Annotated in this window: 45 protein-coding genes (2 of these 45 running past the window's edge); 25 read left to right on the top strand and 20 right to left on the bottom strand. The window is 49.9% G+C overall.

Annotation, left to right across the window (positions count from 1 at the left end; all coding sequences use genetic code 11):
• A protein-coding gene (gene yaaA / locus CDA54_RS02955; protein WP_099033509.1) for a peroxide stress protein YaaA crosses the window boundary here: on the top strand, nucleotides 1-611 show its 3' portion. Its footprint begins 163 nt before the window's first position; the window shows 611 of its 774 coding nt (coding positions 164-774); its start codon lies off the left edge, out of view; the stop codon is at nucleotides 609-611.
• Nucleotides 612-625: 14 nt separating this feature from the next.
• On the top strand, nucleotides 626-2,419 hold the full coding sequence (locus tag CDA54_RS02950) for a tetratricopeptide repeat-containing sulfotransferase family protein (protein ID WP_099033508.1): 1,794 nt from the start codon (nucleotides 626-628) through the stop codon (nucleotides 2,417-2,419).
• 34 nt (nucleotides 2,420-2,453) lie between these two features.
• Here CDA54_RS02950 and CDA54_RS02945 read toward each other — a convergent pair whose 3' ends face one another.
• The 6 genes from CDA54_RS02945 to CDA54_RS02915 all read right to left on the bottom strand — a co-directional run bounded on the left by CDA54_RS02945 (nucleotide 2,454) and on the right by CDA54_RS02915 (nucleotide 6,590).
• Nucleotides 2,454-3,008 (bottom strand): Hsp20/alpha crystallin family protein, encoded by a 555-nt coding sequence (locus tag CDA54_RS02945; RefSeq protein WP_180237097.1) that lies wholly within the window; start codon nucleotides 3,006-3,008, stop codon nucleotides 2,454-2,456.
• A gap of 92 nt (nucleotides 3,009-3,100) precedes the next feature.
• Entirely contained in the window at nucleotides 3,101-3,577 is a 477-nt protein-coding gene (locus CDA54_RS02940; protein ID WP_099033506.1) for an Hsp20 family protein, read from the bottom strand.
• Nucleotides 3,578-3,893: 316 nt separating this feature from the next.
• Entirely contained in the window at nucleotides 3,894-4,319 is a 426-nt protein-coding gene (locus tag CDA54_RS02930) for a DUF4426 domain-containing protein (RefSeq protein ID WP_099033504.1), read from the bottom strand.
• 62 nt (nucleotides 4,320-4,381) lie between these two features.
• A complete protein-coding gene (locus CDA54_RS02925; RefSeq protein ID WP_099033503.1) occupies nucleotides 4,382-4,927 on the bottom strand; it encodes a YggT family protein in 546 nt (181 codons plus the stop codon).
• A gap of 86 nt (nucleotides 4,928-5,013) precedes the next feature.
• A complete protein-coding gene (gene proC, locus CDA54_RS02920) occupies nucleotides 5,014-5,832 on the bottom strand; it encodes a pyrroline-5-carboxylate reductase (RefSeq protein ID WP_099033502.1) in 819 nt (272 codons plus the stop codon).
• A 47-nt stretch (nucleotides 5,833-5,879) separates the two neighbouring features.
• Nucleotides 5,880-6,590, bottom strand: a complete 711-nt coding sequence (locus CDA54_RS02915; protein WP_099033501.1) for a YggS family pyridoxal phosphate-dependent enzyme — start codon at nucleotides 6,588-6,590, stop codon at nucleotides 5,880-5,882.
• A gap of 114 nt (nucleotides 6,591-6,704) precedes the next feature.
• On the opposite strand from CDA54_RS02915, the gene CDA54_RS02910 reads away from it, so the two are divergent.
• The 4 genes from CDA54_RS02910 to CDA54_RS02895 all read left to right on the top strand — a co-directional run bounded on the left by CDA54_RS02910 (nucleotide 6,705) and on the right by CDA54_RS02895 (nucleotide 9,835).
• Nucleotides 6,705-7,742, top strand: a complete 1,038-nt coding sequence (locus CDA54_RS02910) for a type IV pilus twitching motility protein PilT (RefSeq protein ID WP_099033500.1) — start codon at nucleotides 6,705-6,707, stop codon at nucleotides 7,740-7,742.
• 10 nt (nucleotides 7,743-7,752) lie between these two features.
• On the top strand, nucleotides 7,753-8,865 hold the full coding sequence (locus CDA54_RS02905; protein WP_099033499.1) for a PilT/PilU family type 4a pilus ATPase: 1,113 nt from the start codon (nucleotides 7,753-7,755) through the stop codon (nucleotides 8,863-8,865).
• A 36-nt stretch (nucleotides 8,866-8,901) separates the two neighbouring features.
• Nucleotides 8,902-9,273: a putative signal transducing protein gene (locus CDA54_RS02900; RefSeq protein WP_229748021.1), complete on the top strand. Its 372-nt coding sequence runs from the start codon at nucleotides 8,902-8,904 to the stop codon at nucleotides 9,271-9,273.
• Between the two features lie 82 nt (nucleotides 9,274-9,355).
• On the top strand, nucleotides 9,356-9,835 hold the full coding sequence (locus CDA54_RS02895; RefSeq protein ID WP_099033498.1) for an aminoacyl-tRNA deacylase: 480 nt from the start codon (nucleotides 9,356-9,358) through the stop codon (nucleotides 9,833-9,835).
• A 183-nt stretch (nucleotides 9,836-10,018) separates the two neighbouring features.
• Here CDA54_RS02895 and ruvX read toward each other — a convergent pair whose 3' ends face one another.
• The 5 genes from ruvX to CDA54_RS02870 form a co-directional block, all read right to left on the bottom strand.
• Nucleotides 10,019-10,438, bottom strand: coding sequence for a Holliday junction resolvase RuvX (ruvX, locus tag CDA54_RS02890; protein ID WP_099033497.1), 420 nt, complete (start codon nucleotides 10,436-10,438; stop codon nucleotides 10,019-10,021).
• Nucleotides 10,439-10,615: 177 nt separating this feature from the next.
• A complete protein-coding gene (locus CDA54_RS02885) occupies nucleotides 10,616-11,173 on the bottom strand; it encodes a YqgE/AlgH family protein (protein WP_099033496.1) in 558 nt (185 codons plus the stop codon).
• 29 nt (nucleotides 11,174-11,202) lie between these two features.
• Entirely contained in the window at nucleotides 11,203-12,159 is a 957-nt protein-coding gene (gshB, locus tag CDA54_RS02880) for a glutathione synthase (RefSeq protein WP_099033495.1), read from the bottom strand.
• A 55-nt stretch (nucleotides 12,160-12,214) separates the two neighbouring features.
• Entirely contained in the window at nucleotides 12,215-13,177 is a 963-nt protein-coding gene (locus tag CDA54_RS02875) for a tetratricopeptide repeat protein (protein ID WP_099033494.1), read from the bottom strand.
• Nucleotides 13,174-13,914 (bottom strand): hypothetical protein, encoded by a 741-nt coding sequence (locus tag CDA54_RS02870; RefSeq protein ID WP_099033493.1) that lies wholly within the window; start codon nucleotides 13,912-13,914, stop codon nucleotides 13,174-13,176. Before CDA54_RS02870 ends, CDA54_RS02875 begins: the two co-directional genes overlap by 4 nt.
• A gap of 100 nt (nucleotides 13,915-14,014) precedes the next feature.
• Between CDA54_RS02870 and CDA54_RS02865 the strand changes: the two genes are divergently transcribed.
• Complete coding sequence (locus CDA54_RS02865) at nucleotides 14,015-15,166, top strand: sensor histidine kinase (protein ID WP_099033492.1); 1,152 nt, start codon at nucleotides 14,015-14,017, stop codon at nucleotides 15,164-15,166.
• Nucleotides 15,163-15,813, top strand: a complete 651-nt coding sequence (locus CDA54_RS02860; RefSeq protein ID WP_099033491.1) for a response regulator — start codon at nucleotides 15,163-15,165, stop codon at nucleotides 15,811-15,813. The genes CDA54_RS02865 and CDA54_RS02860 overlap by 4 nt, the downstream gene beginning before the upstream one ends.
• Before the next feature lie 8 nt (nucleotides 15,814-15,821).
• On the opposite strand, the gene CDA54_RS02855 is transcribed toward CDA54_RS02860, so the two are convergent.
• The 3 genes from CDA54_RS02855 to CDA54_RS02845 all read right to left on the bottom strand — a co-directional run bounded on the left by CDA54_RS02855 (nucleotide 15,822) and on the right by CDA54_RS02845 (nucleotide 22,172).
• Nucleotides 15,822-16,550, bottom strand: coding sequence for a 16S rRNA (uracil(1498)-N(3))-methyltransferase (locus CDA54_RS02855; RefSeq protein WP_099033490.1), 729 nt, complete (start codon nucleotides 16,548-16,550; stop codon nucleotides 15,822-15,824).
• Between the two features lie 148 nt (nucleotides 16,551-16,698).
• On the bottom strand, nucleotides 16,699-20,478 hold the full coding sequence (locus tag CDA54_RS02850; protein WP_099033489.1) for a translocation/assembly module TamB domain-containing protein: 3,780 nt from the start codon (nucleotides 20,476-20,478) through the stop codon (nucleotides 16,699-16,701).
• Nucleotides 20,478-22,172, bottom strand: coding sequence for an autotransporter assembly complex protein TamA (locus tag CDA54_RS02845; RefSeq protein WP_180237096.1), 1,695 nt, complete (start codon nucleotides 22,170-22,172; stop codon nucleotides 20,478-20,480). The genes CDA54_RS02850 and CDA54_RS02845 overlap by 1 nt, the downstream gene beginning before the upstream one ends.
• A 237-nt stretch (nucleotides 22,173-22,409) precedes the next feature.
• On the opposite strand from CDA54_RS02845, the gene CDA54_RS02840 reads away from it, so the two are divergent.
• The gene (locus tag CDA54_RS02840) at nucleotides 22,410-23,255 is read left to right on the top strand and encodes a mechanosensitive ion channel family protein (RefSeq protein ID WP_099033487.1); all 846 of its coding nucleotides are present in this window, start codon (nucleotides 22,410-22,412) and stop codon (nucleotides 23,253-23,255) included.
• A 684-nt stretch (nucleotides 23,256-23,939) separates the two neighbouring features.
• Here the strand turns inward: CDA54_RS02840 and CDA54_RS02835 are convergent.
• Together CDA54_RS02835 and metK are read right to left on the bottom strand one after the other, a co-directional pair.
• Entirely contained in the window at nucleotides 23,940-24,737 is a 798-nt protein-coding gene (locus tag CDA54_RS02835) for a M48 family metallopeptidase (protein WP_099033486.1), read from the bottom strand.
• Between the two features lie 184 nt (nucleotides 24,738-24,921).
• A complete protein-coding gene (gene metK / locus CDA54_RS02830; RefSeq protein ID WP_099033485.1) occupies nucleotides 24,922-26,073 on the bottom strand; it encodes a methionine adenosyltransferase in 1,152 nt (383 codons plus the stop codon).
• Between the two features lie 286 nt (nucleotides 26,074-26,359).
• Between metK and tkt the strand changes: the two genes are divergently transcribed.
• The 5 genes from tkt (at nucleotide 26,360) to CDA54_RS02805 (ending at nucleotide 32,821) form a co-directional block, all read left to right on the top strand.
• Nucleotides 26,360-28,372, top strand: coding sequence for a transketolase (tkt, locus tag CDA54_RS02825; RefSeq protein ID WP_099033484.1), 2,013 nt, complete (start codon nucleotides 26,360-26,362; stop codon nucleotides 28,370-28,372).
• Nucleotides 28,373-28,469: 97 nt separating this feature from the next.
• On the top strand, nucleotides 28,470-29,480 hold the full coding sequence (epd, locus tag CDA54_RS02820) for an erythrose-4-phosphate dehydrogenase (protein ID WP_099033483.1): 1,011 nt from the start codon (nucleotides 28,470-28,472) through the stop codon (nucleotides 29,478-29,480).
• 41 nt (nucleotides 29,481-29,521) lie between these two features.
• Nucleotides 29,522-30,697, top strand: coding sequence for a phosphoglycerate kinase (locus CDA54_RS02815; protein ID WP_099033482.1), 1,176 nt, complete (start codon nucleotides 29,522-29,524; stop codon nucleotides 30,695-30,697).
• A gap of 262 nt (nucleotides 30,698-30,959) precedes the next feature.
• A complete protein-coding gene (locus tag CDA54_RS02810) occupies nucleotides 30,960-31,859 on the top strand; it encodes a fructose bisphosphate aldolase (protein ID WP_099033481.1) in 900 nt (299 codons plus the stop codon).
• Nucleotides 31,860-32,086: 227 nt separating this feature from the next.
• A complete protein-coding gene (locus tag CDA54_RS02805; protein ID WP_099033614.1) occupies nucleotides 32,087-32,821 on the top strand; it encodes a DUF481 domain-containing protein in 735 nt (244 codons plus the stop codon).
• Between the two features lie 670 nt (nucleotides 32,822-33,491).
• Here the strand turns inward: CDA54_RS02805 and CDA54_RS02800 are convergent.
• Nucleotides 33,492-35,660 carry a M3 family metallopeptidase gene (locus CDA54_RS02800; RefSeq protein ID WP_099033480.1) on the bottom strand — a complete coding sequence of 723 codons (2,169 nt, stop codon included), beginning with the start codon at nucleotides 35,658-35,660 and terminating at the stop codon, nucleotides 33,492-33,494.
• 237 nt (nucleotides 35,661-35,897) lie between these two features.
• Here CDA54_RS02800 and CDA54_RS02795 point away from each other — a divergent pair, with 237 nt between their 5' ends.
• The 3 genes from CDA54_RS02795 (at nucleotide 35,898) to pdxR (ending at nucleotide 42,306) form a co-directional block, all read left to right on the top strand.
• Complete coding sequence (locus CDA54_RS02795) at nucleotides 35,898-38,834, top strand: choice-of-anchor D domain-containing protein (protein ID WP_180237095.1); 2,937 nt, start codon at nucleotides 35,898-35,900, stop codon at nucleotides 38,832-38,834.
• Nucleotides 38,835-39,301: 467 nt separating this feature from the next.
• Complete coding sequence (locus tag CDA54_RS02790) at nucleotides 39,302-40,450, top strand: MFS transporter (RefSeq protein WP_099033478.1); 1,149 nt, start codon at nucleotides 39,302-39,304, stop codon at nucleotides 40,448-40,450.
• A gap of 26 nt (nucleotides 40,451-40,476) precedes the next feature.
• A complete protein-coding gene (pdxR, locus tag CDA54_RS02785; RefSeq protein ID WP_218962368.1) occupies nucleotides 40,477-42,306 on the top strand; it encodes a MocR-like pyridoxine biosynthesis transcription factor PdxR in 1,830 nt (609 codons plus the stop codon).
• A 134-nt stretch (nucleotides 42,307-42,440) separates the two neighbouring features.
• Here the strand turns inward: pdxR and CDA54_RS02780 are convergent, their stop codons facing one another.
• The 3 genes from CDA54_RS02780 to CDA54_RS02770 all read right to left on the bottom strand — a co-directional run bounded on the left by CDA54_RS02780 (nucleotide 42,441) and on the right by CDA54_RS02770 (nucleotide 46,976).
• A complete protein-coding gene (locus CDA54_RS02780; protein ID WP_099033477.1) occupies nucleotides 42,441-45,452 on the bottom strand; it encodes a TonB-dependent receptor in 3,012 nt (1,003 codons plus the stop codon).
• 75 nt (nucleotides 45,453-45,527) lie between these two features.
• A complete protein-coding gene (locus tag CDA54_RS02775) occupies nucleotides 45,528-46,412 on the bottom strand; it encodes a FecR family protein (RefSeq protein ID WP_099033476.1) in 885 nt (294 codons plus the stop codon).
• Nucleotides 46,413-46,427: 15 nt separating this feature from the next.
• Nucleotides 46,428-46,976 carry an RNA polymerase sigma factor gene (locus CDA54_RS02770; protein WP_099033475.1) on the bottom strand — a complete coding sequence of 183 codons (549 nt, stop codon included), beginning with the start codon at nucleotides 46,974-46,976 and terminating at the stop codon, nucleotides 46,428-46,430.
• A gap of 221 nt (nucleotides 46,977-47,197) precedes the next feature.
• Here CDA54_RS02770 and CDA54_RS02765 point away from each other — a divergent pair, with 221 nt between their 5' ends.
• From CDA54_RS02765 to CDA54_RS02730, 8 genes are all read left to right on the top strand, one after another.
• A complete protein-coding gene (locus tag CDA54_RS02765; RefSeq protein ID WP_099033474.1) occupies nucleotides 47,198-49,957 on the top strand; it encodes a TonB-dependent receptor in 2,760 nt (919 codons plus the stop codon).
• A gap of 144 nt (nucleotides 49,958-50,101) precedes the next feature.
• Entirely contained in the window at nucleotides 50,102-51,913 is a 1,812-nt protein-coding gene (locus tag CDA54_RS02760) for a metallophosphoesterase family protein (protein ID WP_180237094.1), read from the top strand.
• Nucleotides 51,914-51,949: 36 nt separating this feature from the next.
• Nucleotides 51,950-52,306: a hypothetical protein gene (locus tag CDA54_RS02755; RefSeq protein WP_099033472.1), complete on the top strand. Its 357-nt coding sequence runs from the start codon at nucleotides 51,950-51,952 to the stop codon at nucleotides 52,304-52,306.
• Nucleotides 52,307-52,577: 271 nt separating this feature from the next.
• Complete coding sequence (locus CDA54_RS02750) at nucleotides 52,578-52,820, top strand: CopG family ribbon-helix-helix protein (protein WP_099033471.1); 243 nt, start codon at nucleotides 52,578-52,580, stop codon at nucleotides 52,818-52,820.
• Nucleotides 52,810-53,100, top strand: coding sequence for a type II toxin-antitoxin system RelE/ParE family toxin (locus CDA54_RS02745; protein WP_099033470.1), 291 nt, complete (start codon nucleotides 52,810-52,812; stop codon nucleotides 53,098-53,100). The genes CDA54_RS02750 and CDA54_RS02745 overlap by 11 nt, the downstream gene beginning before the upstream one ends.
• A 138-nt stretch (nucleotides 53,101-53,238) precedes the next feature.
• Complete coding sequence (locus CDA54_RS02740; protein ID WP_099033469.1) at nucleotides 53,239-54,102, top strand: carbon-nitrogen hydrolase family protein; 864 nt, start codon at nucleotides 53,239-53,241, stop codon at nucleotides 54,100-54,102.
• A 102-nt stretch (nucleotides 54,103-54,204) separates the two neighbouring features.
• Nucleotides 54,205-56,631: a TonB-dependent receptor gene (locus tag CDA54_RS02735; protein ID WP_099033468.1), complete on the top strand. Its 2,427-nt coding sequence runs from the start codon at nucleotides 54,205-54,207 to the stop codon at nucleotides 56,629-56,631.
• Nucleotides 56,632-56,651: 20 nt separating this feature from the next.
• A protein-coding gene (locus CDA54_RS02730) for a tetratricopeptide repeat-containing sulfotransferase family protein (protein ID WP_099033467.1) crosses the window boundary here: on the top strand, nucleotides 56,652-57,671 show its 5' portion. The gene runs 372 nt beyond the window's last position; the window shows 1,020 of its 1,392 coding nt (coding positions 1-1,020); the start codon lies at nucleotides 56,652-56,654; its stop codon lies beyond the right edge, outside the window.

The raw sequence follows: 57,671 nt of genomic DNA, 5'->3' as shown, positions 1-57,671 counted from the left end.
AACTGGCCCATCTGAACGTGGAGCGCTATCACAACTGGAGCCGCCCGTTTACTGTCAGGAATGCCAAACAATCGTTGCTGGCCTTTAATGGCGATGTGTATACGGGGCTTGAAGCGCAAAGTTTGTCTGAGGCGGAGCTGGACTATGCACAGAAACATTTGCGGATTCTTTCCGGGCTATACGGATTGTTGAAACCCCTGGATTTGATGCAGCCTTATCGGCTGGAAATGGGCACCAGGCTGGATAACGCCAGGGGTAAAGACCTGTATCAGTTCTGGGGCGACAAAATCACAGAGAAACTGAATCAGTCAATGCAGGCACAGGGTGATAACGTTTTGGTGAATCTGGCCTCTAACGAGTACTTTAAATCTGTGCGCCCGAATAAACTGGAGGGTGCGATTGTGACCCCGGTATTTAAAGATCAGAAGAACGGAAAGTATAAGGTTATCAGTTTTTACGCTAAGAAAGCCCGCGGTATGATGGCTCGCTATATTATTCAGAATCAGATTCGTGAAGTGAAGGACTTACAAGGCTTTGACACGGCGGGCTATCGCTATGCACAAGACCAGTCCAGTCAGCAAAATCCGGTATTTATTCGTGACGAGCAATAACAACAGGAAATAAAATGGAACAACAGGCGCTGGAGCAGCTTAAGCAATACTTTTCACAGGGGCGTTTGAATGAGCTGGAAGCGGGAGCCAGTGAGCAGCTGAAATCTGATCCTGAACATCCGTTGTTGCACAAAATGCTGGGCATCTGTTTATTTCAGCGCGGTGAATTTCGCCAGGCCCAGACATGTTTTGAAAAAGCTCTGGAGCTGGAGCCTGGTGATGCTAACTGTCTGAATAATCTCGGTAGTACTTATCTGTTCCAGAATAAGCACAGTCAGGCTGCGGCTTTTTTCAGGCAGGCGCTGGAGCAGGGCGATAATCCGGAATGGCATCGTAATCTTGGTACCTGCTACTTTGAACTTGGGCTGTTTATTCGCGCCGCTGAGCACTATAAAAAGGCCATTGAGGGCGGAATTAATGACGACACGATGTTGGTTCGTCAGATTGAAACCTTAAAAAGTGCCAGTCGCTTTAAACAGGCTCTGTCCATTGCCGAACAAATCTCTGATGGCGCGCAAAGTTTGGTGGAAAAAGCTGCTATCCATGTGGCGGCCAACCGGCCACAGCAGGCAAAATCCTGTCTTTCCAGAGCGCAGGGGCAGTTTCATTTCAGTGAGCCGCAATTACAACGGCTGCATGATATTTACCGCTTTTTAGGTGATCGTGAGAACGAATTAAAGATTGTCAGCCGTTTTGCGAATGGCAATCCACAGGAGCAATTGCTGGCAGCCGTCATGCAGCCAGAACTATCGGATCAGCAACTGGCCGCGCTGGAACAGGATCCCCGTCTTAACCATTGCCAGAACCAGGTGAAGGCTACCTTTTTCTTTATTCTTGCCAGTCACTATAAAAAGCGTGATAAAACCCGCTGGCTGGCATTGCTTAAACAGGCAAATCAGATTCAGGCGGGTGGTCAGAAAGTGGACATCAGTACCCAGCTTGAATGCTTTGAGAAAATACCCCAGCACTATGCGGATTACAAAGAGCTCGAGGCGCAACAATCCAGTCGTAAACCGGTTTTCATTCTGGGAATGCCCCGCTCCGGTACCACATTAGTTGAATCCATCCTGGGCAACCACGCCGCGATTTTTGCAGGCGGAGAATCGACACTGGCAGAAAGTCTGCTTGGCGAACTTAACCCGGAGGTACCAAAGCAAACACATCCTCATCAGTTAAGGTTGAACTACCTGAATGGACAACTGACGGAAGAACAGCTGCAGCAGTTCAGTGATGACTATGTTGCGGGTCTGAACGAGTACTCAGATGATGCCAGCTATGTGACCGATAAAATGCCTCATAATTTTATGCATCTGGGCTGGTTAGCCAGAGCATTGCCCGAAGCCACCTTCATTCATTGTCAGCGAGATCCTATCGCTACCTGCCTGTCTATTTTTGAACAGAATCTGAGCCCTTTTCATCGTTATGGTAATGATCTGACAACGCTGGCTGAATATTATCAGGGCTATGAGGCGCTGATGGCGTTCTGGGAGCAGGAATTTGCCGGGCGGATTATTAACGTTAACTATGAGCAGCTGATAGATGCCCCTGAGCAGGCCTTAGCGCCGGTGCTAGAGCAACTTGGTCTGAAATGGCACAAGGATATGCTGGATCTTGAAAATACTGAGCGCAGTGTGACAACGTCCAGTTTGCAGCAGGTCAGAAAAGGCATCTATAAGGACGCCCTGACACCTTATAAGGGGCTGGAGTCAGAGCTGCAACCGCTGATGGCGTTAAAATCCAAGCATAAAAGGAATGCAGAGAATATTCCACAAAACAAAAAGGGCTGGCTGAGAAGGTTATTTGGCTGAGCGAAAAGGGCAGGCCCTCGGCCTGCCCTGTGTGTTATTGACTGATAGCGATTTTCCTGGTTTCTGGTCGTTTGCCTCCCCGTCTTGGAATGGTCAAGTTTAGAATGCCGTCTTTGAGAGATACCTGAATTTCATCTGCATTGGCATCATCAGGCAATGACAGCGTGCGGGCAAAGCTGCCGTAGTTGCGCTCAATCCGGTAATAGTGGCGATCTTTGTCTTCCTTCTCTTCCTTCTTGTGGCCACTGATACGCAGAATATCGCCGCTCACCTCAATGTCCAGATCCGATTCCGCCATCCCCGGTGTTTCCAGGCTGATCAAATACGCGCTGCCATCGCCTGAGACATCAAGACTCGGTCTGAATGATGACAGATTATTGCCTGCAAGGCCTGGTACCCCAACGCCACGGAAAGCTGACTCAAACAGTCTGTCGATTTCCTGATGCAATTGTGCCATAGGGTATACCGGGTGTTCAGTCACACCGGTCACCTCATTATTGCCACTGCGCCTGACCGGTATTTGCGTATCTCTCCCCTGGAGTTCCTCATGTTTAAACCAGTTCCAGGGGTTCAGTTTATCCAGTTTCATAAACATTCCTCCCGTATAACCATGTTAATGGAAACAACCTTAAGTTCGATAAGTCTGGGGTGACGGCCTGCCGCCACCCCAACTAAGCCGTATCAGGCAGCCTTCTGGTTGTCGCCTTTCTTATGCTCCAACTGCTGGCTGTTGTCGGCGTTTATGGCAATGGTGCGTGGTTTCATCTCTTCCGGGAGTTCTTTCACCAGCTGGATGGTGAGCAGACCGTTATTGAGATCGGCACCTGTTACCTCTACATGATCCGCAAGGTTAAACTTGCGTTCGAAGGAACGGGTAGCAATACCCTGATAGAGATATTCCCTGCTACTGTCTTTGTCCTCTGCTTTGTTGCCGCGTACGGTCAGTACGCCTTTTTCTACCTGAATATCCAGTTCCTCACGATTAAAACCGGCAACGGCCAGGGAAATGGCATACTTGTTCTCAGATACCATTTCGATGTCGTAGGGCGGATAATTACTGGTAGCCGCGTCAGAGCGAAGCGCCTTATCCAGCAACGAAGGCAGACGATCAAAGCCAATAGTACTGCGATAAAGTGGAGTAAAATCAATTGAGTTCATAACATATCCTCCTCGAAGCAATATGCAAATAAACAACCGGTATGACCGGCAACCTGAGGGTTACTCTGATTCAGACATAACCCTCTCAACTCAATAAATAGTGTTTGCAACAGGCCTTTCAAGAGAGGATAAACGGACTTTTTAGAATGTTTTTTGCTAAAAAAACAGCTGGAAATAAACACCATTTATTTAGCCATGAAAGGGCAATATAACCACAGAGGCACGGAGGACACAGAGAGGGTTGGATTGACATCCTTAAATACTCTGTGCTCTCCGTGCCTCTGTGGTTAACATGGCTTTTGGGGGACTTGCAGGATTATTCGCTATAAAGCTTCTGGCTGAACTTCAGGGTCTGGCGCTCTGTGCCCTGATTCAGGTCAATCTCAAAGCGATACTGTTCCTGGTCGCGAAAACTCAGCGTGGCGATATAGTAGATTGAATCGCCTTCGATCACTTCTCTGAACTCGAGTTTTTTGCGGGTTCCAATCAGGTTTGTGGCGTTGCCAGTGACCAGTAAGTTCTCTGTTTCGCTGGTTTCCTTATCCAGTACCGACACGTTAATCAGAGCATTATACTTACTGCGCTGAATACCATAGCTGCGAGCCACCTCTGGGGTGAGAAAGGTGCTGGTAAGTACCATATAGTGCACATCCCAGTTACCCAGCGTTTTCTTTTGCTCTGCGTGGCTGACAACCGGCAGTAATAAGCCGCAGAACAAAAGCGCAGTTAACCATCTTTTCATCATACACTCCGTAGGTTACTTTCCCTTTAGTATAGCCATGCTGACTATCACTGAAATTCTGATCAGAAATAATATCCCAATAGATCCTGCAGTAATATTTGTATAAATTGCAGAGCGATAATTGCTACCAGCACTGACAAATCCAGCCCGCCAATAGGGGGAATAATCCGTCTTATCGGGGCCAGAAAAGGTTCTGTGAGCTGATGCAGCACAAGTTCCATCGGGTTTTGCCCCTGACTAATCCAGCTAAGGATCGCGCGCAGAATCAACACCCAGAACACCAGTGACAGACCTTCTTTAACGACGATCAGCACCGACGTAGTGATTACACTGACCGGATTAAAACCACCTCCACCTAACATCAGGGTTAATACAATGACTTTAGCTATGGCCACCAGAATTGCCAGCACCAGGGTGGCAGTGTCGAGTCTTCCCAATGAAGGAAGAATACGTCGTAACGGCCCGACAACAGGATGTGTGGCTTTTACCACAAACTGGCTGAATGGATTGTAAAAATCAGCCCTGGCCAGTTGCAGCCAGAGTCTGAGTAACACCACCATCAGGTAAAGGTTGAACAATACGCTGACCAGAAAATGTATCGAATTCATAAATGCAGGACTCCTTGGTCCGAACCGGCGGTGCCCTGGGCACCGCTATCTGTTAATGCTATCTGACAATCGTTGCGGAGACAGGCTCAGAACGTTTTTGCCATTTCACCGGCACGTTTTACGGCCGCCTGCATGGCACCGCTGACGAGCTCACGAATACCGTTTTCTTCAAAGTGATTCAGTGCGGCGGCGGTAGTGCCAGCCTTGGAGGTCACCTGGGCACGTAATTCACTGATCTCCAGCTGCGGATTATTACACACCATTTGCGCAGCGCCGAGCATGGCTTGTTGCACCAGCAATCGTGATGTCTGATTGTCAAAGCCCATTCTCTTCGCTTCATCCTGCATGGATTCCAGAAACAGGAAAAAATACGCCGGGCTGCTGCCGGCAGCAGCCGTCACGCCATTGATCATCGCTTCATTATCTACCCATGCCACTTCGCCTACTTGTTTGAGGAGCTCACCGGCAAATTCACGATCGGTCTGACTGACCTGAGCATCGGCGTACAGGCCAGTCATTCCAAGCCCCAGTGCACTCGGCGTGTTAGGCATGGTACGCACCAGTGGATAGTCTCCACCGAGCATTTGTTGCAGACGGGCTGATTCAATACCGGCAGCGATGGAGACAAAGAGCTTTCCTGTCAGGTCGGTTTGTTGCAGGTTTTGACAGACCTCTTCCATTAACTGAGGCTTCACCGCAAGCACGATAACCTCTGAGGCCTTTACTGCCTCTGAGTTATCCTGGGTAATATGAATGCCCTGATTTTTTTGCAGAGCATCGAGTTTGGGACGTGAAGGGTTACTGGCGGTGATCAGCTCTGCCGGATACCCGCTGCTGACCATCCCGCTGATAATACTGCGGCTCATATTGCCGGCACCGATAAAGGCCACTTTTCTGTGTTGCATAAAAGACTAATACCCTTGTTTTTATGAGTTTTCTGCGCCGGGGTCGATCAAATCGTCATCTGATTGCTATTACCCCGGGCACCGAAGATTGCCGTGCCCAATCTTACCATAGTTGAACCGGCTTTGATGGCATTGTGCATATCCCCCGACATACCCATAGACAACGTATCAGCCTGAGGGAAACGAGCCTGCAGGCCATCAAAGAGTCGTCGCATACGCATGAATATTGCCAGTTGCTGGGCGTCGTCCAGGCCAGCGGACGGAATCGCCATTACCCCCCGAAGACTAAGATTAGGCAACCTGTCGATTTGTTCGGCCAGAGCAAACAGTTCTGTTTCGTTTTCCAGTCCTGATTTGCGTTCATCATGACTGATGTTGATTTGTATCAGTACATTTAACGCAGGCATGTTATCAGGGCGCTGTTCGTTCAGGCGTCTGGCAATTTTGAGCCTGTCCAGTGACTGCATCCAGTCAAAATGTTCGGCTACGGCACGGGTTTTGTTAGACTGCAAGGGGCCGATGAAATGCCATTCAATGTCAGGGAGATCGCGCAGGGCCTGAATTTTTTCCACCCCTTCCTGTACATAGTTTTCACCGAATTGACACTGGCCAGCGGCGTAGGCCTGGCGAATATCTTCGATAGGCTTGGTTTTACTGACAGCCAGTAATTTCACCTGTTCGGGCACAAGTCTGGCCGATTGGCAAAGCTGGCGAATGGAATCTGATGCGCTTTCTAGTCGTTCTGCTATGGTTTTCATTATCTGTCCGGATTGCGATCGCCGATTGTCCTATGGTTATGTGGAAACATACCGTATTTAAGGTAAATATGTGATAGATCTGGACTTATTCTTTCTTATCAGACGGAGTCGGCTGTGGATATTACCGAACTTTTAGCCTTTAGTGTCAAGAACAAAGCCTCTGATCTGCATCTTTCTGCAGGTTTACCACCGATCATCCGGGTAGACGGTGAAATACGTCGCCTGAATGTACCGGAAATGGATCATAAGCAGGTACATGCGCTGGTTTATGAGATCATGAATGATAAACAGCGCAAAGAATACGAAGAAAATTTGGAAACGGATTTTTCCTTTGAGGTTAAAGGTTTGTCCCGCTTCCGTGTGAACGCCTTTATGCAAAACAGGGGGGCTGCAGCAGTGCTGCGGACCATACCCAGCGAAGTTCTGACGCTGGATGATCTGGGTGCACCTCAGATCTTTAAAGAGATTATTAATCAGCCCACAGGTATCGTGCTGGTTACCGGTGCTACCGGGTCTGGTAAGAGTACTACGCTGGCAGCGATGATTGACCATATTAATACTAACAAGCGTGAACATATTCTCACTATTGAAGATCCTATTGAGTTTGTGCATGAAAACAAACTCAGCATCCTTAATCAGCGTGAAGTGCATCGTGATACCCACAGCTTTAATAACGCCTTGCGCTCTGCTTTGCGGGAAGACCCGGATGTGATTCTCGTTGGGGAGTTACGGGATCTGGAAACGATACGCCTGGCCATCTCGGCAGCGGAAACCGGTCACCTGGTATTTGGTACTCTGCACACCAACTCAGCACCAAAAACCATTGACCGTATTATTGATGTCTTTCCCGCGGAGGAGAAAGGAATGGTGCGATCCATGCTCTCTGAATCGTTGCGGGCGGTTATTTCTCAGACTCTGCTGAAGAAAAATGGTGGTGGGCGTATTGCGGCCCATGAGATCATGCTCGGCATTCCGGCAATTCGTAATCTGATTCGCGAAGATAAAGTGCCGCAGATGTACTCGGTGATCCAGACTGGCCAGTCGCATGGGATGCAGACTATGGACCAGTGTTTGCAGCGTCTGGTGGCCATGGGTCAGATCAGCGCTCAGGATGCAGCGGCGAAGTCCATCGATAAAAAACCTACCCTTTAGGAGGTCTTTCATGAATATGCGCCCCTACTTAGAGCAGATGGTGGATGAAGATGCTTCAGATATCTTTATTACCGTCGGCTTTCCCGTCAGCGCTAAAATTAATGGGGTGATGACCCATCTTGATGAGACACCGCTGAGTGAAGAGGACTCTCTGGCATTGGTACATAGTCTGATGTCGGATAAGCAAAAACAGGAATTTGAACAAACCAAGGAATGTAATTTTGCGGTTGCCGAAGATGGCATCGGGCGTTTTCGCTGCAGCGCTTTCTGGCAGCGCGATTTGGCAGGCATGGTGGTGCGGCGAATTGTTACTCAGATCCCACAGGTAGAGTCTTTGGGGCTGCCACCGGTGCTGAAAGATATTATTATGTCCAAGCGCGGGCTGGTGCTCTTTGTTGGTGGTACCGGCACGGGTAAGTCCACATCTCTGGCCGCCTTAATAGGCCATCGTAACCGCAACTCCAAAGGTCATATACTGACTATCGAAGATCCCATTGAGTTTGTCCATGAGCATGAGAATTGCGTGGTGACACAGCGAGAAGTGGGTATCGATACCCAGACCTTCGACGATGCCCTGAAGAGTTCTTTGCGCCAGGCCCCGGATGTCATTCTCATTGGTGAGATCCGCTCCATGGAAACCATGGAATATGCCATGTCTTTTGCCGATACAGGGCACCTTTGTGTGGCGACGTTGCACGCCAACAATGCCAACCAGGCCATTGAGCGGATCATGCATTTAGCACCGAAGGATCAGCATGACAAACTGCGCTTCGACCTGAGTCTGAATATCCGCGCTATTGTTGCTCAGCAATTAGTACCAACAGCCGATGGTAAGGGCCGGGTCGCAGCGATTGAGATTCTGCTGAACTCGCCCCTGATACGGGATCTGATCCAGCGTAACGAAATCGGTGGATTAAAAGAAGCGATGCAAAAGGGTAAAGAGTCCGGCATGCAGACCTTCGATATGGCGCTGTATGAATTGTTTAAGGCAGGCAGTATTACTATGGATCAGGCACTGCATCATGCCGACTCGCCAAATGACTTGCGTCTGATGATCAAGCTGGACAAAGGCGATGGCCCGGAGCTGGGTTCCTTGTCGAATGTGTCTATTGATATGGATTAACTGAAGAACTAATCCGTTATCAGTTATCAGGTTTCAGTGAGACAGAAAATAGGTTTTGGTCTGAACAAGGGGGCATTGGTGCTCAAGGTATATAGCAGCGAAGATCGTTTTATGGTCCAGCAAATTAAAGATCTCCTGGAGAGTAAAGGCATCCATTGTTTTATCAAAAATGAATTTGCTATTGGCGGTGCAGGTGACCTGTCGCCTTTTGATTGCTGGCCTGAAGTCTGGGTCACCGATAATGACTGGAAAAGCAAAGCACAAAGCCTGATAAAAGACATCGAAACGCAGTGGCAGCAAGGCACAGAGTGGTGTTGTGATAATTGTGGAGAGACCAATGGCGGTGGTTTTGAACTGTGTTGGCAGTGCGGCGCGCAGGCGCCCGTTACATTGCCCAGTGATAAGTAGCTGAGGTTAAAAATTTCTCATAAAAGACGGAAGTTTGACTATACTCAAAAGCCAGTATTGCTACCATGGGAAGAACCCGATAATGAGTCTCTCGCAACGTGTATTGTCTTACCTTGATGAACAAAAGGTCCGTTACCAGACCCTTTTTCATGATCATTCATTCAGTTCTCTGGGCAGTGCTATTGCAGCCCATGTGCCATCAAACAAGGTAGCGAAGGCGGTCCTCCTTGAGGACGATAATGGCAGCCGGATGATGGCAATATTGCCCGCTGACAGTAAAGTGGATCTGGCTGGTATCAACGATATGCTGAATCGCCGTTTCCGCTTGATGAAGGAGCAGCAGCTATATCGCTATTTTGAAGACTGTGAAAATGGTGCAATTCCGCCTTTGGCTCAGGCGTATAATCTGGAAGCCATTGTTGATCACAGCCTGATGGATTTACCTGATATTTACTTTGAAGGTGGAGACCATCGCTGCCTGGTGCATCTTTCGCAAACGGATTTCTCCCGCATGATGCGCCACGCTCTGCATGCCAATATCAGCAAGCCGGTGTTTCATTAAGCCACATTGAGCCAGCAAAAAGCATCCTTTCAAGGATGCTTTTCATTGTTTCGGGCTACCTGTAAATCCTTGCACAATCTTATCCAGTTCACCATTATCCTGCTGAGCCTGAATAAAGGCATTCAGAACCGGTAAATGTGATTGCCATAAAGATAAGGGAGAGTATTACCCAGCTGCTCAGATTTAGCTATTCATCCAGCTTTCCAGAATCAGGCAGGCGGCGACGCTATCTACCTTGTGTTTATCCAGCTTTTTGAAGCCACCTAATTCAAACAGCCTGGCTCGGGCATCGGCACTGGTCAAGCGCTCATCACAGGTATAAACGGGGATCCTGAATCTGGCATGCAGGCGATTGGCAAATTTCTGTGCCGCGAAGGTAACATGTTGTTTGCTGCCATCCATGTTCAGCGGTAACCCTACCACCATCGCGGCTGGCTGCCACTCCTGAAACAGTGCATCAACTTTATCCCAGTCTGGAATACCGTCCCGGGCCGTTAGCGCGGCAAGTGGTGCCGCGGTGCCTGTAATCTGCTGCCCGGTGGCTACGCCAATACTTTTGGTGCCAAAATCAAAGCCCAGCACGGTGTTGTTTGCATTGCTCATAGGTTCAGGTTGGACTTCAGCCCGGCAAAGGTGTCAGTGAGAGGATGGGTTGTTGGAATCGCCGGAAAAACGTTGCAGACATTTCCGGCATACCGTCCATCCATGGACATACATTCTGACCTCCTGTACAGAATAATCTGCTGGCTATTATTCCTCAACTTTCACTCCTTACTCAGCTCACGCATGACCTGAGCCCGGCGCCAGTTGCCAGATATCTACTCCCAGTTTTTTTACCGCGGCTTCCCATTTTTTATGTACGGGCACGTCAAATAATAATTCGGTATCGGCTTCGATTAACAACCAGGAATTTTCCTGGATCTCTTCTTCCAGTTGCCCTGCACTCCACCCTGCATAACCTAAGGCTACCAGAGATTTTTCCGGGCCTTTATTGTTACCCAGTGAACCAAGAATATCTTTAGAGGTGGTGACCATAATCTCTGAAGTGAGCGCCATGCTCGAACTCCATCCTGGCTGTGTACTATGCAGAATAAAGCCTCTGTCCTGGCTGACCGGTCCTCCCGCAACAACGATTTGCTCTGCTTTATCATTGTTGACTTCGATATCTTTATCCACTTGCCGGAGCATTTCTTTTAAACTCAAACCGGCAGGCTGATTGGTGACAATGCCCATCGCTCCATGTTCATTGTGTTCGCAGATATAGGTCAGCGAACGGGAGAAGTAGGGGTCCTCCAGACTGGGCATGGCAATCAGAAAGTGATTTTCAAAGCTTTTCATTGCACTGACTCGTTAATAAAAGATACTTCCTATATAGGGGCTGACTGTCTTCTTTCAATGGCATCGAAGAGCATTGCACAGATATTGATATCAAATTCAGCTTCGATTTCACGTACACAGGTGGGGCTGGTAACATTAATTTCTGTCAGTTTGTCACCGATGATATCCAGGCCTACAAACAGCAGGCCTTTTTCCACCAGCTTCGGGGCGATGGCTTCGGCAATAGCACGATCTGAATCAGACAGAGGTTGGGGGCGGCCGGTACCGCCTGCTGCCAGATTACCGCGGGTTTCTCCCTGACTGGGTAGTCTCGCCAGAGCATAGGGTACCACCTCGCCATCCACTACCAATACCCTTTTATCACCCTCGCTGATGGCTGGCAGATACTCCTGAATCATCGCCAGCTGTTGGCCATGATTGGTCAGCGTTTCAATCACCACCCCCAGATTATTACCATCTTCTTTAATCCGGAAGATAGACGCACCGCCCATACCATCCAGTGGTTTACAGATAATATCTTTGTGTTGCTTATGAAACGCCCTGATTAATTTTTGCTGGCGGGTAACCAGCGTAGCCGGGCAAAACTCAGGGAACCAGGCGGCGAACAACTTCTCGTTGCAATCGCGCAGACTCTGGGGGTTATTGACCACCATTGCTCCTTGTTGCCCGGCAAGCTCAAAAAGTTGAGTGGCATACAGATACTCACTGTCAAAAGGTGGATCCTTGCGCATCAGAAGAACATCCAGCTCACCCATAGGGCGATATATTTCTTCACCCAGATCAAACCAGTTTTGCGGATCTTCCTGGACGCTTAGCGGCTGCATTCTGGCCATGGCCTTGCCATTGTCGAGATAAAGATCTGACATTTCCATGTAGAAGATTTGGTAGCCACGGTGCTGAGCTTCCAGCAACATAGCAAAACTGGTGTCTTTGTTAATCTTGATATGGGTGATGGGATCCATCACGATGCCGAGTTTAAGGCTCACAGACTATCCTGACTGAAAAGTTGATTTCCTTTAATAGTCATTTGCATGGGACTTTTCAACTCCGTTGAAGCTGTTTTTTAACCCGTTCCAGCAGCTGGTTATCCTCAACAGTCAGCAGACTCTGGTAAATTTCCATAGCCTGTTGTTTCTCACCTTTAAGCTCAAGAAGGTTGGCCAGCCTGAATCTGGCCCAGTATTTTTCCGGTAACTGTCTGCTGTCAGGCGCTTTTTGAATATAGTGTTGCAGGGCCTGAATGCCTTTTCCGATAAAACTCTGAGCCAACACGGCGGTGCGACCGATTTGGTATAGCGCGCTGAAACTTATGGTGTTTGATTGTTCATCGGCGTCAGGCAGAACCGAGGCTTTTTCAAATAACTTTTGTGCCTCAAGGAACTGCTTTTTTTCCTGTAAATTTATTGCTTCCAGATAATGGAAGTCTGATTTATTTCTGTAGTGCTGCCGTGCCCGGAACATGAGCTCTTCATATTTCTGCTTATGCCCGGTCTCTTTAAAATAAATCAGCCTGGCTTTAATTCCGGCGAGTGTATTTTCTTTTTCAATCGCCTCTACCTGTGCCAATGCTGCTTCTTCATCGCCGCCAGCTATACCGGGAGCCTGAAGGTAAAACAGGAGTAGTCCCTGACGAAATTGCACATTATCAGGAGCCAGCTCGACAGCTTTTTTAAATCCTCTGAGTGAATCTTTGGCGTAGCCATAAGCTGAGAAAATACTGCTGTTGGAGGCCTGGCTGGCCATTATCGAACCTTTTACAAAATGAGCCAGGGGGTTTTCAGGTGCTTGCTCCAGGGCTTGTTCGATCCAGTCCTCAGCCTTGTCCAAATCCTGATTTTGCCAGATTCTTGCGAGATAAATCCTGGCGTCGGGCTCTGTCTGTAGTGCCAGAAACATCTTTTCAGCCTTTTGACTGTCGCCCTGCTGATAGACCGCGATAGCCGTTTGCAAATCCGCCCGGGCGCAGGTCGTTATCAGTAAAAGGAGGATAAACCAATACTTCATTTGGACTCCTTGATTTGAGCGAATTTGTTGGTGTATTTGCGTGACTGGCGGGCGATGATGATGGTGCCAATGACGCCCGGTGCAATCCAGGCCAGTAATTGAATATAGCCGCTATCAGCCAGTACCACTCTGGCACCAAAGGCCAGAAAGGCGGTGTAGGCGCCTATACCGGAGCCGATCATGGCGCCAAGGTGTTCTACCCACCATTGCATAGGCCTGATCGTGGCTCTGAAGACGTAGTGCAACATGCCCGTGGAGATAAACAGACCTAAAGGGCCAAAAACCAGAAATAGTGTTTTACCTGAGCTAATCCCCACAAGGGTAAGGACAATGGCTGAGATAAACAGAACGAAGAGCAAACTCAGATGAGAGAATCTGCGCAGTGGTCTGCGGTCCTGTTTGCAACGTAATACCAGAATGCCGTGGCGCACGGAGGTCAGCACCAACCAGCTTAAAAAAAGCAGAAAACCTGAAAATATACGGATCTGGTTACTGATCTGAGTAGCTTGATCAGCAGAGACGCCTTCTCCGTGGATTGTCAACGGATTCGTCAGCACAAGGATGGACATAACCAGCCCGCTGCCAGCCACCAGATACATAACATTGGCGTAGTAGTGGCCAAACTTAATGTGATCCAGACTCCCTTTTTTCATCAGAGCCGGTGCCCAGAACAATAACAGGGCTGCAGTACCGACAGCGATATGAAACATCAGCAGAATATTGTGTAGCATTAACATCAGACTCTCCTCTATTGAGGGCCCAGTGTAGTGTGGGGCGTATTCCGGCCACAGTGCCAGAAGTCACGATTTAACAGATGACTTATGGCCTATTGGCCCGATGCGCAAATTCACTTATGCTCAGGCAATGAAACTCTCTAACAAGTTTGATACCGAAATCCTGAGTGCGCTTTTGACCTGGGCGCTGGTGGCTGGCTCCTCGGTGTATTTTCTGCAGCGCCAGATTGGCTGGGATCACTGGCGGGTGCCCGTTGCAGTACTTTGCTATGTGCTGTTTATCGTCTTGTTTATGGCGGTGATCAGAGACAAGCCATACTCCCGTGACAAGACCATACGCTGGACATTACTGCTGTTGTTATTTGTACTGGTGGTGGGGATATACCTGCTGGTACCTTATAGCTACGGTGCCATTTTAATGGTTTTGCTGTCAGCGGTTGTTCCCCATCTGCTCTCGTTTCGGGCTGCAGTGTGGCTGTCACCACTGTGGTCGCTGCCTCTGTATCTGGTGCTGGAATTCTACTGGCAGGAAGAATATGCAGGCATTACCTCGCTGTTGTTCTGGAGCTTCAATCTGTTTGCTCTGATTATGATGAATACGGCGGTGAAGGAGCAGCGGGCCAGAGCTGAGGCCGAACAGAAAAACCGTGAACTCCTCGCGACTCAGGCGCTGTTAGGGCAGGCCAGTAAACAGGCTGAACGTACCCGTATCTCCAGAAATATTCATGATCTGCTCGGCCATCATTTAACCGCCCTTTCTATTAATCTTCAGGTTGCTCAGCGAAAAACCGAAGGTGAAGTGCGCCAGCTTATGGAGCAAAGCCACGGTATCGCTGCGTTACTGCTCAGCGATGTGCGCGAAGCAGTATCGGATATGCGTCAAAGTTCGGCGATTAACCTGGACCAGGCCCTGACACTGCTGACCAGCGAGGTGCCACGGTTAAAGGTGACGCTGGAGTGCAATACCCAGGTGGCGGATATTGAGCAAGCCAACACGATTTTAATGTGCGTACGTGAAAGTCTTACAAACAGTTTGAAACACAGTGATGCAGATAAAATGTTTATTCGGCTCGATAAGGAGTCGGGTCAGCTGAATCTCAACATTCGGGATAATGGCGGAACCACCCATTTTACTGCCGGAAATGGGCTAAACGGGCTGAGAGAAAGGGTTCAGGCTCTCGGCGGGAAGGTTGGATATCATGTTACAGACAAGAGCTTCTCTACCCATATCAGTTTACCGGAGGAGAGGCCGTGATTAAGTTACTGTTGGTAGATGATCAGCAACTCTTGCGCCAGGGCATTGCCAGTTTACTGGGTTTGTCGGAGCAGGTAGAACTGGTTGCCCAGGCCGCAGATGGTGAGCAGGCCCTGAACTGGTTAACCGAAAATCCCGGCGCTGTGGATGTTATCCTGATGGATATTCGCATGCCCAGAATGGACGGTATTCAAACCCTGACTGAGATGGCAGCGCAAGACATTGCTGTACCCGTAATTATTCTTACTACTTTTGATGATCATGACTTGTTGTTAAAGGCCCTTAAGGCCGGTGCCAAAGGCTATCTGCTTAAGGATGTTTCATTAGAGAATCTGGTAGCCGGTATTGAAGCTGTACATCGTGGTGAGACACTGATTCAGCCTGCTATCACGTCGACGCTGATGGACTCACTGAAAGGGCTGAAATCGGATTTTGAACATTACCAGCAGCCTGAAGTTATGTCGGATAAAGAGCTTGAAATTCTGCGTCTGATGGCGGCCGGCTGTAGCAACAAAGAAATTGCTCAGTCGCTGTTTAAATCTGAGGGAACCGTAAAAAATCAGGTATCTAACCTGTTGGCCAAGCTGGGAGTGCGGGATCGTACCCGGGCGGTACTCAGAGCCATTGAACTTGGATTAATTGGATAATTGCTGTGCTACAGATCACCAAAGCGGCTTTGCAGGCTTGTAATAGCTGCAATAGCGGCGGTTTCTGTGCGCAATACTCTTGGCCCAAGTAATGCTGGAGTAAAGCCTTGTTCCTCAGTCTGATAGACTTCCTGCTTGCTGAGGCCGCCTTCTGGCCCAATGAGTAAGCGAAAGCCGTGCTGATTCGGACTGAGATCCCTGAAAAGTTTATCTGCACCGGGATCGAGGGTCAGCCGCAGGGCATTGGTGGATTGGCGCACCCAATCACTGAACGTCGTGACCGGATGCAGTGTCGGTAAGGTGTTACGCCCACATTGCTCACAGGCACCAATAATGACTTTCTGCCATTGATGGTGCTTTTTCTGCCAGCGTTGCTGATCAATTTTGACCACACAGCGCTCAGTCAGCAGTGGCGTGATCTGTGTAACGCCGAGTTCCACTGATTTTTGCAGTACCAGCTCCATGCGATCTCCCTTGGATATCCCCTGACCAAGATGGATGGGCAACGGGGATTCACAGCTGACGCCCAGTTTGGCATCAATACTGGCCACGACTTTGCGCTTTTCTACCCGTTGCAAAGTAGCGGGGTATTCATTGCCATCACCATTAAACAGTACCACAGGATTGTCCGGTCTGAGACGCAGTACATTGGCAATATGGTTAATGGCATCGGCAGTCAGCTCCACTTCAGTATCAACAGCAAGGGGGGCGGAGTGAAAGATTCTGGGTATACGCATGACGACTTAATCGGGCTGGATGAACCAATGAGCAAGTTTAAGGTAAACAAAATCAGAAGGCTATCAGTGATCCTGATGAAGTCGTTAGGTTCACATGGCAAGCCGGGTCTGCTGTGTAGATGACGACCTGCCAATCTCCAATAAGGTGTTACTCCACCTCAAAGCTGTAATACAGGTCCATCGAGCGTTCGAGACTACTGACCGCCTCCAGCCAGAGCTGATTCATTAGATAGAAGCGTACGGTAACCTGATTGACCGGTTCAATGATGCCGACACCGTATTTAAGATAAATGCGTTCTCCAATATAACCACTGACTGTTGCCAGACTGTCACCACTGACGGCATCTGTTTCGGTGTCCAGGGTAATATCGCTGAGCAAGGGGATCTCATTCAGTGCCTCCGTCAGGCCACTGGAGCTGGTTAAATCAATACCCTGATTGGCAGCCATTACCAGTGCCATTGAACTGCTGTCTCCGCTATCAGCCCCGGGCGGACGACCACGCAGAATATAGGAAAGAATAGCGCTTTGCTCCATAGCGGGATCTGAGAACAACTCTAAAACGATATTGCTTGCCGGACCGCTCGCCTGAATACCCGCTTCCACATTGGTGCCGCGCAGTGGGCGGATAGCGCGTAGTTGTACCACCGGGTTGTCGATTGGGCCGACAAACTGCAGACGACCACTTTTTACTTGCAGGTTTTGCCCGTACGCTTTATAGGTACCCTGGGCCACATTAAGATTGCCGAAAAGCTGAAGGTCTTCTGAAACACTCTGGCGAGCCTGAAGGGCACCACCAATCTGACCCTTGAAACCAAACCCGCTGACGGCAACAGGCCTGACCATCTCTACATCCAAATCGATATCGCAGCACAGCGACGTCTGTTTTTGTTTAGCCTGCTCCCCGGCCAACTGCATATCCTCTGACACTGCGGTTGCTGAAGAGGGCAGGGTGGTCAGAGTTAAGGTGCCACTGTCGATAGCAACGCGGCCTGAAAGAGCAAGGGTATTGTCAAAGCTGAGGTTTATATCCGGGCTGACCTGAGCCTGCAGCTCGGGCATCGCCAGTATCTGCAATCCATTGCCTTTAAGACTGGCCTCCAGCTGCAAGGCATCTTGCCAGTCCGGTTTGGCCGGGTCCCAGTGGCTTTTGCCGCTAAAACTGGCACTGCCATCGCCCATGCTAAAGTCACCGTTAAAATCCAGTGCCGTACCGTTAAACCGGGTCAGCATATTCAGCGCGCGGATTTGTGTCTGACTGGAAGTCAGTTTCAAGTCCATGTTGTTGACATTCAGGTGGCCATCCAGTCTGGGCTGCTGCAGATTGCCGCTGAGGCTGATATTGGCGGCCAGTGTGCCGGTCAGTTCACTGAGCCCGGGCACCAGAGTGATAAAGCTCTGCAATGGTACAGGAGTCAGTTGCATATTGCCGGAGAGGGTCCTGTTACTGATATCATCCACTTTTAACCGGATATCCAGCAACGGCTGACGGTCAGCTTTGACTAAAGCGCCGCTGAGGCTTACCTGCTGCTGTTCCGACTGCAGCGTAAAGTTGCCCTGTTGCCAGTCGAGTAAGGTTACCTGCTCCAGCTCTGTCAGGTATTTCAGGCTACCCTGGGTACTTTTGAGGGAAATATCCAGTTGCGGCAGACCCTGTTCGGGAAAATTGACAGTACCGTCCAGGCTGGCTTTGCCCGACAGACGTTGATTGCCTTTTGTCTGATTGGCCCACTGGCCATAATCGATATCTGCGCTGATACCGATGTGTTTTGTGTCGGGCAACGTCAACGCTTGTTTCAGGCAAAGCTGGCTGTATTTTCCCTGATAACAATGGGCGTCAACGGTCAGTACCTGCTGCCCGAACGTCAGGCTGGTTTCTTGTTGCAGCTGCCAGTGTTCCTGCAAAGCTTTGAGTTCCAGTTGTTTTAACTGTCCCATCCACTGCTGTTGCTGCAAGTCAGCTTGCCCTGTCAGCGCGATATGTGCCTGTATATCTCCATCAATGTTTAGCTGCAATTGATGTTGTGCTTCAGTGCCTGACAGTGAAAGACTGGCATGTAACAGTTGCTGTGAATCAATATTAATCGTCGGGGCTACTATCTGCGCGTTTAACTCAGCATTTTCTCCATGCTGATAGTCGCCACTAAAGCGTGTGTCTGTTGCCTGGTATTGGGCATATTGCAGGCGTTTAAAGCTCCCTTCTATTTCAACCCTGGGACTGCTGCGCTTACCACTGAGGGTAAAGGTCGACTCTGCCTGACCTTCAAGCTGATTCAGCAACAGGCTCAGGTCGTTACTTTGCCATTGCCCCTGTAATGCCAGCTGATTATCAATCTGTCCGGATATTTCCACCCGGCTACCTAAGGCCAGTGCGCTGAGCTGAAGATTGCGAACAATGGGTAGATCCGGAGCCTGTTCGATTCGCCCCTTAGCGGATAAGGATAAGGGCGTATCGGCAAGCGTACCGGAGAGCTCCAGTGTCTGAACATCCCCTTGCCAGTGGTTATCCCGCATTGTACCTTCAACAGCAAACTGGCCTTTGATTTCACCACTGTAGGGCAGTAGCGGTGTATTCAGGGCGAGGTGTTTTATTTCACCGTTAAGCCGGGCTGTCAGCTGCTCGCTGTAACCGATATTCCCCCTGAGTGTCAGCGCGGAATCCGTGCCTTCATCGGTAAATTTCAGGTCTGTTATCTGAATATTACCCTTTGTGTGGCTGGCGTTGAGCAACAGGCGGGCATTTTGGGTTTCCCCAAAGCCCAGGCCTGAAAAGCCAAGCCTGGCGGATAAATTCTGTTGCTGCATATCTCCCTCAACACGCCCCTGTGCATCAGAGAGGGTCAGGTTCGCCTGCTCGGGGTGGGGTATAAGAGCCTGAAGCTTGCCAGGTCGCAATGTCCAGTCAATGACAAAGGGTAATCGCTGATCAGTGACATTGGCTTTGGCTGTCAGGGACAATAACTTATCCTCAATCAGTGAGGCATGAAGCTGATTTAAATCACCGCTTAGGTTGACCTTCCAGTTACCCGGTTCCAGTTGGGAAGGCATCAGATCCTCAGCCGGTGTAACATTGCCGGTCAGATTCAGCGGATAGGGATGTTTCAGCGTTGCCTTGCTCTGCAGCGATATTGAGGCCATGTCTGTCACCTGAACAATCAGTTCGCTGATACTCAGCTTGTCGTCAAGCCAGCTCAGTTGGAGTCTCAGTTGTGGGATCGCATTTTTATTGCTCCCTTGTTCTATCAGCGTGTTGTTGAGCTGCAAATCCTCGACTCTGGTATTTACCGGCGCAACCATGTGCGGCAAGGAGGCAAGAGGCCAGGTATCGCTCTCTGGCGCTTCAGTACTGGTCGGGAGTATTACGTGCAGGTCAGACAAACGCAGCCCTGATAAGGTAAAACGTTGCTTTTCAAGCCGGGCAGCAGTTTCTAGCATTTTCCAGCTAAGGGTGGTATCAGCGCTATGCAGGCTGAAGTCTTCCAGATGCAGTCGCGCGAGGCGAACTGGCGGCAGCCAGTCCGGTAATTCGATCTGCTGTGTTCCGGTAAATGCTGTTGATGAATCGTTATCAGGAACCGGCGTTTCTGATGCCAGTGTTATTTTAATCTGCCTGGCGCCAAGGGCCTGAAACTCAATTCTGGGAAGCAGCAGTGCCCGTGCAGAGATATTCATGTTAAGTTGCGCGGCAGATAACTCAAGGCTGTTGTCTTTATATCTGAGCCCGCTAATAGTGAGCCCACTTAACAGGCTGCCTGAGACATTTTTATAGTGCAGTGTCGGCAGTTGTTGCTTTGCCTGTTGAAGTAACCACTGACTACCACTGTTTGTTGCGCCAGCCCAATAAACTGCTAACACAACCAACAGGAATATTGCTGCCAGTATCATCAGGGTCCAGCGTAGCAGGCGTTTAGCGTTACTCTTCAATGCCATCAGAGTTCTGCCCCCATGCTGATATGCAATCGTGGTTTATCCTCGTCGAATCCATAGGCCACCTCCACGCGAATCGCACCGACAGGTGAAAGCCAGTGCAGTCCGGTTCCTACAGACTGCTTCAGCGTAAAATTGCCACGATTAAACGCGTTTCCGGCGTCAGTAAACAGGGCCAGGCGCCAGCTGTCATTAAGGTAGTACTGATATTCTGCTGAGGCCACGGCGAGTAATTTACCGCCTACCACTATCTCATCCTGGCCTTCGGCGGTATCTACGGTGATGCTCGGACCCAGGCTGTTATACGCGAAGCCCCGGATACTCTGGTCACCGCCGGCGAAAAAACGCAGTGAGGGGGCCAGATCTTCAACGCTATCAGTGCCGGTGATATTGGCACCGAGGTGACCGCGTAACACCAGTCTGTGATTGTTCCAGCTATCCAGCCATTTCCAGAACGCCGTTGCTCTGAACAAACGGCCTCCGGAACCCAGAGCATCATCGGTGGCTTCGAGTTCATAGCTTTGCAAAAAGCCGGAGGACGGATCCCTTACCGATCCCTGTCTGCGGGTTCGTGACAGGGCTATACCAGGGAGCAGATAGTTGCCATCGTAATCAATACCCTCCAGTGACCATTGTTCAGACAACCAGCGTAACTGAGTTCTGAATATCCAGCGCCCCTTGATATCCTGCCTGATGACGGCGCCATGCTGAAGGGTGCTGGTCAAATCGCCAAAATCGTTCTGCTCAAGCCCTAGGCGTAACTGATAGTGTTGGTTGTTCGGGTCTTCGCCCGGTATCTGATAGAGGAAATTCAGATACGGATTGACCGTGGAATAGCGAATTGTAGTCTGTTGGCTATGCCCGTGGCGGTTTACCCTGGGGGTCTGCCAGTTAAATTGTGCCCTTGCACCGGTATCGGTTACATAACCAACGCCTACCTGAAAACTATGCTGGCTTGCATCACTGAGCTTGACCTGAATCGGCACGCGTTGATCTTCTGCCCTGGCAATCTGCGGGATGACCCGAATTTCACCGAAGTAACCCGATTGACGCAAAGCCGACTCCAGTTTACTCAGTTGTGATATCTGGTAGAAATCATCCTCGTGTAACGGCGATAATCGTTCGAGTATCTCTGGTGACAGAGAAGAACCGGTAAATGTAATCTTGCCCAATCGGTATCTGATACCAGAGTCATAGTGCAGCGAAATGCTGGCCTGGTTCTGCCCCTTGTTCACAAGCAGCTGACGCTCAACCCACTCGCCATCGAGATAGCCCTGGTTACGGGCATAGTTGTGGATGTCGCTCTTCCAGCTTTCATATTGGCCGTGGTTCAGCACTTGGCCCTGATTATTGCTGATACGCTGCAATATCTCCTCAAAGCCCTGATCTTCAGAGCCCTTGCCACTTATCTTCAGGTTCAGCTCTGTGATCAGCGTGGGCGAACCGGGTGTGACCACCAGTGTTGCCTGCACAGGGCTGGCTTCACGGTTTAGTTGCATTTCAATAATGGCATTGTTGTAGCCAAGGGCAATCATCGCCTGTTCACTGCGTTTGGGTACATTAGCGAGAAATCTGTTGACTTGCCCCGGCTCTGAGGGCAGTGACCCGAGATGAGCAAGAATATTCTGCTTTTGTTGATCATCGACGCCCTTGAAATCAATGGTTATGGCCTCTTCGGCGAACGAGATGGCAGGCATTAAAAGCATTAAAAATAACAGGTTCAGCCAACATGGTATTTTGTTCCGGCGGGTAGGATTTTTCGGGGGAAAAGTGATCAACGTAGTGCTTTCGTCCGTTTTGGAAATGCCAGTAATAATGCGAATACTAGCAAGTATTTCCTCCCTTGTACCAGTGCGGACTGAGAAAACACTGGCTCAGGTGCAGGGGCTTCTATTATGCTTTAGCTGTTTTGTTTTTTAATCGGGAGTGAATACATGTTCGAAACAGAAAGAATGGCCGAGATGATTGATACCTATTTGATTCCATGGGGGATTAATATCGCGCTGGCGCTGCTTATTTTTGTGGTGGGTCGTATTGTGGTGGGGATCATCGTCGGTCTGTTCGGCAGAGTGATGGCCCGTTCCAAATATGACGCCATGCTGGTGAGTTTTATCCAGTCCATCATCCACGCCCTGTTGATGCTGTTTGTGATCATCGCCTCTTTGGATAAACTTGGCGTCGATACCACTTCAATGGTTGCCATATTTGGTGCGGCGGGTCTGGCGATTGGTCTGTCGATGAAAGACTCGCTGCAGAATTTTGCTGCAGGGGTGTTGTTGTTGGTATTCCGGCCATTCAAAGCTGGAGATTACGTTGAGGCAGCCGGTACCGCCGGGTCAGTGAAACATATCGGTATTTTTACCACCATTTTTAACACCCCGGACAATAAAATGGTGATCGTGCCAAATGGTGCTATTTATGGTGATAACATCGTCAACTATTCAGCGATGGATACCCGTCGTGTAGATATGGTAGTGGGCATCAGCTATGACAGCGACTTACGCAAGGCCAAACAGATCCTGCAGGAAATGCTCGAAGCCGATGAGCGGGTGTTGAAGGAGCCGGCTATTCAGGTAGCTGTGTCTGAACTGGCTGACAGCAGTGTCAATTTTGTGGTCAGACCCTGGGTAGCGACGGGCGACTACTGGCCGCTTAAGTTTGATTTCACCGAAGCGGTTAAGTTGCGCTTTGACAAAGAAGGCATTGGCATTCCGTTCCCGCAAATGGATGTGCATGTGCATAAAGATGAGCAGGAAGCGGAAGAGAAAGCGTCAGAGTAATTTCAAAGGGTATAAAAAAGGGCACAATTCAGTGTAATGCCAGTCAGTTAAACTGACTGGCATTTTTTATACCCCTTCAAGCTTTCCACTAAAGCAGATAACCTGGCTGTCCCTGCTGATATGACACACCTTCCCTGGTGTGCCAGTGACCTTTGCATTGGGCATCCCTGCCCAATGCCTTGCAGGCCAGCTAAAGCTGTCCAATTTGGTTCCCGACCAAATTGTCTTTGCTCGTGCAAAGAAAAGTAACCAAAAGAAAGCACGCCCCTAACGCCACACTAAATCCAGCCATGCCTTGCCAGATAACATTTTCGCGCTCGCTAAGTGACCCATTATGTCGTTCGGTTGGTATTCAGGCGGCTTCGCCGCCTTGGCCGCGAATACAGCTTCCCGTTGCAGAAGCTGGCTTACCGCACTGGCGAACAGGGACGTTCGCCAGAGGCCGCCAGTTTTACATGGATGTTACCTAAGGCCGGTGCGCTCAGTAAGCCTGCTTCGGAGACGGAATCAGAAGCTGTCCTGAGCGAGGGACTTTTAGGTTACCTTTGTGTCCTTACAAAGGTAACTGGCTCGAAGGGACGAGAGACATAAAAGACAAGGAGGTCTATGTCTCGTTTAAGTGAACTTACAAGAGCCAGACTTGTTTAACTGACATGCATTACACAATCAGTGCCCTTTTTACTATCAGGGCCGGCAATCTGGCTTGCTGGTACTGCGTTGATACGCATTCATGGCGGAAGCCATATTCTGGTTCAGTAACTCGATGCGGCTGGTGGGTGCCGGGTGCGTAGAGAGAAACTCCGGCTGGCGCTGGCCGCCACTCGCTTTGGCCATATTCTGCCACAGGTTAACCGACTGTCGTGGATCAAATCCTGCCCTGGACATTAAATCAAGACCAATGACATCCGCTTCGGACTCATGTGTACGACTAAAGGGCAGTTGCACACCAACCTGAACACCCAAACCAATAGCCGACATGATCATCGGCGTCTGTGCTACCTGCTGGTTTTGCAGAATCTGATTGGTAGCTTCCATTCCCATATTGATCAGCGTACCGCTGGACATCCTCTCGTTGCCATGTCCGGCAATCACGTGGGCCACCTCATGGCCGATGACTGCAGCCAGTTGATGCTGGTTTTCGGCGACATTCAGTAAACCGGTATAGACACCGATCTTGCCACCGGGTAACGCAAAGGCGTTGACCTGGTCTTCATCAAACACCACCACTTCCCACTCACCGGAAAAGACGCTGTCGGAAACCTCCTGAGCAATATGCCCGGCGATACAGCGTACGTATTGATTTTCTACTGGTTTTGAGGAGACTTTCTGTTCACTTTTCATGCCGTCAAAAGCCTGCTGTCCCATATTGGCAAGCTGAGAAGAGGAGTACAGTTTGATGGTCTTACGACCGGTGGGAGACGTGGTGCAGGCGCTTAAAAACACTGCGCCCACAAGCAGAGCACTGATCAAACGTAAAGCCATGACAAATCCTTGCATAGTTACAATAGCGATATTCTGCGCGTCACAGACTGGTTTGCCAAGCCGCTTTTGACCATGTATCACACGAAAAGCAAGATTAACCACAGAGACACTGAGGGCACGGAGAAGTAAAGGGCATTAAACCGTTAATATCTCCGCGTTCTTTGCGGCTCTGCGGTGCGATCTGCTAAATATTCGCAGCGGTGCGCAGGGTTTCGGCTTTATCGGTAGCTTCCCAGGGGAACGCATCACGACCAAAATGGCCGTAGGCAGCGGTGGCCTGATAGATTGGCCGTTCCAGGTCGAGCATTTTCAGCAAACCGTAGGGGCGCAGATCGAAAAACTCGCGAACCAGCTCAATCAGTCTGGCTTCATCTACTTTGCCGGTACCGAAAGTGTCAATATTGATCGATGTGGGTTCCGCCACGCCAATGGCATAAGAAACCTGGATCTCACATTTATCCGCCAGGCCTGCTGCAACGATATTCTTGGCCACATAGCGCCCGCTATAGGTGGCTGAGCGGTCAACCTTAGAAGGATCTTTGCCGGAAAAGGCGCCGCCGCCATGACGGGCCATTCCGCCGTATGTATCGACGATGATTTTACGCCCGGTGAGGCCACAATCGCCCATGGGGCCACCAATCACAAAGCGGCCGGTGGGATTAATAAAATACTTGGTACTGGCACTCAGCCACTGAGCCGGCAACACCGGCTTGATGATTTCTTCCATCACCGCTTCTTTCAGATCTGAGGTGCTGATGGACTCGGCATGCTGGGTTGAGAGCACTACCGCGTCGATACTCACCGGCTGTCCATTCTCATAGGCAAAGGTGACCTGACTCTTGGCGTCGGGGCGAAGCCAGTCCAGCGTGCCGTTTTTACGCACTTCGGCCTGGCGTTTAACCAGCCTGTGAGCATAAGTAATGGGCGCGGGCATCAGCACATCGGTCTCATTGGTGGCGTAACCAAACATCAACCCCTGGTCCCCGGCCCCCTGGTCTTCCGGGCGGGTGCGGTCTACCCCCTGATTAATATCCGGGCTCTGCTTGCCGATGGCATTAAGCACCGCGCAGGAGTCGGCATCGAAACCCATGTCAGAATGGGTATAGCCAATGTCTCGTACGGTATCCCGTACCAGTTGTTCGATATCTACCCAGGCGGTGGTGTTAATTTCACCACCTACCAGCACCATGCCGGTTTTGACAAAGGTCTCGCAGGCGACCCGGGCTTTTGGATCCTGTTCTAAAATGGCGTCCAGTACGGCATCAGATATCTGATCTGCTACTTTATCGGGATGCCCCTCGGATACAGACTCGGAGGTAAACAGATGTTTTGCCATAAATTGTCCTCGCTATTCGGTATGTCAGATCGTTATCGACCACAATGGCGATTATTCTACCCACGAAAATAAAAAATACCAGCCTTTACATCTAGACGTCTAAATGTCTGTTTGTTAACTTTGCTTGCCAGCTAGCTATAGTCAGTTTGTCGGAATAGCCAGGCCGGTTATTGAAATTCAGCTAAGTTATTCTGTTTTTATCATTATCAAAATGCGCAACAGCGTTGCAGTTACCAAGGTGCTGGGCGAGAATAGATGCCCTTTTTGCCAGCCAGCAGGAGTTTTTATGCCCCAGAGCAGTGAAGTCAGTCGTCAACAGTTAGCCAATGCCATCCGCGCACTTTCAATGGATGCGGTACAAAAAGCCAAGTCCGGCCACCCCGGTGCCCCGATGGGTATGGCGGATATCGCCCAGGTGTTGTGGTGTGACTTTCTTAACCATAACCCGGCCAACCCGAACTGGGCCAACAGAGACCGCTTTGTGCTTTCCAATGGTCATGGTTCAATGCTGATCTATTCGCTGTTGCACCTGAGCGGATACGACCTGCCCATGGAAGAGATCAAAAATTTCCGGCAACTGCACTCCAGAACCCCTGGTCATCCTGAATATGGCTATGCACCCGGCGTTGAGACCACCACCGGGCCGCTGGGGCAGGGCATCAGCAATGCGGTGGGTATGGCAATAGCGGAAAAGACGCTGGCAGCACAGTTTAACCAACAGGGTCATGACATCATTGACCACTTTACCTACTGCTTCCTCGGTGATGGTTGTCTGATGGAAGGGGTGTCGCACGAGAGTTGTTCTCTGGCGGGCACACTGGGGCTGGGCAAATTAATTGCATTCTGGGATGACAACGGGATTTCCATTGACGGTGACGTCGAAGGGTGGTTTACCGATGATACTCCGGGCCGTTTCCGCGCTTATGGCTGGCAGGTGATTGAAGCTGTGGATGGTCATGATCCCGAGCAGATTAAAGCGGCTATTGAAAAAGCCCGTGCAGAAACCGGCAAACCGACTCTGATTTGCACCAAAACCATTATCGGTTTTGGGTCACCGAATAAATCCGGCAGCCATGATTGTCATGGTGCACCACTGGGCGACGATGAGATTGCCGCTGCCCGTGATTACCTGAACTGGCCCCACGCGCCTTTCGAAGTGCCTGCAGACATTTATTCCGGCTGGGATGCAAAGGCCTCCGGGCAACAAAGTGAACAAGACTGGAACAACAAGCTGGCCGCCTACGCCGAAGCTCATCCGAAGCTGGCCGAAGAACTCGAAAGACGTCTTAAAGGCGAATTACCGGCAGATTTTGCCGATAAAGCCCAGGCGTTCATTCAGGCCTGCCAGGATAAAGGGGAAGATATTGCCAGTCGTAAAGCCTCTCAAAACAGCATCGAAGCTTTTGCCTCTATATTACCAGAGGTGATTGGCGGCTCGGCGGATCTGGCTGGCTCTAACCTGACTTTGTGGTCGGGTGCCAAAGGCCTCAGCGCCGAAGATGCCAGCGGTAATTATATTTACTACGGTGTGCGCGAGTTCGGCATGAGCGCGATCATGAACGGAATTGGCTTGCATGGCGGGTTCCGGGCCTACGGGGCTACCTTCCTGATGTTTATGGAATATGCCCGCAATGCAGTGAGAATGTCAGCGTTAATGGGCATTCCGAATATTTTTGTCTACACCCATGATTCCATTGGCCAGGGTGAGGATGGCCCTACCCATCAGCCCATTGAACAGCTGGCAAATCTGCGTCTGACTCCGAATATGCAAACCTGGCGTCCCTGTGATGCGGCAGAAACTGCGGTGGCATGGAAAGCGGCACTGGAGCGCAACGATGGACCCAGTGCATTGGTATTCAGCCGCCAGGGGCTTAAGGCTCAGTCACGCAGTGCAGCGCAATTGGCGGATGTGGCACGCGGTGGTTATGTGCTTCAGGATTGTGACGGTACACCGGATTTGATTCTGATGGCCACTGGCTCTGAAGTGGCGATTACCGTTCAGGCTGCAGCACAGCTCAGTGAAAAGGGGAAAAAAGTACTGGTGGTCTCCATGCCCAGTACCAGCGTGTTTGATTCGCAGGATGAGACCTACAGAGAATCTGTGCTGCCATCCGGTGTAACTCGCCGGGTTGCTGTTGAAGCGGCTCACGTGGATTTCTGGCACAAGTACACCGGGTTTAACGGCGCAGTAGTGGGTATGACCACCTTTGGTGAGTCGGCTCCCGGTGGTGCACTCATGGAGCACTTCGGCTTTACAGCGGACAACGTCGCTGAAACGGCCCTGAAGTTGCTCAGCTGATAGCAGCGCGGATACAATCACTCTCATACAACTGCCGGCTATTGCCGGCAGATTTTTATAGATGCAGTTTCTGCATTGACACATAGCGTGGGGCATCATGTTACGACTTGCCATTAATGGTTTTGGCCGAATCGGCCGCAATGTGTTGAGGGCGCTTTACGAAAGTGGCCGGAATAGCCAGGTCCAGGTCGTTGCAATCAATGAGTTGGCTAAACCACAAGGTGTGGCACACCTGCTCAAATATGATACCTCACACGGGCGCTTTGCCTTTGATGTGCGCCTTGATGGCAGCATGTTGAATGTGGCGGGAGATCCAATCCGTTTGTTGCAGCATGAAGATATCAATGATTTACCCTGGGCGGAGTTGGGGGTCGACATTGTGCTTGAATGTACCGGTGTGTTTGGCGACAGAGAATCCGGTGCGCAGCACCTCGCACAGGGGGCGAAAAAAGTACTGTTTTCACAGCCCTGCAGTGCAGATATGGACGCTACCGTTATCTATGGAATCAACGACCATGAGCTGAAAACCAGTGATCGGATTGTTTCCAATGGATCCTGCACCACAAACTGCATTGTGCCGGTGATCCAGGCGCTGGATCTGGCCTTTGGCGTAGACAGTGGCACCATTACCACGATTCACGCTTCGATGCATGATCAACAGGTCATTGACGCCTATCACGATGACTTACGACGTACCCGGGCTGCCAGTCAGTCGATTATTCCTGTGGATACTAAGCTGGCCAGAGGTATTGAGCGCATCCTGCCCAAATTTGCAGGGCGATTTGAAGCCATTGCTGTGCGTGTGCCTACCATTAACGTTACGGCCATGGATCTGAGCGTAACCCTTAATCAGAAGGTCAATATCGCACAGGTCAATCAGGCGTTGATGCAGGCCAGAGAGGGGCGTCTGGCGGGTATTCTGGGTTACACCGAGGAGCCATTGGTGTCCTGCGATTTTAACCATGATCCCCACTCTGCCATCGTCGATGGCACACAGACCCGGGTCAGCCATAATTGTCTGGTGAAAACCCTGGTATGGTGTGACAACGAATGGGGCTTTGCGAATCGTATGCTGGATACAGCTATTGCCATGGCGGCACTGGACTAATAATCATATTTGAATATATCGCTAACAGATAAGGAATCCATATGTCAGTACTAAAGATGTCAGATTTGAATCTTGCCGGGAAGAAAGTCCTGATCCGCCAGGACCTCAATGTGCCGGTGAAAGAAGGTAAGGTCACCTCTGATGCCCGTATAAAAGCGTCTTTGCCCACTCTTAAAGCCGCACTTGAAGCGGGTGCCAGAGTGATGGTGATGTCTCATCTGGGGCGCCCCACAGAAGGGCAGTTTGAGCAGCAGTACTCCCTGCAGCCAGTGGTGGATTATCTTGATAAGGCGCTGGATTGCCCGGTACGCCTGGCCAGTGACTACCTTGCAGGGGTAGACGTGGCGGAAGGTGAACTGGTGGTGCTGGAAAATGTGCGCTTTAACCCCGGCGAGAAGAAAGACGACGAGGCGTTATCGAAGCAATACGCAGCGTTGTGCGATATCTACGTAATGGATGCATTTGGCACCGCACATCGTGCTCAGGCATCGACCCATGGAGCCGGTAAGTTTGCACCACAGGCCTGCGCAGGCCCGTTGCTGGCAGCTGAACTGGAGGCGCTGGGTAAGGCACTGGAGAATCCGGCGCGGCCACTGCTTGCCATTGTCGGAGGCTCTAAAGTCTCTACCAAGTTAACTGTTCTGGAAGCGCTGTCGGAAAAGGTTGACCAACTGATTGTTGGTGGCGGTATCGCTAACACCTTTATTGCAGCGACCGGTAACCCGGTGGGCAAATCGCTGTATGAAAAAGACTTAATCCCCGAGGCCAACCGTTTACTGGCTAAAGCCCGGGCCAGTGGTGGAGATATTCCGGTACCGGAAGACGTGGTTGTGGGGCAGGAATTTTCTGAATCTGCAATGGCCACACATAAAAAGGTGAGTGAAGTGAGCGAATCGGATATGATCTTCGATATTGGCCCGCTTACGGCTGAAAAACTGGCTGAGCAGATAAAAAAAGCCGGTACGATTGTCTGGAATGGTCCGGTGGGGGTGTTTGAGTTTGACCAGTTTGGCGCGGGCACCAAAGTCCTGGCTCATGCCATTGCTGACAGTGATGCGTTTTCTATTGCCGGTGGCGGTGACACCCTGGCAGCGGTAGATAAGTATCAGATAGCCGATAAGATCTCCTATATCAGCACCGGTGGAGGGGCTTTTCTGGAGTTTCTTGAAGGAAAAGCCTTGCCGGCGGTGACGATGTTGGAGCAACGGGCAAAGTAGTTCGGAATGTATGTCCAGGGATGGACGGTATGTCGACGTTGCAGGGATGCATTTCGTATACCAGTCTGACAAACGATCACAAGCATTCACATTGGTGTCGGACTAAAGTCCGACCTACAGGTGCAGCGCCGTTGTGCTGCTTAATAATAAGAAGGGCGATTGAAGCCATTAGCGGTGGTGAATAATCCCCTCGGCTATACTAACTGACAATATCTCTGTATCCCGGCCTCTGAGGCCACTACAACAAAAAAAGGAGTTGCCAATGGCAGCCGAAGCCAAAGCAAAAATGCTGGAAAAAGTACAGAATCAGGATGGCTTTATAGCCGCCCTGGATCAAAGCGGTGGCAGTACCCCTAAAGCCCTGAAACTTTATGGGCTGGATGAGTCCGCCTGGAGTTCAGATGAAGAAATGTTTGATCTGGTACATCAGATGCGCAGCCGCATTGTCACAAGTCCTGCCTTTAATGGGGAGCGTATACTGGGCGCTATTTTGTTTGAAAACACCCTGGATCGCTATATTGATGGGGAGTATTCGTCACGCTACCTGTGGCAGGAGAAACAGGTTATACCTTTTCTGAAAGTGGATAAAGGGCTGGCCGAAGAAGCCAAAGGGGTTCAGCTGATGAAGCCTATGCCCGAACTGGGTAAGTTGCTTTCCAAGGCCAACGATCAGGGCGTGTTTGGTACCAAAATGCGGTCGGTGATTAAACAGGCCAATGCCGAAGGAATCCGTGACGTGGTGGCGCAGCAGTTTGAAGTGGCCAGCCATATTATGGCCGCGGGTCTGGTGCCGATTATTGAACCCGAAGTGGATATCCACTGTCCGGACAAGGCTGAAGCCGAAGCGCTGCTGAAGCAGGATATTCTGGCTGAACTGGATACATTGTCTACGGCACAAAAAGTCATGTTAAAGCTGACGCTGCCTGAAGAAGACAACTTCTATCGGGATTGTATTGAGCATGGCAATGTTATTCGCGTAGTGGCACTCTCCGGTGGCTATAGTCGTGAAGAAGCGAATCAGCGTTTGAGCAGAAATCAGGGAATGATTGCAAGCTTTTCGCGTGCACTGACAGAAGGCTTGTCGGCGCAGCAATCTGATGAAGCATTTAATGCAATGTTAGATAGCACTATTGAGAGTATCTATCAGGTTTCCAAAACCTGAAGCTGAAGATGATGGTGAATCACCGCAGAGGTTTTTGCGGTGATTTCTTATAAAAAAGATGAAAATAAGCTGAATAGATTATATTGGTGGTTAAAATATAGCCACCCCCCCTGCAATCTGCGATGTAATTTAGTTACAATTGCGTCAGATTTTTAAACACTTGGAAATTACGTTTGATGATAAAGAAGACCACGCTGAGCCTTGCGGCTCTCCTTACTATGCCTTTTATGGTCCATGCTAATAACCTGGATGTCGTATTTGCACCAGATACGACTACCCCTGAAGAGGCGGAAAAGCCTTTTACCATGGATGGTGAGCTGGGCATTATTGTCACGACGGGTAATACTGATGCGTCCACTTTCAAAGGCAGAATCAATGCCCATCAGGAGCTGAGTCAGTGGAGTAATGACTATACAATCGAGGGGTTTTATAAGCAGGATGAGGTGACGGTTGATGACGAAACCGAAACCCAGACCACCGCGCAGAAGATTTTCCTGTCAGGGCAGGGAAGTTACAAGCTGGAAAACCCCAAGCATCGCTTGTTTGCTTTCGGCTCATATGAAGACGACAGATTTAGTGGTTTTAACCATCAGGCCACAATAGCCGCCGGTTGGGCGCAGGAGTTATGGAAAACGGATGTTTCTTCTTTTACCTATAGCGTTGGTCCTGGTTACGCCATGGCGGAACGGGATACCGGTGAGAGCGTAAACGGTATGATAGTGCGGGGCTCTCTGGACTATCGCTGGAAAATATCCGACACCTCTACCTTCCGCCAGACCTTCAGTACGGAAGTGGGTAACGAAAATACCAAATCTAAGTCAGAATCCTCTGTTTCTGCGCAGATCAATGGTTCACTGGCGCTGAAGGTATCACTCATACTCAATCACAACTCAGATGTGGCGGATGATATTGAAGAACTGGATACTCAGACTTCAGTCACGCTGGTGTATAACTTTTTCTGATTACCAGTATTGACCGGCGTTTTTGTTTATCACCAACTCACAGAAAACAAATTTTCACCGCAGAGTCGCAGAGCGCGCGGAGAAAGCGAAGATGAAACACCTTCAGATCTCTGTGTCCTCTGCGACTCCGCGGTAAAGTAGTGCCATCAAAGGTCACTGGATGCCCGATAACAACACTCGGGCATGACAAACGGTTGTTCCCGCACGTTGTTGGCGGGCCTGTCCAGCACCTTTGATTGCACCATGTAATAGTTAGCGCACTGGTCATTCAATGGTTGCTGGAAACCCAGTGCCTTTGTTTTACTAACCATCCAAAAAGAAATTTTCACCACAGAGTCACAGAGAACACAGAGCTTTGTAGGGCCCAATTTATTGGGCTAACGGCGCCAATTCCGCCTCTGCTGGTCGAATAAATTCGACCCTACATGGAGGAGCTTCATGCTCGGCAGGGGATACCACCGGCCACAGAGTCAAAGAGAACACAGAGAAGTAAAAGGGATAAACCCTCTGAATCTCCGTGCCCTCAGCCTGCCCAGCCCCTTTGCTTAGCTGTTTCCTGAGGAATATACAGCTATTTTATAACAGCAAAGGTGCCGGGTGGCTCTGTGGTTAACTTTGCTTTTCTTCTCCGCGTTCTTTACGCCTCTGCGAGAGGAGATGGTTTTTACCCTTACTCCACTTTGGTTTTCAGACCACGGCGGATCAGTAAGGCTTCGGTGGTGGGCTCCTGGCCACGGAACTTGATATAAGATTCCATCGGCAGCCGGGAATTACCCGTTTCCAGGATATGCTTGCGGTAATGTTCACCGTTTTCACGGGTCAGCCCGCCCAGGCTCTGCACATAGGCAAAGGCATCGGCCGCCAGAATTTCACTCCACATATAGGCATAATATCCGGCTGAGTAGCCACCTCCCACTGAGTGGGCGAAATAGGTAGACTTATAGCGAGGCGGCACAGCGGGCAGATCGACACCGTATTTTTCCAGTGCCGCCTGCTCAAAATCGGTGACATCAATCAGTGGCGCATCCGCATCCAGGGTATGCAGCTCCATATCCAGTAGCGCGGCAGACATATACTCCAGCGTATCGAAACCCTGGTTGAAACTGCGTGAGCGCATGATTTTATCCAGCAACGCTTTCGGGATCTGCTCATCGGTTTCATAGTGACGGGCATAGTTGGCAATTACGTCAGGGTAGGCGGCCCAGTCTTCTTCGAAAGTGGAAGGAAACTCAACAAAATCCCTGGATACCGCAGTGCCGGCCAATGACGGATATTTCACATTAGACAGCATGCCATGCAGGCCATGACCGAGCTCGTGGAACATGGTGGTGACATGGTCATAGCTGACTAAGGTTGGCTCACCCTCTGGCCCTTTAGGGATGTTCATAACATTCACTACCACCGGTTTTTGTTCCAGCAGGTGAGACTGACCAACAAAGGAACTCATCCAGGCACCACCGCGTTTACCGTCACGGGCAAAGTAGTCGGCATAGAAGATAGCCAGGCTTTGATCGCCATGATCAAAGACTTCAAAAGCCTGCACATCGGGATGGTATACGGGCAGGTCGGGGCGAGGTTCAAAACGGACACCGTAGAGACGGTTCATGGTGTAAAACAATCCATCATGCAGTACCCGGTTAAACTCGAAGTACTGTTTGACTTCCTGCTCATCCAGATCATATTTTTCCTGGCGTACCTTTTCGGCGTAATAGGCCCAGTCCCAGGGTTGTGCCTCAAATTCTCCGCCTTCACGAAGGATCATTTCCTGAATAGCGGCCTGCTCAGCTTTGGTGTTTTCCACTACCGCAGGCACCATGCTGGTAAGCATATTCAGCACATTAGTGGGCGTTTCTGCCATGGTGTTCTGCAACTGGTAGCTGGCCCAGTTGGGGAACCCTAGCAATCTTGCACGTTCAGCGCGGATCTGCGCCAGCCGCGCGACTAAAGGTTTATTGTCGAGCTCACCAGACGTGCCGCGGTAAGCTGAAGCTTCCCAGATACGTTGTCTTAATGCACGGTTTTGCAACGACGCCAATACAGGTTGACGAGTGGTATTGGTGATCTTGATCAGATATTTACCATCATGGCCGGCATCGGTGGCGTTTTTAGCGGCTGCACGAATGTCGCTGTCACTCATACCGGCGAGCTCTGCTTCGGTGTCTACCACTACGGCGATGTCTTTACTGAGTTTCAGCAGGTTCTGGCTGAACTCGGTGGTCAGTTCGGAGTGCTCTTCATTCAGTGCCCGAATGGTGGTTTTTTGCGCTTCGCTCAGCTGTGCACCGGCGCGTACAAAACGGTCGTAGAGCACATCCAGCAGGCGCGCAGATTCAGGATCCAGCTCCAGCGCTTCCTTTTTCTTATAGAGGCTCTCTACCCGTTCAAATAGCTTGGCGTTGAGGTAAATGTTATCGCGGTGAGCAGCCAGCCTTGGCGCCATGGTTTTCTGAATTTCACGGCGTTGCTCGTTACTGTCAGTGCCGACCAGATTAAAGAAAATACGTGATACCCGGGTCAGCAGGCTGCCGGTTTTTTCCATCGCGACAATAGTGTTTTCAAAGCTCGCGGGTTGTGAGTTATTGGCAATCGATTCGATTTCTTCAAGCTGCTGCTCAATGCCTTGTGTAAAGGCTGGCAGGAAATGGTCATCGTTGATAATACTGAAATCCGGGGCCTGGTATTGCAGGCTGCTCATTTCGAGCAATGGATTAGCCTGCTGGCTGTCGGCGGCGGCCTGGCTGGCGGTTTCATGGGTGTTTTCTGGTTGCTCAGCTTGTTTTGAGCAGGCGCTTAGCGCGAGGCTGGCGGCTATGGCCGTAGCGATCAGGGTTTTACGCATTGGAGTCTCCGTCGAAAGGGCGTTATTGGTGTAATAATTGTTTAGCCGGGCAGTTTGCCAGAAAAATCGGTTAATAGTCCCGCTTTGCTGCTACCGGCACAAAGGATGCGACAAAACGCACTCTTTGCGTTCGTAACTACAACTGGCCCTATGCAAAGTTGGCATCTGGATCTTACCCCTGACTGTGGTGGCGTTATGGTGTTGTGGTGGTTTTTTAAACAACCTTAGGTGAACATGATGCTTCGGATCTCTTTTAACACCCTTTTTGCAGTCTGGGCCCTGCTGGCTGGCAGTCAGGCCACTGCAGTCAGTTTGTTTGATGATGACTTTCAGACGGGTCAGTACAGTCAATGGACAACAACGGGTGACGGCAGTGATAACATCAACCTTTATCAGGGGAATTATTCCCTGCGACTCGATGGCTTGCGCGAGGCTCAGTTCAGCCTTTCAACAACAGGTTACCAAAATGTCAGTCTGAGCATGGATCTCACTGCAACGGATCTGCTTTATGGAGACAGCTGCTATGCCGAATATTCAGTCAATGGCGGTGCCAACTGGTCAGGGCTTGGCAGTATTGGTGTAGCTCAGTCTGGCGGGTCTTTTGTGTCCTTCAGCCAGACCTCGGGGCTGGATGATATCAGTCAACTGGTATTGCGCTTTCGCGCCTACACCCTTTATGACAACTATTGTTACGGTGACAATGTAACCCTTACCGGCACACCGATTTCGCAAGACACCTTGTTCATTGATGACTTTCAGGATGGCGACAATGCTGGCTGGAATTTCATCGGCAATGGCAATAACAGTGTGAATCTCTATCAGAGTAATTACTCACTACGTCTGGATGGTTTGCGCGAAGCACGGGTAAATTTATCCTCCGCCGGAGCTGAAAGTGTGGTGCTCAGCGGTGAACTGGCGGCCTTGTATCTGGTTAGTGGTGACAGTTGCCATCTGGAATATTCCACCAATGGCGGACAGAGCTGGCAAACCATGCTGGAACTGAACAATGGCGATGATAATGGTAATTTTCAAAGTTCAGCCATCAGCACAGGCCTGGATGATAACGCTAATCTGAGCCTGCGTATTCGCGCATATACGCTGTTTGGCAATTACTGCTATGGCGACAATATCAGTCTGACCGGTACCAGTGGCGGGCAGACACAAGGGCCACAGCTCAGCGTCAGCGGTTCCGGGAATTTTGGCTCTGTAACGGTGGGCAGCACGATTAATACCAGTTTTACGCTGAGTAATACCGGTGTTCAGAGCCTGGATATTGGCAGTATCAGTGGTGCGGCTGCGCCTTTTTCAGTCAGCGCAGATAATTGCTCAAACCAGAGCCTGGCGCAAAGCCAGAGCTGTCAGCTGGCGGTGGATTTTACCCCAGTCGTCGAAGGCAGTGTCAGTGATAGTCTCAGTATTGCGTCCAATGACAGCAGTCAGAACCCTTATACTCTGGCACTGTCAGGCACCGGCACACAGAGCGGCAGCTGTGATTTTGATTGCCTTGGCGGTGATGGTAATGTCAGTCGTAGCCAACTGACCTACAGCCAGCTTACCGGCAGCGGTGGGGTATCTCTTGTGGCTTATAGTCACTATGCTCTGCCTGGCAATGGGGCTGATCCCACTAACAGCTTCAGCGGTAATCTGAGTCTGACTATTGTTCCCGGGACGCTGGTGGAACAAGGCACTAATCTGGCATCGGCCTATACCAATCCGGATAGTCTGCCTCCTTTTGATTTTGACTTTGTGCAGCATGGCAGTCATCTGATCCCCGTCGACAGGCAGGTTACCGCCACCGGGCATCCCGCATGGGAGTGGATATTGCTGCCGGGGCGGGTATGGAATGAAAATGGTGATAATGGCTACAGCCGCGCCGCTCTGCCCTTTGCTCTGCAGGAAATTAACGCTAACTGCACGCACAACGGTGTGATGACCTTTGTGTTTAAACAAGATGGTTCCATATCCGATGTGGCCTATCAGATTGCTCAGGAAACCTGTGAGTACTTTAAGTTTAATCTGCACGGCAAACTGGATGCCAGCTACACCCCTGGGGCTATTGCCGGTGACAGCCAACTGAAAAATGATTATGTGGCTGAACTGAGCAACCGGTTGCCGCGTAAGGCACTGTCAGAACTGGCCACTGATTATCCGGGGCAGGGTGTCAATATCAGTGCCATCGGCAGTGATCAGACTTCAGTGCATCTGAGTGCTTACGGGGTGTTGTACCAGGGCGTTCATTATCAGGGGCAATGTAATACCCGCCAGGGGGATTATCCCTATTGCGAGGTAATGGCACTGCCCTCGTATTCCACGGCTAAATCCATCGTCGGTGGCATAGGTCTGATGGCCCTGGAACAGCAATATGGTGGTTCACAGGCAGGGCTGATTGTCAGTGATTATGTCAGCGAGTGCCCAACCAGCACCTGGTCTGATGTGACGTTTGAGCAGGCTCTGGATATGGCCACAGGCAACTATGATTCTGCCGGTGATTCGGTGGATGAAGGCGCCCAGAAAACCGTGGATGACTTCTTTCTGGTGGCCAGTCATGCAGACAAAATCAATCATGCCTGCGACTACCCTCGTAAAAGTACGCCCGGTACGCAGTTTGTTTATCATACTTCGGACACCTATATTCTCAGCCGGGCCATGCAAGAACTGTATGAAGCCAATGAAGGCGCACAGGCTGATTATTACAGTGACCTGTTGGTGGAACAGATCTTTAAACCCATACACTTAAGCCCGCTGACATGGGAAAGTAAACGCACCTATGACACTGAGCTGCAGGTCTGGGGCGGTTACGGTCTGACGTTCAACGGTGATGATCTGCTGAAAATCAGCCAGTTTCTGGCGCTGAATGATGGCAAGGTGGCCGGGCAGCCGATGCTGGATGCAGGCCTGCTCGCTGATGCCCTGCAGCAAACCAGTAGCCGTGGGCTGAGCACAGGCACCGCCAGTAGCCGCTATCAGAACGGTTTCTGGGCCTATGATCTGAGCGCTTCGACTCAGGTGGCCTGCACTAACACTACCTGGGTACCTTATATGTCGGGATTTGGCGGTATTGGTCTGGTGCTGTTGCCCAACGGCATGCAGTATTATTATGTCAGCGATAACAGCGAATACGGCTTTACCAAAACCGTTAAAGAACTGGATAAAATCGCCCCGGTGTGTAATTGAGAAACGATCCAAATTGCGTCTTAACCGCTGAGACGCAGAGTTCGCGGAGAATACATCCGTAATACCTCTGCGTTCTCCGAGGCTCTGCGGTGAATCTGGCTTCAGGGCACTGGATTCCCGCCTGCGCGGGAATGACAGAAATGTAAACGTCATGCCCGAATATTGTTGTCGGGCATCCAGCGCCGTTGAAAAGAATCAGGATGCACGGCTGAGACGCAGAGTTCGCGGAGAATACATCCGTAAAACCTCTGCGTCTTTGCGCCTCTGCGAGATAAAATTTATTCGACAAATATTCTGGGGTAATCGAATAAATTCGACCCCACATAGAATTGCTCTTCCCGGCGTGCTCTGCGACTCTGCGGTGAAAAGTAAAAACTGGCGCTAAAGACGGTAACTAACTGGTCCTTAACGGTTGGCGTTAAGCTGATAATCTGGTGAGTATGATAATAAGCATAAGCAGTAAACTGATGAAACTACCTACCCTTGCGCCAGATGGCACCGCAGCACGGATTATGCTGGCGTTTTTAGCCACGGCCGGGCTCTTCTACGTGAATATTATGCCGGCCATTGTTTCAGGATTAATTGAATCCCTTAACTTTTCACGTGCCGATGCCGGCTTAGTGGCATCGCTGAATATCTATGGCGCGGCAGTAGGGGCTTTTGTGGCGGTGTTTCTGGTAACCAGGGTGCCCTGGAGGCCTGCAGCCGCAGTGCTGCTGGTTGCGCTGATGCTGCTTGATGGCCTGTCTATTATTGTTACAACACCAGAGATTATGATGCCGCTCAGGGCGCTGCACGGCGGCGTCGGCGGTTTGTTGGTAGGAATTTCATTCGCGGTTATCGCCCGGGTCAGTCAGGTGCACAAGACTTTCGGTTATTTGTTGTTCGTGCAATTTGGCCTGGGTGGTTTTGGTGTGATGTTACTGCCGCCACTGGCACCCATGTATGGCACCGCCGCGTTGTTTCTGGCGCTTATCGCATTCAGTGCAGTGTCGCTGGTGATGCTGACAATGTTGGGCGACTACCCGATTGAAAAGCCGGATCCGGATAAGGTGGTGGCACCGATTCAGTCTAAACCCCTGGCCTCGGCATTGCTGGCGGTATTTTTGTTTCAGGCCGCTAATATGGGGTTGTATGCCTATATTATCGATCTCGGCCAGCAGGCCGGTCTGGATATCAAGTTTATCTCCCCCACCTTAGGCATTTCCGCCTGGATGGGCTTGCTCGGTTCCGGCCTGGTGATCCTGTTCTCTACACGCTTTGGCCGCACTCTGCCCCTTGTGGTCGCCATAGGTATGACAACAATGGCGACGTTCGTTTTACATTTCAGTCAGATGGCGGTCGTTTTTTGGATTGCTAATGTGTTGGTTGGCGTGACCTGGGCGTTCAGTATTGCCTACTTGCTGGGTATTTGTGCTGAGTTTGACAAGGCCGGTAAAATGGCCGCGCTGGGCGGCTTCGCTTCCAAAACCGGGCTGGCCTCAGGGCCTTTTGTGGCGGCAATGATTCTGACTGATGAAGGTTATGGGCCGTTGATTAATATTGCTGTGGTGGCGTTGGTACTTTGTTTACTGGCCTGTCTGTTTCCGGCCAGGTTGCTTGATAAGCAAAGTTGAAGCGGGCAAGATGGCAGGCAACTGAATTGTACTTTGATGCCTCTATGCCCCAGCATTTGTTTGTTCTGGACGATGACGATAAAACCAGCCTGCAAAAACAGTTACAGCAAAAACTGATCGGCGCCATCCACAGTGGGTATTTTTCCGCTGCCAGCAAAATGCCTTCCAGCCGCAAGCTGGCCGAACAGTTGGGCGTATCCCGAAATACAGTAGTGGCGGCCTATGAACAACTTATTGATGAGGGTTATCTGGTCAGCCGTGAGCGCAGCGGTATTTATGTTAATGATCACTTTTTTGAAGAGTATGCCGAGCAGGCTTCTTCCACTCTCGCAGTGGCTGCAAATCAGTTTGACTGGGAGGGCGCACTGCATGGCATTAAAGTGGAGAAAAGCCCGCCGCCTTACCCGGATAACTGGCAGCAATATCCCTTTCCCTTTATTGATGGCCAGTATGATCAATCGCTGTTTCCACTCAATCAATGGCGTGAATGTTCCCGGCTCAGCCAAAATGTAGACGAGATAAAAAGCTGGGCCAGAGACAGCGGCAACAAGGATGATGAGTTGCTGATTCACGAGATCCGCACCAAAGTGCTGCCGCGCCGGGGTATTTTTGCCGAGACTGACGAGATCCTGATCACTCTGGGCTCCCAGCATGCCCTGTATCTGCTGGCCAGGCTGCTGTTAAGCCATACCCGTTTACTGACCACTGAAGAACCGGGTTATCAGGGCATTCGCCAGCTGGCGCAACTGATGTATTGCCCGCTACAGTTTGCTGCGATCGAGGCCGACGGTATCCGCCTTGAGGATATTGCCCCGCAAACCGACGTACTGTATGTGACCCCCAGTCATCAGGTACCTACTGCGGTAACCATGAGCAGAGAAAAGCGTGAAAGGTTGATTGAGCAGGCGCAACAGGATGATTTTGTGATCATTGAAGATGATTACGAAAGCGAAGCGAATTTTCTCAGCAACCCCCATCCAGCGCTGAAAAGCATGGATAACGTGGGCCGGGTTGTGTATGTATCCAGTTTTTCCAAGGTGCTGGCACCAGGCTTGCGCCTGGGCTTTATGGTGGCCCCCAGGGCTCTGGTCAAGCAGGCGCGGCGACTGCGCTCACTGTCTTTGCGCCATCCGCCGGCCAATAATCAGCGGATTATGGCGCTGTTTTTATCTCTGGGGTATTACGATATGACCATGCGTCGTATCCACCAGGAACTGAATTTACGCTGGCAGGAAATGCGCGAGGCCCTTAATCACTATCTCGGCCCGTATATTGTTACCTCCGAAACCGTAGGTGGCAGTACTGTATGGATCAAAGGCCCGCCCGGCTTAAACAGCCAGCGTTTTGCCGCTGAAGCCGCCAAAACCGGCATACTGATCGAGCCGGTACACCGGTTTTATGGTGGGCGCGACAAACCCGACCAATACTTCCGTCTTGGCGTGCGCAGTATTCCAGCTGCCAAAATCAGAGAGGGTATTGAACGCCTTGCCCGGTTAATCGATGAATTTAAAGAGCAACAGGACAGGGACTGGGGCCAGCGCCTCAGCGGCGAGGCCCTGCTGGCATTTGTGTCCAACTGCCAGTTTATCGGCCGTACCGTTTTTGGCGATCCCTACCGTATCCGCTTGCGGGCCGATGGCACCATGGAAGGCTGGGAAGGCCACACCGATGAAAAGCATGATACCGGCACTTGGTGGCTGAAGGGCGACACCTGGTATCGTCAGTGGCAAAGCTGGTCTTACGGTGAGCTGCTGGGTTTTGAAATTTATATCAATGACAACCGAATTCACTGGGTACGCGACGGCCAGTTAGTGGATGCCGCCTTTTACACTATTCCGGGGGAAGACGGGGAATAGGTTTAGTCATATATCCACCGACCAGGTTGGAACAATAATAAAGGGAGTCATGTTTATGCAGGGCTATGGTTCGTTGCTGGCCCGGTGGTGACTGCCGGGAAGTATAGCTCTGTGGCTGGCTGGTTATTGCAGGATTAAAATGTGCCATTAATTGCCAGGGCCAGTCTTCTGCCAGACCTTTCATATTGGTTGGGGAAGTCCGGATGTATAGTGTAAGCGCGCGTGATTTCGTCAGTAATATTGAGACCCTTGATACTTAGTTTAAAATTTTGGTTCAGGCGCACGCCAATAGCAGCATCAAACTGGCCATAGCCATCCCGGTAAACCGGATACATATCGCGCTCAATACGCTCAACATAAGCCCCTTTATAGGTGTAAGAAAAATGCACATCAACATCGTCTCGCTCGTAAAATAATGCCAGGTTGATACTTTCGTCAGCCAAACCGACTGGAGAGCTGGGGATATTTAAGTCAGAATCGGCAGTCAGACCATTGCTGAGAATCGTGTAATTGCTGTTTAAACCCAATCCCTGCAAGCTCTTATGAAACAAGCCAAAAGGTAAGTGTGCGATAAATTCGATGCCTTTAATGGTGTATTTTCCATCGGCATTAACATATTGGTAGATGTCGAAGTCATAGACTCCGTCAATGGTTCCGTTGTCATTATATTTAATGACGTTTTGCGCGACACCCGTCAGACTCTCCCGAATAACGTTGTCAATTTGTTTTTCAAAGTAGGAAACAGAGAGTAAAGCTTCAGGTTGTAAATACCACTCAACACCCAACTCCCATTGTTGCGCAATGGTGGGTTTGAGATTCGGATTGCCATCATGAAACTTGAAGTCAGCCAGGCTGACACTTCTTCGATAAGCGATTTCGTCAAGTGCCGGACGAATAAGGGTTTTTGACATAGCTCCACGCAGCAGGAGGTCCTGATTCAGCTCAATACTGGCATTCATACTGGGTAGCCACTGCTGATAGTTTCCGGTCTGAGAAACAGGCTGATTGGTGGCGCTGTCATTATCGTCATTGTTTTGAAACTGGTGATAGCCAGACGACTGAACAAGGGTATCGATATAGCGCATTCCTAGGTTAAGGGCATAGCGGTTTTGATTGTGATAAAAATCAAAATCAGCCATTGCATATAACACCCGTGCAACTTCATCTACCAGGTAATATTGTGCTTGTTCGTAGGGGGTCAGTAAGCCAGGGTAGCGAAACGTTTTTCGGGCATAATCATTGCCCACCTGTTGCCAGTTAAGATTTCTCCCATCCGCCAGTGAGTAACTGCCGCCAGGCACAAGCTGACTAATAGTATTTAATTCACTGTCTGTCATAGATGGGTTATTGAGGGAACTGGTATCACCTTGATGCGGCGCCGTGACCCGCCGTGAACCATTTTGCCGCTCTTTCAAGGTTTTTGTGTAGCGTGTTCCAAACTGTATTGATGAAAGTGCTGCAGCATCAAAGGCTTTTTTTGCGTCCAACTGCAGGGTATATTTTTTATCGTCAACGTCATCAACGGTAATGTCGTAGGACTCGAATTGATAGGACTGCGGACTGTTGTACATATCAATACTCAACGGATTAGTGCTGTGCAAGACTTCACCTCCTGTATCGGTAAAGCGGGAGCGGGAGGGGAAATAGGCGGTATGTTTAAGGTTGCTGTTATCAGAGAACTTATCTGCTTTTGAGTAGCCCAGCAGTCCATCGAATTGCCACGAATCAGCCTGTTGAGTCATACTCAGGCTGTATTGCTGGTAATCTTTACTGCCACGGTTTTCACGGCTTAACATTTCATGTTGGGTTCTGGCATAAGACACGTCACTCAATACAACAATGTTGTGCTCTGCTAAGGTCGTCGCGTCATATTGATGGATTTTTTCCAATGTACTGTCACTGGATGCCGAGTAGGCCGCCGCATCATAAACGTCCTCAGATGTGTTATACGCGCTATATATCGCGTCAAAATTTAACAGCGTATGTTGAGTAAGCTGAGCCTGTAAGGCGGTTGTGATGGCGAGTCGGTCCTGTGAGTTGACGTAGGCACGATCACCGATTTTATTCACAAATACGATGCGTGCGGTCTCATTTTTATCCTGTCGGTCATGGATTGTTATATCTGTGTCTCTGAGTAGCACGGCTGCCGCCTGATCAGATTGCAGTTGTTTTTGCGGGGTGCCACTTTTTTCCAGCCAGCGCGACAATGGGCGAAACCCGACTTCTGAGTTGCTGTCAGTGCGGTTAACTCGCCGCGACACTGTCAGTGAGGCTAAAAGCCCCCAGTTTTGTTCGCGGGTACTGGCCAGAACAGAAAACTTAGGGTCGGTCTTTTCTGAAATGGAATTGTGTGCAGTCTCAGCTGAAAATATCAGGCTTTTCTTCGGTTGTTGAAAAGGCCGGGCAGTCTGAACATAGAGATTGCCAGAAATCCCACCCTCATGATCCGCTGCCGTAGAAGACTTTTTGAGGGTCACGTTTTGCACGATTTCAGGAGCAAACATATCCAATTCTAACTCTCTGCCAGAACCAGCAGACGCCGAGGCAATACCATTTATGGACATATGCGCAAATGAGTAGGGCAATCCACGCACATTAATGCGGGTACCGAGGCCTTTATTGCGCTCCACACTCAAACCTGGCATGTGAAGCAATGCTTCGGCCAGATTTTGTTGTGGATAAGCGGCAATAGTGGACGCAACCAGTGAATCTGAGAATCCCACCGATTTACGCTTCATTGCGACAGAATAGGCGTACCCGTCGCGTACGTTAGCCAGCCGCGGTGATTGTGTTTCTAAAGCCTGCGCAACCAACTTAACTTCTTCAATTTGTTTCTGAGAAGGTACACCTTGAGTCGTCTGAGCACGCTGTTTTATTTTGAGCAAAACACCCTGCTCAGTTAAATCAAATGTCAGGTTTGTATTCTTTGTTACCTGATGAAGGATCTCAGATATGGTTTTGTTATCCAGCGTTAAGTTTTCGACCTGGTGTTGATTTGCGTCAGACTTCGGATAAGCGATAGCGACGCCGTAGTGTTCGGAGATTTGCTCCAGAGCATCGATCAGAGAACTTGCGGAGCAGACACTGACAGGCGGCAAGCTGAGAATGGTGATTAGCCAAGCGCGCAGATTCGCCTCCCTGTACATAATGTCTGAACATAATACTGCCTGATCACAATGGCAGGCATGCTAATTCGCTTTAGTTAAGAAAAGATGACAAGGCTATTCCTTATCAATCACAATACTGTCCGAAAACACAGTGAGCCGTAACTCATGCATTTGCGCCAGCAGTTTAACTGCATCAACTGGCGCCTCTGTTTTAAAGCGTCCGGAAACCATTAGCTGCCGGATGTTGTTGCTTAAAATCAGTTTTTTGTCGCTGTAGCGGTTAAGTTTTTCAATCACATGTTCAAGGCTGTGGTCAGAAAATTCCATCCAGCCTTGCTGCCACAAGGGCGTCTTTCTGCTAAAGCTTTTAGTTGTAATGATTCCTTCGGGTGTCAGTTCAATAGCCTGTCCTTTGGTCAGTATAATCTCTTCGCCGCGTTGTTCTGAGGTTACTTTGACCCTGCCATGATAGACCTCAATCTGTGAATGGCTTTGCGCGACATCGACGTTAAACGCCGTACCAATAACGGTAATCTTTGCATCACGGGTTTGCACCACAAAGGGTTTTTTCTGATGACGAGCCACATCAAAAAACGCCTCTCCCTGCTCGAAGTCAACGGAGCGTAGTTTGTCATCCTGATAAAAATGCATTTTTACATGGCGATTCAATGCCACTTCAGTGCCATCTGCCAGATCCACGTCGCGCGTATGTGCCTGACTGTCTAACGTGAGTGTTGGTAGTGGGTGAGGGGCTTCATGAGTGGTCGGTTGACCGGTCCATAACAGCCAAATTATCGCAAATGATGCCGCCAGTGCAGGCCAGGTTGCAATGGAGAATAGAGGTTTATTGGCTGGCGCGGCGATGACGTTTTTCTGGTTTTTGTTCTGTTCACCGATGTCATATTGAGACAGCGCTTCGTGCAATGCGGGATCGTTCCAGATTTGCGACTCCAGCGATGATGATTTAACGTTCTCAGGGCTTTGATTATCTTGTTTCATAATGTTCTCAGTCTGCTAATGACCCTCGTGCAACTGACGTTGCACGGCACATTTCAAGTCGTCCATGGCGCGTGTGATGTGCTTCTTCACCGCTTCCTCTGATAGAGTCATAGCATCCGCGATTTCGGTGCGGGATTGTCCATGAAATTTTCTGCGCACAAAGGCCTCGCGGCGCAGGGCTGGCATGTCAGTCAGTACCTGTTGATATAAGTTTAAGCGTTGGTGGTAGTGCAGTTGCTCTTCCAGGTTGCTTTTCTCACAGATCGGCTCAACAGCAAGCTCATCGGGGTGCCTCTGGCTTTCCCTGATGTATTCAGCAATGCTGTTTTCAGCCATTTTAAAGCCGTAACTTAACGGGTTCTGTATATCGCTGTCACTGCGACGTTTGAGTACTTTGAGCAGCATTTTCTGATAAATGTCTTCAACATCACTTTCCTGAGATACAGAACGGCGGATAAATTGCTTGAGCACGGTTTGGTGTTTGAGCAGCGCCTGAGCCAGGTTTTGACTGTGAGTGCCATCGATCACAGGTGGTTCTTTTTTTGTTGAGGACAGCAGGTGCATATTTTTGAATTCATTTTCCGGAAACCTACCTTTGATACGACTGCTCTATTCTGCATTCAGGGACAAATACTTTTATTAATTTTCTGTGACAGTTTGTGCAGCCCCCGATGACATAAAACTTTCACAAAAGTTTGTGTCCCCGGATTGTTCTTTTCGTGAGTCTTCTTTGGTGAGTTTGTACAGCTCACTCACCTTCAACCAGCTAAACGGACAAACACGAAATGAAACACAACAACTTTGCATTGTCACCCTTGTATCTGGCAATGGGTTTAGGAATAGCGCAACCTGTTTTCGCAGCAGAAAATGAGGCATTAGAAGAGATTGTCGTTACCGGATCGTATGTAAAAAGTCTTGAGAAAGCGGTCGATATCAAGAGAGATATGATCGGTTTTTCAGATTCTGTTGTGGCATCAGACATCGCGGATTTTCCCGAACAGAATCTGGCAGAAGCGCTGCAACGTATGCCCGGGGTAAGTATAGAGCGCAATAAAGGATTGGGTTCAAAAGTACTGGTACGCAGCTTACCAACAGAGTTTACGCACGTTTCAATCAACGGCGTCGCTACAGCATCAGGCAGCGGTGGTCGTGACGTCGAGTTTGATATCTTCGCGTCAGAGATCATTCAAAGTGTGACAGTGAAAAAGTCACCCACAGCAGCAGATGAAGAGGGCGGAATTGCAGGCAATGTGCTCATCAGCACATCGCGCCCTTTTGACTATGACGGGCGCAAACTGATTGTGTCGGCAGAGGCAGCCAATAACTCTATCTCAGAAAAAACTGACCCTAAGTTTGCCGTGCTTGCCAGCGATACGTTTGGCGACTGGGGAGCATTGGTATCCTACTCAATGTCGCAGCGTACTAACCGCACCGATAGTAACTCAGGGGTTGATTTCAGGCCGTTATCCCGCTGGCTGGAAAAAAGTGGTTCAGATTCCAAACAAGCCCAGTCTGATCAGGCTGCATTCGTTCTGGAACGTGATACTGGTATCGTGATCAATGACCGTTTTGATGACAATGAAACCAGTCGGGTCGTATTCCTCAACAAAGTGGGCGATCGGGCTTTTTTGAATGATCAGGAAAAATGGGGGGCTACAGCGTCATTACAGTACAAGCCATCCAATATGTTCAACCTTACATTTGATGCCATGTTGGGCGGTTATGACACCGTTGAAGATGAGTATGATGCAGCGGCCTATTCCGCATCCAGCCCTAGCACTCTGGAAACTATCCATGACTACGACTCAGAAACCCTCTCAGAATACGGTATTACAGTATTAACTGATGTCTCCTATGCACTGACGCAACACGAATTTCTGAGTAAAGAACGTGTGCAGGACACTGACTACGAGCAATTTAGTGTTGAAATGGACTGGACACTGAAACAATGGGAAATTCACGGACTTCTGGGTTTTTCTGGTGCTGAGAAGTTCTCTGATTCAACCAATCTTAAGCATACCTCTTATGCACCGTCCCGCAGTCGTTATACCGAAACAGGTGGTGAAACCATCTTAAGTGACAATCCGGACAGTATCGATATGTATAATGCGCCGGAAACCTATTTGTTTGATTACTATGATGTTGACTTTGAGAATATCACGGATGATAAGTATGCTGCACAGCTGGACGCAACGTATTATGCTCAGTTTGACTTTATGCCAGCCCTGACTGAGCTTCAGTTTGGTGCACGCTATACTGACAAATCCAAACAACGCGATAAAGGTTCAGCTCGTGTACAGGGCCCCAGCGAAGGAGACAGCTCATACAATGGTGTCCGCACTTTACTGGACTCTGAACTGATACCGGTTTCACAGTTGGTACCGGGTGGGGCATATTCTGCCAGTGCAGGACGCGATCTGGACTGGAGCCAAATCAGCAACGATTATGCGCGTGACTTTTTTCGCTATGCTGGCTTCTCAGTGCCCTACGAGGAAAGTGAATTTTACCGCGTAGATGAAGAAACCACCGCGTTATATGCCATGGCAAACTTTGACTTCACTGTTGCCGCCATGCCGATAAAGGTCAATGCGGGTTTGCGTTACATCGAAAGTGATATTGTCTCTTTTGGTTTTCACCAGGTACAAAATACAGACGGTTCAACCGGCTATACACCCGAACCTGTGTCCAAAGAGGGCAACTATTCAGAAACACTGCCCAGTCTGAATATGGTGGTTGAACTGACCAATAATCTGATGTTACGTGGTGCCTATTCTGAGACATTTATGCGCCCGTCGCTTGGTGACATTGCTTACAAGCGCACTGTGAGCCTGAGTGAATTTAAGTATCGTGACGGTAACCCGGATCTTAAGCCGACTTTCGCTGATCAGTGGGAAATGGGTTTTGAGTACTACCTCGAAGGGGGTGGTCTGTTGGCGATTTCTTACTTTGACAAAACCATCGAAGGGGTTGTTCGTGAAACACTCAATGGTGTTGTCGAAAATGTCACCAAATATAATGCCGATGGGACTGTGGATGGAATATATGATTTTGAAGTTTACCAGAAAGTGAATGCTGAAGGTTCCTTTGATGTTTCTGGTATAGAGCTGATTGCCCAATTTCCACTGAGAATGCTGCATCACACATTGGATGGTTTTGGCATTAATGCCAACTACACATCACTGGATAATTCACTGACCGGTGCGTCGGATCTCGATATTCCGACACCGCCTGAAGGGTTGGCGGAAAGTACTTACAACCTGACCTTTTATTATGAAAACGACGCCTTTGACGCGCGTATTTCCTACAATTATAAAGACGCCTATGTTGAATATATAGGGCGAGACATGTATCCAGTCTACCGTGACGAGTACGGACAATACGATTTGTCTGTTGGTTATCATGTTTCTGATAACGTCAAAGTGACCTTGAAAGGCATTAATATCACCGATGAAGAAACTACGGGTTACACCATTGATCCGCGCTTTCCGACTATGTATGAAATGTCTGGTCGTCGCCTGACTCTGGGAGTAAGAGCTAACTTCTAGAACAAATCTGTTATGACGTCACTCCTTCCCGCCCGTCAGGGCGGGAAGGATATTTTTATAAAATATAATGCCGCACATGTAATGAGATATATGATCATTGTGAACAATGCTGTTGCTTTTAAGATATTAGTTTTGTTGCTCTTTATGAGTCCCGGTCTTCAGGCTCAAGGTAAAATTCAGACCGAAATAGCCTTTCTGCCAGATATTCACTTTCATGATGTTTTTGCCACATTTGAGAACGGCGAATTTACCGGGATCCCCCGGCAAGATGGCCGCAATGCGATTATCAGAAGCATGCGTGCACAATTGCATTCCACCCGTTTATTTAACGAAAACTATTTCGCTTTAAACCAGGCGCTGGAACAACTTGCTCAAGACAACGTCAGGCTGATTGTATTACCGGGAGATTTCACCGATGACGGTCAGCCTTTGCATGTCAGGGGCCTGATGAAAATGCTGACAAGTTTTCAGGAAAAACATGATATGCGCTTTTTCATCACTAATGGCAATCACGATCCTGTGCGTCCGCAAGACACCCCGGGCGGGGAGCCGGATTTTCTCAACAAGAACGGACAAGAAGTGCCTGTTTACAGTACAGATCACAACAAGTGTCTGTCAAAGCAAAAGCCTGAAAACCTGATCTGTGCTGACGATGTGGGTTACGCAGGCTACCAGTCTCTTATTGAGGCGATGCCGGATATGGGATTCTATCCTTCGAAGAGGGACCTGTTCTGGGCCACACCCTTTTCCACATACAGTCATGAAAGTTATCAATACGCGAGAGCTGAGTTGCAATCGCCATTAGCTAATCGTCGCTGGCGGGTCTGTAATAACAGCATACAGCCAGTGTGTGCATATGTTATCGATAGCTCGTATGTTGTTGAGCCTGTCGAAGGTGTCTGGCTGCTCGCCATTGATGCAAACGTATATGTTCCTGAGGGTGAAAATGGAGAACTGAGAGGATTTTCTGGTTCCGGAAACCAGGGATACAACGGCGTCGTCAGATATAAACCTCAACTTTTACAATGGATTAAGAAGATTGCCTCTGAAGCGAGAGCATTAAACAAGGAACTGGTGGCTTTCAGTCATTTCCCAATGGCGCCGTTTTATGACGGGCAGGAAAAAAGGATTCAGCAATTGTTAGGGGAAGATGCCTTTCAGATGGTTCGCTCACCGACAAAGAAAACCGTTAATGCGCTGCTGGATACGGGGATTACTTTTCATGTTGGCGGCCACATGCATATTAACGACACACAGACTATTGTCGGCAATAATGGGCGCAGTTTATTGAATATTCAGGCGCCTTCACTGGCAGCTTATCGCCCCGCGTATAAAGTTCTGACACTTTCTGAACACTCCCCGGCAATATTGCGCACGGTTCGCGTCGACAGGGTAACAGGGTTCGATACACTGTTTCCTCATTATCAGCAAGAGCTCAGATACCAAACTGAACACAGCGAATTAAAAGGGTGGCAGGCTGAGATTTTGTCATCTGCAAGCTATCGTCAGTTCGCCGATTATCATTTACGCGAGCTTGCCAGAATGAGATTTGTGCCAGAAGAGTGGGGAGTGTTAGATGGTAAACTGTCACTGCACCAGCAAGTCGGCTGGGACCGGATTAAGACTCTCATTGGAAATGAAAAAATGCGTCAACATTGGCTTACAGCTGAGGGACTAACCCAAGTGGACTTTAGCTGGACGATGTTGGACCTGCTGCATGATGTTTATCGTTATCGCAATGCGGGTGCACTTGCCAATGAAGACATCCCTGCAGCGCGCGACAAGTCTTATCAGTTGCTGCTCTCACTGCTTAATGACGTTGATGAGCAGAATCGCGATCCGGCACACCGGCTTTTGCTGCAAATTCTCAATATATATGTAGGGTTAAAGTCCGGCGAAAATGACGATAGATTTTCTTTCGAGCTTGGTACCGGAAAGATCCTCAATCAGCAATAGACCTCTTTTCCCCTGGAGCGGCTGACCAGATTAATCGTGGCGTTCACAGAGCAACAGGACAGAGACTGGGGCCAGCGTCTGAGCGGCGATGCGCTACTGGCGTTTGTGTCCAACTGCCAGTTTATCGGCCGTACCGTTTTTGGCGATCCCTACCGTATCCGCTTGCGCGCCGATGGCACCATGGAAGGCTGGGAAGGCCACACCGATGAAAAGCATGATACCGGCACCTGGTGGCTGAAGGGCGACACCTGGTATCGTCAGTGGCAAAGCTGGTCTTACGGTGAGTTGCTGGGTTTTGAAATCTATATCAATGACAACCGCATTCACTGGGTGCGCGACGGCCAGTTAGTCGATGCCGCCTTTTATACCATTCCGGGTGAAGAAGGGGAGTAGTCTTTTCAGCCCGTTGTCAGGCAATTTGCAGACTCGCTCAGTGGCTGAGATTTTCTATCCGGAGATGAGCCTGAACTGACTATTGGTTCAGTGCCAATAGCGGTTCTTGTGCATATCATCCTTCTGGCACCAGCGCACTGCCAGATTTGGCCAGGATTATTATGCTGAGGTAGTTTGTATATCACTTTTTTCCGCTCTTTTGTGTTTGCTGAAGGGGCAGGGATTTTGGCTTGTGTTATGATGTATACAAGTGAATACAAAAGGTGAAATTATGTCCGTAACCATGACAATTCGTCTGGATCCTGAGTTAAAGCAAAGGCTGGAACAGTTGGCAGATGCGACTCAGCGTTCAAAATCATTTCTGGCTGCACAGGCACTGCGCGATTATGTGGAACTGAATGAGTGGCAGGTTGGTGAAATTAATCAGGCCCTGAAAGAGGCTGATGAAGGGAGTTTTGCTTCTCAACAGGACGTGAGCAAGGTGCTGGGTAAATGGGGTGTTGATGCAGGTTAGGTGGCTAACCAGGGCGCTTCGGAATTTAGAGGATGAAGCCGAATTTATTGCTCAGGATGATCCGCAAGCTGCCAGGTTAGTGGTTCAACGCATCGTCAATGCCATTGGTTTGTTGCCGGATAATCCGGCACTTGGCCATCCCGGCCGTATTTATGGCACTCGCGAACTGGTTGTGCCCGATACCCGTTATATTGTTCCCTACCGTGTTCGTCCTCGTTTGCAACAGATTGAAATATTAAGAATATTTCACACTTCGCGTAAAACTCCCGGTAACTGGTAGGCAGGTTCTCTGCCGAAATCCATTTTTTACTCCCTCTGGCTCCTTAACTTTTGTAAAACTGGTCCTGTTGCCTGTGGGCGGTTGTCCCTAAGCTGGTAAGCAATCGATAGCCTGACGTATTGGCATTAAGGAGAACCGATGAGTGTATTCACCCTGGCAGGTTTGCAGCTGGAGCTGGACCCCCATCAGAATAATTTTGAGCATATCAGTGCGGAAGTGCTGAGTCTGAAGAAGCGTTTCCCCAATCTGCAGATGATAATGCTCTCTGAGTTGTGCAACTGTGGGCCCGCGCCGCGCTTTGCTGAGCCTATGCCCGGGCCGCTTGAAGATGCTTACAGTGAACTGGCGATGCAGGCCGAGGTGTACCTGGTTACCGGCTCGCTGTTTGAGCGGGATCAGGAACGTATTTTTAATACGCTTTCTGTGCTGAGCCCCAAAGGTGAAGTGATTGCCCGTTATCGCAAAATCTTTCCTTTTTTACCCTATGAGGAGGGTGTTTCCTGCGGTGAAGATTTTGTCACCTTTGATATACCCGGTGTGGGTTGTTTTGGCCTGTCTATCTGTTACGACATGTGGTTCCCCGAAACCATCCGCGCACTGACCTGGAAAGGCGCTGAAGTCATTCTGCACCCCACCTTAACCAATACCATCGACAGAGATGTGGAACTGGCTATCGCCCGCGCCAATGCTGCCACTAACCAGTGTTATATGGTGGATATCAACGGTGCCGGCAAGCTGGGCATGGGGCGCTCCATTGTTGTGGGCCCCGGCGGCGATGTGGTGTATCAGGCTGGTGAGACTCAGGAATCGATCGTCGTGGATATTGATTTTGACTATGTGCGCCGGGTGCGGGAAACCGGCTGGCACAGCCTGGGACAACCACTTAAAAGCTTTCGCGACAATCCGGTTGTTTATCCCCAGTACCAGAAAGGAGCTGGGTCGGCGGCCCTGAACGCACTGGGCCCGTTGCAGAAACCGGCCAAGCCGGACTGGTCAGAATAAAACGTGCAACTGGCCCGGAGAATAATTAAAAACTGGCCCTAACCCGAACCGAATTGTTTTTTTACAGTGTTGAAAACAGAATAAAAACCAGAGGAAGATGTTATGCATACTCAGACAAAGGCGAATAAGAAAACAGGTTTTGCCCTGTCACCCGTGACCCTGGCCATTGCCGCAGCAACCATGCTGCCGACTCTGGCGCTGGCACAGGAAGCAGAGCAGGATAAGGAAGTGGTTGAGCTGGAGCGTATCCAGGTCACCGCGAGTCGCCGTATTACCACAGTTGAAGATACCCCCTATAATATTTCGGTGATCAACGGTAGTCAGTTGCGCGAAGCACAGATTGTGGACTCAGTAGAGATGGTTCGTAATATGGCTGGCGTGACAGCTGTCGACAGGGGCTACCGCAACTCAGGTGTCCTCAATAACATCATCATTCGCGGGATGAACGTTGACTCTTCGGGTAACGGCGATTTTGCGTTAAATGCCGTACCAACCGTGTCATCCTATGTAAACGATACACCGATCTTTGCCAACTTTATTCTTAAAGACATTGAAGCGGTAGAGGTATTACGTGGCCCGCAGGGCACACTGTATGGTTCTGGTGCATTGGCAGGTACGGTACGTTATAAGATGAATCGTCCGGATCTGGATTATTTCTCCGGTTCTGCCGGGGCCAGCCTGAGCCGTAGTTCCGGCTCTGAAGGATTTAATAAAAATATTGATGGCATGATCAATATTCCACTGACCGATACCCTGGCTTTTCGTGCCAATGCGGGTGTGATCCGCAACGATGGTATCGTCGACTACACGACCATCTATGAGCTCAACGATGCCGGCGCGCCGGTGGCCGAGGGCGGCGATATCGCCAACGGTGATCCGGTGTTTACCAGTAAAGAAGACGCCGATACCGTCGACATCGATTATGGTCGTATGTCATTACTGTTCCAGCCTTCTGAAGAATTCAGTGCGCTGTTGTCCTACCAGTATCAGTCTGATGATATCGGCGGTCGTCGCCAGGTGACCCGTGGCACACACTGGGTAACAGGCGAAGAGCAGCAATACGGTGATTACCAGAATGGTGCCATTCAGCTTGAGCCCAGTGAGCGTAAGGTAGACTTACTGGCACTGGAAATGGAATGGGATTTAGGTTTCGCCACCCTTTCTTCCAGTACCTCAAAGTACGAACATGACGGCAGTTCCATCAGCGATAACACCGGCTTCTATGCCCAGAATAACTGGTTTGCTTTTTACTATGGTGGTTCACCCCGCCCGATGGCACAGGCCGTTCGTAGTTATGCTGACGAAGCTTTTGCCCAGGAGTTACGTCTGGTATCTAACACCGAAGGGCCCATTGACTGGATAGCTGGTGCGTTCTACATGGATCAGGATACGGCAGCGACTCAGGACAGTCTGATGCCGGGTTTTTCAGAATGGGCTCAGGCCAGTGGCTTCGATGAAACTCTGGCGTCCTGGGGCGGTACACTGACCGATCAGGATTTCAGATACCGCGATCAGGGTAACGTAAAGGACATGTCTGTCTTTGGTGAACTGACGTACCACTTCAGTGATGATTTTCGCGCCACACTTGGGCTGCGTCGCTTTGAAAATGATATTGAGAATACCACGACTATTGAACTGCCTATCTACCCCGGCGAATCTGATGTCAGCTCCGCCAGTGAGGACAGCGGCACATTGTTCAAGGTTAATTTATCCTACGACTTGTCGGATGAGGCGATGCTCTACGGCACCGTATCGGAAGGTTATCGCCGTGGTGGTACCAGCGCAGTGCCGTTAACCGGCGGCTTTGCTGAGAACCCTGCTTATCTGAACTATGACTCGGATAGTGTTACCAACTATGAGTTAGGTGTAAAAGGCAACACCGGGCGTTTCTTCTATTCCTTATCTCTGTATTTAATGGACTGGGAAGATCCGCAGCTTAATGTGGCGACACCCAACTGGGGTTTCTATGCCGCTGTTAACGGTGAGTCGGCAGAAACCAAAGGGATGGAAATTGAAACCCGCGGTTATATCACCGATGATCTTCAGTTTACTGCTCAGTATGCGCTGACCAATGCCAAGCTGACCGATGACTTATACATTCCATCGGGCACTCAGGCAGCACCGGGTGAATTTCTGCAGGCCGAAGCCGGTGATCGCCTTCCCAGTACCGCGCGCCACACACTGAGCGCGGGATTAGAGCAAACCCATGATATCAATAGTGATTACTATCTGGTTAGCCGCATAGGTGTGTATTATCAGTCCGATTCGCGCAATGCGCTGAGCAGCAACCCGACCTTTGATATTGAATTGCCCGGCTTCTGGCTGGCGAATGCCGGCATCGCTTTGCATGCCGATGACTGGATGGCAACATTGTATGTGAAGAACCTGTTCGGCGAGGATGCGGTTACCGGGATATTGTCAGAGGCTTATATGGGCACGGATCCGACGGAAAACTTTTACGGTAACGCGTCAAAGGATTATATTGGTCAGCCACGAACACTGGGTGTGTCCTTTAATTACCGTTTTTAAGAGGTTAAACGGATGAAGTTATGTCCTTAGCCGCCACTGACAAAATAGCACAACAACTCCGCCAGGCCCGGTCTCTGATAGAGGCCGGGCAGCGTCAGCAAGCATTTGACGTGCTGGCATTGCTGGCCAGTGATTTTGCCGGTCGTGAGATCAACGGTTCTGATGCCAGTTCAGTTGCTGAACTGGCATTTTTATTCAGCCAGATAAAGGCATGGAGTGACGCTGCTTTGTGGTTTTGCAAAGCGTCAGAACTGGCCCCGGATAAAGCCATTTATCATTACAATCTGGCCACCATGCTCAGGGTTCAGGGCGACCTGGAAGGGGCCGAAAAAGCCCTGGACCGTGCGCTCAGGCTTAACCCTGCCGATGGTGAGGCACAGAATCTGCGCGCTTCGCTTCGCACTCAGTCAGAATCACAAAACCATATTGGCGAACTTGAACAGGTGCTGTGCAAGCAAACTTTGCCGCCCAAACAACAGGTGCACCTATACTACGCACTGGCCAAGGAACTGGAAGATGTTCAGCGGTATGAGGACGCTTTTACGGCCCTGAAAAAAGGTGCCGACTTGCGCCGGGCGCACCTTAACTATGATGTCAGGCGGGATCAGGCGATTATGCAAAAAATCGCCCAGGTGTTTTCAGAGAAATTATTGCAGGAAAAAGCAGGTAGCGGCTATACAAGCGCCGAACCGATCTTTATTCTGGGTATGCCGCGCACAGGTTCTACCTTAATTGAGCGTATGCTCGGCAGCCATTCACAGGTGAGTATGGCGGGAGAGCTGAATAACTTTTCTCAGGCGATGATGGGGCAGATCAGTTCGCTGGGGCAGCCCGGCAATATCCTTGAGGCCATAGAGCTGAGTGCGGAGCTGAATTTCACTGCTCTGGGTGAACGTTACATTCACAGTACGCGCCCGGATACCGGTCATAAGCCGTATTTTATCGATAAACTACCCCTGAACTTTCTCTATATAGGCCTGATTAAACTGGCGTTACCGAACGCAAAAATCATTCATGTACAGCGTGACCCGATGGATACC

It is taken from the genome of Lacimicrobium alkaliphilum (assembly GCF_002591895.1).
GTDB classification, from domain to species: Bacteria; Pseudomonadota; Gammaproteobacteria; order Enterobacterales; family Alteromonadaceae; genus Lacimicrobium; species Lacimicrobium alkaliphilum.
The sequence above is the reverse complement of the archived record's forward strand: the minus strand, read 5'-3'. Positions and strand labels throughout refer to the sequence as shown.

Coding starts and splice junctions, on each gene's coding strand:
- CDA54_RS02950 (WP_099033508.1), top strand. CDS start 626: ATGGAACAACAGGCGCTGGAGCAGCTTAAGCAATACTTTTCACAGGGG.
- CDA54_RS02945 (WP_180237097.1), bottom strand. CDS start 3,008: ATGAAACTGGATAAACTGAACCCCTGGAACTGGTTTAAACATGAGGAA.
- CDA54_RS02940 (WP_099033506.1), bottom strand. CDS start 3,577: ATGAACTCAATTGATTTTACTCCACTTTATCGCAGTACTATTGGCTTT.
- CDA54_RS02930 (WP_099033504.1), bottom strand. CDS start 4,319: ATGAAAAGATGGTTAACTGCGCTTTTGTTCTGCGGCTTATTACTGCCG.
- CDA54_RS02925 (WP_099033503.1), bottom strand. CDS start 4,927: ATGAATTCGATACATTTTCTGGTCAGCGTATTGTTCAACCTTTACCTG.
- proC (WP_099033502.1), bottom strand. CDS start 5,832: ATGCAACACAGAAAAGTGGCCTTTATCGGTGCCGGCAATATGAGCCGC.
- CDA54_RS02915 (WP_099033501.1), bottom strand. CDS start 6,590: ATGAAAACCATAGCAGAACGACTAGAAAGCGCATCAGATTCCATTCGC.
- CDA54_RS02905 (WP_099033499.1), top strand. CDS start 7,753: ATGAATATGCGCCCCTACTTAGAGCAGATGGTGGATGAAGATGCTTCA.
- CDA54_RS02895 (WP_099033498.1), top strand. CDS start 9,356: ATGAGTCTCTCGCAACGTGTATTGTCTTACCTTGATGAACAAAAGGTC.
- ruvX (WP_099033497.1), bottom strand. CDS start 10,438: ATGAGCAATGCAAACAACACCGTGCTGGGCTTTGATTTTGGCACCAAA.
- CDA54_RS02885 (WP_099033496.1), bottom strand. CDS start 11,173: ATGAAAAGCTTTGAAAATCACTTTCTGATTGCCATGCCCAGTCTGGAG.
- CDA54_RS02875 (WP_099033494.1), bottom strand. CDS start 13,177: ATGAAGTATTGGTTTATCCTCCTTTTACTGATAACGACCTGCGCCCGG.
- CDA54_RS02870 (WP_099033493.1), bottom strand. CDS start 13,914: ATGTTAATGCTACACAATATTCTGCTGATGTTTCATATCGCTGTCGGT.
- CDA54_RS02865 (WP_099033492.1), top strand. CDS start 14,015: ATGCGCAAATTCACTTATGCTCAGGCAATGAAACTCTCTAACAAGTTT.
- CDA54_RS02855 (WP_099033490.1), bottom strand. CDS start 16,550: ATGCGTATACCCAGAATCTTTCACTCCGCCCCCCTTGCTGTTGATACT.
- CDA54_RS02850 (WP_099033489.1), bottom strand. CDS start 20,478: ATGGCATTGAAGAGTAACGCTAAACGCCTGCTACGCTGGACCCTGATG.
- CDA54_RS02845 (WP_180237096.1), bottom strand. CDS start 22,172: ATGCCTGCCATCTCGTTCGCCGAAGAGGCCATAACCATTGATTTCAAG.
- CDA54_RS02840 (WP_099033487.1), top strand. CDS start 22,410: ATGTTCGAAACAGAAAGAATGGCCGAGATGATTGATACCTATTTGATT.
- CDA54_RS02835 (WP_099033486.1), bottom strand. CDS start 24,737: ATGGCTTTACGTTTGATCAGTGCTCTGCTTGTGGGCGCAGTGTTTTTA.
- metK (WP_099033485.1), bottom strand. CDS start 26,073: ATGGCAAAACATCTGTTTACCTCCGAGTCTGTATCCGAGGGGCATCCC.
- tkt (WP_099033484.1), top strand. CDS start 26,360: ATGCCCCAGAGCAGTGAAGTCAGTCGTCAACAGTTAGCCAATGCCATC.
- epd (WP_099033483.1), top strand. CDS start 28,470: ATGTTACGACTTGCCATTAATGGTTTTGGCCGAATCGGCCGCAATGTG.
- CDA54_RS02815 (WP_099033482.1), top strand. CDS start 29,522: ATGTCAGTACTAAAGATGTCAGATTTGAATCTTGCCGGGAAGAAAGTC.
- CDA54_RS02810 (WP_099033481.1), top strand. CDS start 30,960: ATGGCAGCCGAAGCCAAAGCAAAAATGCTGGAAAAAGTACAGAATCAG.
- CDA54_RS02805 (WP_099033614.1), top strand. CDS start 32,087: ATGGTCCATGCTAATAACCTGGATGTCGTATTTGCACCAGATACGACT.
- CDA54_RS02800 (WP_099033480.1), bottom strand. CDS start 35,660: ATGCGTAAAACCCTGATCGCTACGGCCATAGCCGCCAGCCTCGCGCTA.
- CDA54_RS02795 (WP_180237095.1), top strand. CDS start 35,898: ATGCTTCGGATCTCTTTTAACACCCTTTTTGCAGTCTGGGCCCTGCTG.
- CDA54_RS02790 (WP_099033478.1), top strand. CDS start 39,302: ATGAAACTACCTACCCTTGCGCCAGATGGCACCGCAGCACGGATTATG.
- CDA54_RS02780 (WP_099033477.1), bottom strand. CDS start 45,452: ATGTACAGGGAGGCGAATCTGCGCGCTTGGCTAATCACCATTCTCAGC.
- CDA54_RS02775 (WP_099033476.1), bottom strand. CDS start 46,412: ATGAAACAAGATAATCAAAGCCCTGAGAACGTTAAATCATCATCGCTG.
- CDA54_RS02770 (WP_099033475.1), bottom strand. CDS start 46,976: ATGCACCTGCTGTCCTCAACAAAAAAAGAACCACCTGTGATCGATGGC.
- CDA54_RS02765 (WP_099033474.1), top strand. CDS start 47,198: ATGAAACACAACAACTTTGCATTGTCACCCTTGTATCTGGCAATGGGT.
- CDA54_RS02760 (WP_180237094.1), top strand. CDS start 50,102: ATGAGTCCCGGTCTTCAGGCTCAAGGTAAAATTCAGACCGAAATAGCC.
- CDA54_RS02750 (WP_099033471.1), top strand. CDS start 52,578: ATGTCCGTAACCATGACAATTCGTCTGGATCCTGAGTTAAAGCAAAGG.
- CDA54_RS02745 (WP_099033470.1), top strand. CDS start 52,810: ATGCAGGTTAGGTGGCTAACCAGGGCGCTTCGGAATTTAGAGGATGAA.
- CDA54_RS02740 (WP_099033469.1), top strand. CDS start 53,239: ATGAGTGTATTCACCCTGGCAGGTTTGCAGCTGGAGCTGGACCCCCAT.
- CDA54_RS02735 (WP_099033468.1), top strand. CDS start 54,205: ATGCATACTCAGACAAAGGCGAATAAGAAAACAGGTTTTGCCCTGTCA.